The sequence below is a fragment of the Methylobacterium sp. J-092 genome, assembly GCF_022829325.1.
Lineage (GTDB): Bacteria > Pseudomonadota > Alphaproteobacteria > Rhizobiales > Beijerinckiaceae > Methylobacterium.
The window spans coordinates 1-54,340 of sequence record NZ_JAKSXU010000069.1; the positions used below are offsets into that span (position 1 = coordinate 1).

The window sequence follows — 54,340 nt, forward strand, 5'->3', positions numbered from 1 at the left end:
CTCATCTCAAATCCCCTTGGTTGTGATCTGAATTCGGACCGTCGGCGCCGGGCAAGAATCGTGCGCTCGGCACGCGCGCGCGCCGAATGCGATCACGGCCCGCCGGCCGCCGGCTCGCGTGTCCGCCACGTCAGCGGCGAAGTCCGCTCGTAGAGCCAGCGATACTGGGTCGTCATCTGCCGCGTCCGCGTCCAGCGGTAGCCCGCCGCGCCGACGATCATGACGACGATGGCGTCGACCGCATAGTATTGGGCTGACAAAAGCGTGCCGCCGAATAGCGCGAAGTGGATGAATCGCACCGCCGCCGCCACCGCGAGGAGCGCCGGCACGATCTGCCAGAACGGGCGCCATGCCTTGGCCAGGCCGCGGGCGGCCATCCACCCGGCCCAGCCGCCCATCGCGACGGTGACGAGGAGGAAGAGGCCGATCGACTCCTCTTCGTAGATCAGGCCCTGCATCGCGTCAGACCTCCACCGGGGCGCCGTGGCCGCCCTCGAGATAGGCGGCCTTGATCGCGGGGTCGGCGAGCAGCGCCCGGCCGGTGCCGCTCATGGTGATGCGCCCGTTGACCAGCACGTAGCCGCGATGCGCCAGCTTCAGCGCGTGGTAGGCGTTCTGCTCCACGAGGAAGATCGTCATGCCGTCGCGCCGGTTCAGGTCGCGCACCGCGTCGAAGATGCCCTTCACCACCAGCGGCGCGAGCCCGAGCGAGGGCTCGTCGAGCAGCAGGAGGCGCGGCCGGCTCATCAGCGCGCGGGCGATGGCCAGCATCTGCTGCTCTCCGCCGGACATGGTGCCGGCGCGCTGGGTCAGGCGCTCCTTCAGGCGGGGGAACAGGGCGCAGACGCGCTCCAGATCCTGGGCGAAGTACCGCCCGTCGTGGAGCGCGGCGCCCATCTGCAGGTTCTCGTGCACGCTCATGCGCGGGAAGACCCGGCGGCCCTCCGGCGACTGCGCGATCGCGAGCCGCGCGATCTCGTGGGTCGGCAGGCGGGTGATGTCGCGCCCGTCGTAGGTGATGGTGCCTTCGCGCGCCTGCGGCGCCCCGAAGATCGTCATCATCAGGGTCGACTTGCCGGCGCCGTTGGCGCCGATCAGCGTGACGATCTCGCCCTCGGTGACGTCGAGATCGACGCCGCGCAAAGCCGCGACGCTGCCGTAGTAGGTCGAGACGCCGCGCACCGCGAGCAGGGTCTTGGCCGGAGCCTTCCCGGCCGCGAGCGCCCGGGTCTCCTCCACGAGCACGTTGATCCCGGCGACGCTCAAGCCTCGACCTCCAGATGGGTGACGGTGAGGCCGACCTCCGCCTCGACGGCCTCGACCTCCTCGTCCTCGACGCCAAGATAGGCGGCGATGACGCGCGGGTCGGCCCGGACCTCGCCGGGGGTGCCGTCGGCGATCTTCACGCCGTAATCGAGCACGACGACGTGGTCGGAGATCTCCATCACCACGGACATGTCGTGCTCGATCAGCAGCACGGAGGTGTCGTGCGCGTCGCGGATGTGGCGCAGCAGCGCGTTGAGCTCGCCCGATTCGCGCGGGTTGAGGCCGGCGGCCGGCTCGTCGAGGCAGAGCAGCACCGGCTCGGTGCACATCGCGCGGGCGATCTCGAGCCGGCGTTGGGCGCCGTAGGGCAGATCGCCGGCGGGGTCATCGGCCCGCTCGATCAGGCCGATGCGGACGAGCCACTCCTTCGCCCGCTCGATCGCCGCGGCTTCGGCCCGGCGGTAGACCGGCAGGCCGAGCAGCCCGAGCACGGTCATGCCCGACGCCCGCATCAGCGGCGCGTGCTGGGCGACGAGAAGGTTCTCCAGCACCGTCATCCCCTGGAACAGGCGGATGTTCTGGAAGGTGCGCGCGACCCGGCCGATCCGGTTCACGGCATGGTTCGGCAGGCGCTCCAGCAGATGCTTCGAGCCGTCGGCATGGGCGAGCGTCAGCATCCCCTCGGTCGGCTTGTAGAAGCCGGTGATGCAGTTGAAGACGGTGGTCTTGCCGGCGCCGTTCGGCCCGATCAGCGCGGTGATGTCGCCGCGATGGGCCTGGAACGACAGGTCGCCGACGGCCGTCAGCCCGCCGAAGCGCATGGTCAGGTGGTCGACGGTCAGCACGGCGTCGGCGCGGGTGGTCGGCTCGGTCATCAGCCGTGGCCCTCGCTGACATGCGCGCCCGAGATCGCGCGGCGCTCGCCCAGCGCCACCGAGGGCGTTCGCTCCGAGATCAGCCCGCGCGGACGCCAGACCATCATCGCCACCATGGCGAGGCCGAACAGTAGCAGGCGGTACTCGTTCGGGTCGAAGCCCTGGCCGAAGATGGACTTCAGGAAGCCGAGGTTTCGCAGCATCTCGGGGCCGCCGACCATCGCCACCGCGGCGATGGCGACGCCGACCTGGCTGCCCATGCCGCCGAGCACCACGATCGCCAGGATGATCGCGCTCTCCAGGAAGTTGAAGCTCTCCGGGGAGATGAAGCCCTGGCGCACGGCGAAGAACGAGCCGGCGAAGCCGCCGAAGGCAGCGCCGAGGGCGAAGGCCGTCAGCTTCGTCGTGGTGGTGTTGATGCCGAGCGAGCGGCAGGCGATCTCGTCCTCGCGCAGGGCCTCCCAGGCGCGGCCGATCGGCAGCCGCCGCAGCCGCAGCGTCACGACGTTGGTGATCAGGGCCAGCGCGAGGATGAGGTAGTACAGGAACACGACCCGGTGCATCGAGTCGAAGGTCAGCCCAAAGCGGGCGGCGAACCCGTCCTCGCCCGCGGTGAAGGGGATGCCGAAGAAGGTCGCGCGCGGGATCGACGAGATGCCGGCGCCACCGCCGGTGACGTCGACCCAGTTGATCAGGACGAGGCGGATGATCTCGCCGAAGGCCAGCGTCACGATGGCGAGGTAGTCGCCGCGCAGGCGCAGCACGGGGAAGCCGAGCAGCATGCCCCACAGGGCGGCGAACAGGCCCGCGAGCGGCAGGCAGATCCAGAACGACAGGCCGAAGGTGGTGGAGAGCAGCGCGTAGGAGTAGGCGCCGACCGCGTAGAAGGCGACGTAGCCGAGATCGAGCAGGCCGGCGAGGCCGACGACGATGTTGAGGCCCCAGCCGAGCATCACGTAGGTGAGGATCAGGATGCCGAGGTCGATCCAGTAGCGTCCCTCCCCGAGGCTGCCGCTCGCGAGCGCGGCGACGACGGGCAGCGTCAGCGCCACGCCGATGAACAGCCACAGGGCCAGCATCGAGACCCGCTGCCCGGCATTCGGCATGCCGGCGACCGCTTCCGTCGCCTGGGACCGCGACGGCCTGAGCGCGCGGCGGGCGTCGCGGCGCATCAGGACCAATCGCTGCGCGAGGCGGGCCAGGAAGATCGCGGCGCAGAGCCCGGCGACGAGAACCCAGCGCGGCGTCAGCTCGAGCCCGCCGGTGGGGCCGGCATCGGTCCGGAAGCTGACCACGGGCACGCAGAGCGCGAAGGCTCCGAGCGCATAGAGGGCGGCATCCTTCAGGATGCCGGTGAGGCCGTCGGCCCCGCGGGTGGCAGCGGCCATCAGACCTTCTCGACCTCGGCGCGGCCGAGAATCCCCGACGGCATGAAGATGAGCACCACGGCGAGAATCGAGAACGCGGCCACGTCCTTGTACTCGATCGAGAAATAGGCCGACCAGAACGTCTCGATCAGCCCGATGATCAGGCCGCCCAGCACCGCGCCCGGCAGCGAGCCGATGCCGCCCAGCACCGCGGCAGTGAAGGCCTTCACGCCGGGCACGAAGCCGTCGGAGAAGGAGACCACGCCGTAATACATCAGGTAGAGCACGCCCGCGACGGCCGCGAGCGCGGCGCCGAGCACGAAGGTCAGCGAGATCGTGCGGTCGACGTCGATGCCCAGCAGCGCCGCCATCTTGCGGTCCTGCTCGCAGGCGCGCTGCGCCCGGCCGAAGGGCGTGCGTTGGACGAGGTACCAGAAGCCGGTGAGCAGCACCGCGGTCACCGCCATGATCAGGCACTGCTTGTAGGATAGGAACACCTGGAACCCGTCGGTCTCGAACAGGGTGATCCCGCCCGAGAGCATCGGCGGCAGCGGCTTGTTGCGCGCGCCCTGCGTCACCTGGACGAAGTTCGAGAGGAAGATCGAGACCCCGATCGCCGAGATCAGCGGCGCCAGCCGGAACGACCCGCGCAACGGCCGGTAGGCGACCCGCTCGATCGCCCAGCCCCAGAGCGCGGTCAGCACCATCGAGACGACGAGCACGATCAGGAAGGCCAGGGCGATCGAGGAGACGCCGAGCCAGGCGGTGAGGATCAGGAAGCCGATCAGCGCGATGAAGCTCGACACCATGAAGACGTCGCCGTGCGCGAAGTTGACCATGCCGATGATGCCGAACACCATCGTGTAGCCGATCGCGATCAGGCCGTAGATCGACCCGAGCGTCAGCCCGTTGATCAACTGCTGTACGAAGACATCCATCGCGTGTCCGTCTCTCTCGCCCGCGGCCGGCGGCGCATGGCGTATGGGGCAAGGCCGGGCAGGGCAAGTCCTGAACCGGCAGATCCCGGACGCGCAAGTCCCGTACCGCACGAGCGGCGCCGCCGCCACACCGTGCGACGCCCCTCAACCGCAACCGGCCGCGCCCGTGCCGGAGCATAGCCCTCGGCGCGACGAAAACGCCACGCCGGAAAATTCAATCCCCGCGAAAAACAAAAGTCGCGGACCCACGGATTAAGCCGTCCTGGCCGCTTGCGCATGGCGCGCTTCCTGCTTCACATTCGTTAACGCGAAGTCTCGTGCCGGCTCGCTTTCGCCCAGGAGTTCCCGATGACAGGTTCGCGGCTGACCACCTTGATCTTCGTCGGGATGCTGCTCGGCATCGTCGTCGGATACCTGTGCAGCATCACCTGGCCGGACCCGCAGACCTCCAAGGAGATCGCCGGCTACATCGCGCTGATCAGCGACATCTTCCTGCGGCTGATCAAGATGATCATCGCCCCGCTCGTGTTCTCGACCCTCGTCGTCGGCATCGCCCATCTCGGCGACACCGCCAGCGTCGGCCGCGTCGGCGGCAAGGCGCTGTTGTGGTTCGTCGGCGCCTCGTTCTGCTCGCTGATGCTCGGCCTCGTGCTCGTCAACATCATGCAGCCCGGCCACAACCTGAACCTGCCGCTGCCCGACGTCGGCGCCGGCACCGGCCTCAAGGCGGCCTCGCTGTCGCTGAAGGAGTTCGTCACCCACCTCGTGCCCAAGAGCGCGGTCGAGGCGATGGCCAACAACGAGATCCTGCAGATCGTCGTGTTCTCGATCTTCTTCGGCGTGGCGCTCGCCGCGCTCGGCGAGAAGGGCGCGTTCCTGGCCAAGGGCATCGAGGGCCTCGCCGACGTGATGCTCAAGGTCACCGGCTACGTGATGCTGTTCGCCCCCGTCGCGGTGTTCGCGGCGATCGCGGCGACGATCACCACGCAGGGCATCGGCGTGCTGGTGACCTACGGCAAGTTCCTGGTCGAGTTCTACATCGGGCTGGGCGTGCTCTGGGGCGCGCTCATGGGCGTCGGCTTCCTGCTGCTCGGCGGAGCCGGGATCAAGCGGCTGTTCAACCTGATCAAGGAGCCGTTCGTGCTCGCCTTCTCGACCGCGTCGAGCGAGGCGGCCTACCCGAAGATGCTGACCAACCTCGAGCAGTTCGGCGTGCCCAACCGCATCACCTCGTTCGTGCTGCCGATGGGCTACTCGTTCAACCTCGACGGCTCGATGATGTACTGCACCTTCGCGGTGATGTTCATCGCACAGGCTTACAACATCCCCCTCACCTGGGGTCAGCAGCTAACGATGCTGTTCCTGCTGATGGTGACCTCGAAGGGCATGGCCGGCGTGCCGCGCGCCTCGCTCGTCGTGATCTCGGCGACGCTGACGCAGTTCAACATCCCCGAAGCCGGGCTGCTGCTGATCATCGGCATCGACCAGTTCCTCGACATGGGCCGCTCGGCCACCAACGTGCTCGGCAACAGCATCGCCACCGTGGCGGTCGCCAAGTGGGAGGGGCAGCTCTCGACGAGCGACCAGCGCCTCGACCACGTCGGCGCCGTGGCGGCGGCCGAGTAGGCGGTCGTCCGATCCGGGGCCGGCCGCCGGTCCCGATCCCTTCCCGCTGCCCGGATCAGGAGTTTCGCGATGGCGTCAGGCACGGTGACGGCGGCGTTGGCGGCGGGGCTGCTGGCGATCGCGGGGCCTGCGGGCGCGGTCGACGTTCTCACCGGCTCCCTGAAGACCATCGCCGCGAAGGGCGAGGTGGTGATCGGCTATCGCACCAGCTCGGTCCCGTTCTCCTTCGTCGAGGGCAAGCAGGCCGACGGCAGCCCGCGCCCGATCGGCTACGCGATCGACCTCTGCGGCGAGATCGTCGACGAGATCGGCCGCGAGACCGGACGCACCGACCTGAAGGTGCGCTACGAGCCGGTGACCTCCGAGACGCGGTTCGCGGCGGTGTCCGGCGGCAAGGTCGATCTCGAATGCGGCTCCACCACCGCCAACGCCGAGCGCCGCCGCACGGTCGCGTTCTCGCCGGTGACCTTCATCAGCGCGACGAAGCTCCTCGTGGCCCGGGCCTCGCCGATCGCGTCCTATCGCGACCTCGGCGGCAAGAAGGTCGTGGTCACCGCCGGCACCACCAACGAGGCCGCCGTCCGCGACATCCTCGCCAAGCTCAAGCTGCAGGCCGAGATCCTGAGCGGAAAGGACCACGCGGAATCCTACGCCATGGTCAAGGACGGCCGCGCCGACGCCTTCGCCACCGACGACATCCTGCTCTACGGCCTGATCGCCAACGATTCCGCCGACGGCGCGAAGTACACGGTGCTGCCGGACAAGCTGTCGTTCGAGCCCTACGGCATCATGTTCCGCAAGGACGACCCGGAGCTGGCGGGCGCCGTCGCCGCGACCTTCGCGCGGTTGGCCGAAAGCCGCGAGCTGCGCTGGACCTACGAGCGCTGGTTCCTCAAGCGCCTGCCGAACGGCGAGCGGCTGAACGTGCCGATGTCCAACGACCTGCACACCAGCTTCCAGCTGATCGGGCTGGAGGATTGACGCGGCCTCGATGGCGGCTGGTCGCGTCGTCATTCACCGACGCGAGCGAACGAACGAGATGCGGGCACCTTTTCCGTCCAGGCTGACGTTGCGAAGAAATGACACGTGTCTCCCCTCCCCCCTCTGCGGGGGAGGGTGGCCCGCGCAGCGGGTCGGGAGAGGGGAGCGCGCTGTCCGGATACGGCGCTCCCCTCTCCCGACCCTCGCTGACGCGAGGCCCACCCTCCCCCGCAGGGGGGGGAGGGAAGGCGCGCTCTTCAGCGACCGTTTGTGATGTGCGACTATCGTAGGCGTGATGGGCCTGGGGCTTCTCGCCGTTCGAACCGGCACACGCGGACGCGTCAGGGCTCTCTCGAAGACCATGGCGCGTCTTCAATTATCGCGACGCGCGCGACGCAAGCTCACCCCTGCCCGGCCTCGGCCTTGCGGTACTCGCGCCCGTGCTCGCAGTAGCCCTCGACGATGCGCACCATCATCGCGCGCTTGTCGGCATCGAGCGGGCCGAGGATGCGGGCTGGGCGGCCGCCCCAGAGATAGCCGCCCTCGAGCAGCTGGCCGGGATCGGTGGTGGCCCCTGCGGCGAGCATGACGTCGTCGGCGATCACCGTGCCGGGCGCGACCGTCGCGCCGATGCCGATCAGCGAGCGGGCGCCGATGCGGCTGTCGCCGATGCGGACGTTGTGGCCGATCGTGGTGTCGCGGCCGATGACGACGCCCTCCCCTCGGGTGCGGATCACCGTGTTGTCCTGGATGTTGGTGTCGGCGCCGACCACGATCGGCCCGACCTCGGCATGGAGGTCGCACGAGAACAGCACGCTCGATCCGGCGCCGAGCCCGACGCGGCCGCGGATGCGGGCCGTGCTGGCGACGTAGACCGTCTCGTCGACCTCGGGCGGGTCGCCGGCGGCGACCGCGGCCGGATCGCCCGCGGCCTCGCGCAGGCGCTCGGCGCGCTCGTCGATCTCGGCCCGATCGATCGGGCGCTGCGGCTTGGCCGGGCTGCCGGCGTAGACGAAGCCGCCGGCGAGCTGGGCGCGCGGAAACACCGTCGCGCCGGCCTCGATCACGACGCCGTCGCCGACGCTCGCCCCGTCGAGGATCACCACGTCGTCCTCGATCACCACGTCGGACCCGACCGTGCAGGCATGAACCACGCTGTTGCGCCCGACCGTGACCCGGTCGCCGACGCGGGTGCCGTGGGTGAAGGTCGCGATGTGGACGGTGGAGCGGTGGCCGAGCCAGAACCGGTCGCCGAGCGTCACCGGCTGCCCGTCGGCGCGGATCACGCCGTCGTCGCCGATCCAGGCCTGGCTGCCGAGGCGGACGGCGCCGATCGCCGTGCTGCCGCGCCCGCACCAGACAGGGCGGCTCGCGAATTCCGGCAGGACGCCATCGTAGGGCAGGATCAGTTCAGGCGTCACGTCTTCGTCCTTCGGCGCGGATCGGCCGCCCCCCGCGGGGAGCGGGCCGATATGCCATATAGGCGCAGGCGGTGGCCGAGTCAGGCGCAAGCGTGTTTCGTCGTCACGCCGCCGTCACCCGCGTCGCCGCGATGAGAGACCGATGCCCGCTGCTTCCCTGCCCTCCGTCAGCATCCAGGCCGAGCCCTTCGACGTCGCCGCCGAGATCGACGCGCTGAACGCGCAGCTCGCCGGTCGCGCCGGCGCGGTCGTCACCTTCACCGGCCTGTGCCGCGACGAGGGCGGCCGGCTGACGGCGCTGGAGCTCGAGCATTATCCCGGCATGGCCGAAGCCGAAATCGGGCGCGTGGCGGCGGCAGCCGAAGCGCGCTGGCCGCTCCAGGCGGTCCGGGTGATCCATCGCTACGGCCGCGTCGCGCCGGGCGCGGGCATCGTGCTGGTGCTCACCGCATCGAGCCACCGCGTCGCGGCCTTCGAGGCGGCGAGCTTCCTGATGGACTACCTCAAGACGCGCGCCCCGTTCTGGAAGCGCGAGCATCTCGTCGACGGGACCACCGGCGGTTGGGTCGAGGCGGCGGAGGCGGACGACGCGGCCGCCGCGCGCTGGGCCGCGATCCTCGGTGCAGAGGCGGCGCCCGAGGGTTGACCCGGGCGGCGCGGGGGCGCTCGTGAGCGCCGACGCCGCACCAGTTTCGAAGGACGACATGGCCGAACCCAAGACCGAAGCGTTCGCCGGGCCCGTCGGCCCCTGGCGAGGGACGCTGCCGCTCGCCGCATCCGGCATCGCGGTGGTGTCGTTCGTGGCGCTGCTGGCGCTGGCCTGGATGTCGGTGGCGACGCTGTTCCTGGTCTTCGCCGGGGTGCTCCTCGGCGTCTTCCTCGACGGGCTGACCCGTGGCCTCGGCCACGTCCTGCCCCTGCCCCGCGGCCTGCGGCTGACGATCGCCAGCCTCGCGGTCGCGGCGGCGGCCATCGGCCTGATCGGCTTCGGCGGCGCGACCGTGGTGCAGCAGGGGCGCGACCTCGGCCAGACGATCAAGAGCCAGGCGGGCACGGTCACGTCGTGGCTGTCGTCCTACGGCATCGACCTGCCGATCCTCGACTCCGTCGGCGGGCCGGACGGCAAGGGCAAGGACGAGAAGCCCGCGCCCAAGGACGACGACAAGAAGCCGGAAGGCCTCGGCGGCCTCGCCTCGAGCGCGATCAAGAGCCCGGGCTCGCTCCTGTCGGATGCGGGCAACGTTCTGGGCCCGGCGGCGGCGGTGATCATCGGGCTGTTCAGCGCGCTCGGCAACGTGCTGGTGATCGTCTTCCTCGGCCTGTCCTTCGCCGCCGATCCGGCGAGCTACCGCGACGGGGTGCTGCGCTTCATCCCGCCCAGGAAGCGCGATCGCTGGTCGAAGGTGCTCGACGGGGCCGGCGAGACCCTGCGGCATTGGCTGTTCGGCCAGCTTATCACGATGACGGTGATCTTCCTGTGCATCTGGGGCGGCCTCGCCTTCCTCGGCATCGGCGGCTCGCTGATTCTCGGGCTCCAGGCCGGCCTGCTGGCCTTCGTGCCGACGGTGGGTCCGCTCGTCGCCGGCGTGATCATCCTGCTGGCGAGCCTCGCCTCGGGGGTGAACGCGCTGCTCGGCGCGCTCGGCGTCTACCTGCTGGTGCAGTGCCTGGAGAGCTACGGGCTGACGCCGTTCATCCAGAAGCGCGCCCTCGACATCCCGCCGGCGACGATCTTCGCCGGGCAGCTCGTGCTCGGCGTGATCTTCGGCCTGTGGGGCATCGCGCTGGCCCTGCCGATGATGGCGGTGATCAAGGTGCTGCTGGAGCAGCTCTACGTCGAGGACACGCTCGGCGAGGACGCCACCGTCTGACGCGCTGTGGGCGCCCTACCGTTCCAGAGCGCCCTCGATCATCGCGGCGACGGCGAGGGCCCGCCCGTCGTCGCCGAACCGGGCGATCACCTGCACGCCGACGGGCAGTCCGTCCCCCGGCACCGGCACGTTCACGCAGGGCACGCCCATCAGCGTCCACAGGCGGTTGAAGCGGGCGTCGCCCGTCGAGGCCAGCGTCCGCGGCGCGAAGCCGGGGGCCGAATAGGTCAGGATCGCGTCGAAATCCGAGAACAGCGTCTTCAGCAGGCGCCGCGCCCGGTGCGCCTTGCGGCGGGCGTCGTCGTAGGCGGCCGCGTCGAGCCCCTGCGCGGCGTCGAGCTGCGGACCGAGCCGCGGGCTCAGGGCGTCGCGATGGTGGGCGTATTCCCAGGCCAGCGCCTGGCGCGCCTCGAAATCCTGGATCGTCCCGTGGCTCTCGAACGCCGCGGCGAACTCCGCCGGCAGCGCGAAGTCGCGCACCAGCGCGCCCGCGCGCTCGGCCGCCTGCCGCGCACGGTCGAGCGCTCCTTGCGCCTCGGGCGCCGGGGCTTCGGCGTAGTCCTGCGTCACGACCATGACCCGCGGCGTGCCGGGCGCGGTGCCGCTGAGGTCGATCGCCGGACGGCCGGCGATCAGCGCCAGCGCGTGGGCGACGTCGCCGATGCCGGCCCCGAACAGGCCGAGCGTGTCGAGGGCCCACGAGAACGTCTTCACGCCCACCGTCGGCAGCAGCCGGAACGACGGCTTGATCGCGGCGCAGCCGCAGAAGCTCGCCGGCCGGATCACCGAGCCGCCGGTCTGGGTGCCGAGGGCCAACGGGAGCATCCCGGCCCCGACCGCGGCGGCGGAGCCCGCCGAGGAGCCGCCGGGCGTGTGATTCGAATCGTGCGGGTTCGTGGTCTCGGTCGGGTCGACGCTGGCGAAGGGCGAGGTCGTGGTCTTGGCCAGCGCCACCGCGCCCAGCGCCTGGAGCCGCATGACGATGGCGGCGTCGGCCTTCGGGCGCCAGCCGTCGTAGATCGGCGAGCCCATCTGCGTCGGCATCGCGGCGGTGTCGATGATGTCCTTGACGCCCACCGCGATCCCGGCGAGCGGCCCGGCATCGGTGACGGCGGGCGCGGCATCGGTGACGACGGTGGCGCGCACCACCGGATCGCGCGCGAGGATCGCCTCCTGCGACAGGCGGATCGCGCCCTCCGGCGTGAGGGTGCCGGCTTCGATGCGGCGGCGCAGGTCGACCAACGAGAGCATCACGCGTCCTTGACTTGAGGGCCCATCGCGAAGGCCGCCGGTTTCGGGGCGGGTCCGACGACGACCGCCGCGGGCGCCGGTGCAGGTTTCGTGCGCGGATGCGCGAAGGCCCGGCCGGCGGTGCCGGGGGCGTAGCACGCGCAAGGCCCCGCCGCGACGGCGGCAGCGTTAGCATCGCGTTTACGCGTCCGTGATCATTCTCCGCGTCATGTGGCGTAGCGTTCTCGCATTCTCCGCCCTTGCGCTGTTCGGCGCGGGGCTCACCGGCTGTGCGATCAACAAGTTTGAGCGCCGCGACGCCTGGCGCGACCAGGCGGAGCAGGTGTGCCTGGCCAAGAAGCTCGTCGAGCCGACCGAGTTCGTCGTCCCGTCCAAGGAGATCGACGGGCCCGGCCCCTGCGGCATGACGCAGCCGTTCCGGGTGACGCGGCTCGGCGGCGGCGCCGTGGTCCTGAAGCAGCGCATGACGCTCGGCTGCCCGGCGCTCGCGGAAGCCGAAGCCTGGCTCGCCGACACGATCCAGCCGGCGGCGAACCTGTATTTCGGCCAGCCGGTCGCCGAGATCAACGCCGGCTCCTACGCCTGCCGCGGGCGCAACAACCAGGTCGGCGCCAAGCTGTCCGAGCATTCCTTCGGCAACGCCATCGACGTGATGTCGTTCAAGCTCGCCGACGGCTACGTCATCACCGTCAAGGGTGGCTGGCGCGGCACGGAGGCCGAGCAGGGCTTCCTGCGCGAGGTCTTCATCGGAGCCTGCCAGCGCTTCACCACCGTGCTGGCGCCCGGATCCAACGTGTTCCACTACGACCACATCCACGTCGACCTGGCGCGCCACGACCCGCGCGGGCTGAAGCGGATCTGCCAGCCGCTGATCAAGTTCACGCCACAGCTCGGCTCGGACAGCCCGCGGCCGATGTCCCGCCCCCGCCCGCCCGAGCGCCAGCCGGCGCCGCCGCAGGCCCCGGTGGATATCGAGGAGGACGATCCCTACGGCGCGACGCCGATGTCCCGGGCCGCCAGCCCGACACAGGTCGCCCGCGCGCCCGCCCGGCCGGCGGCGCCCTCGGCCTACGCCTCGGCCCCGGCGCCGCGCCCGCTTCCGTCACGTCCCGCGCCCCGCGTCGCGGCGGCCTTGCCGGAGGAGGACGTGGGTGGCGGTTCCGAGGAGCCGCTCTCGCTCGCCGCGCCCGGGCTGGCGTCGGGGCCGATCTACTGAGCGTCACCCGGCCGGCGGGTGTGCCTCCCGTGCGCCACCGGCCCGCGAAAGCGTGGCCGGACGGGTCGTCCGGCTTGACTTGAGCGTGCCCCGGGCCATCGTCCCCGGATGCAGGACAACACGCGGAAAGCACCCGCCATGCGCTCGAACGCCGTCTCCGTCGCTTTGGGCGTCGGCCTCATCCTCGCCGGCTGCCTGCAGCCGGCCTTCGCCCGCTCGGCGCGGGAGGACATCGAGCCTTCCGAGGAGCGCGCCTTCCCCTTCGACGCCAACATCCCGGCCTGCCAGGATTCGAGCGTGCTGGAGAAGGTCTCGACGCAGTTCGCCGAGAAGGAGGCGAAGTTCTGGAACTCGTCCCTGACGATCGTAGCCTACGACACGATCGAGCGGACGGCGTGGCGACCGTGGGGCCTCGATTTCATCCCACGTCGATTCTGCACCGCGACCGCGACCACCTCGGACGGCGTCCGCCGCAAGGTCGACTACTCCGTGCGCGAGAGCCTCGGCATCATCGGCGCGACCTGGGGCGTCGAGCTCTGCGTCCACGGCCTCGACCGCGACCTGAGCTACGCCTACGCCACCGCCTGCCGCATGGCGCGCCCGTGACGCGCGCCGGCCTCGCCCTGGCGGCCCTGCTGGCCGCCGGAAGCGCGCAGGCGCAGGATTACGGCGGCTTCGGCCGCGGCGACGACACGCCCGGCGGCTTCGACCTCTACGTCCTGGCCCTGTCCTGGTCCCCGACCTACTGCGAGACCGCCGGCCAGCGCGACGACCGCCAATGCGCCGCCGGGCGCGGCCTCGGCTTCGTCGTGCACGGGCTGTGGCCGCAATACACCCGCGGCTACCCGCAGAACTGCTCGGCCGTGCAGCGCTCGCCGACGCCGCAGGCCATGGAGGTCGCCGGCCAGGTCTACCCGAGCGAGGGGCTCGCCCGCTACGAGTGGCGCAAGCACGGCACCTGCTCCGGCCTCGACCCGACCGCCTACTTCAACGCCGCCCGCACGGCGCGCCTGGCGGTGACCATCCCCGACGACCTCAAGACCTCGGGTTCGGAGCGCCGCCTGGCGCCGATCGAGATCGCGCGGCAGTTCGTGACCGCGAACCCCGGCTTGCGGCCGGACATGATGGCGGTGTCCTGCGCCCGCGGGCAGCTCCAGGACGTGCGGATCTGCTTCACCAAGGACCTGCGCGGGTTCGCCGCCTGCCCGGAGGTCGCGCGCGGCAATTGCCGCGCGCCCGAGATCACGGTCGGCGCCGCGCGCTGAGCCTTTTAGGCGGATTCGGGGTCCGACGGCTGGACCCGGGCCGCCGGATCCGCTTGATCGTCCGTCATGAACTATCGCCACGCCTTCCATGCCGGCAACTTCGCGGACGTGCTCAAGCACCTCTTGCTGACGCGGGTGCTCGCGCATCTCGGCCTCAAGCCGGCGCCCTATCGGGCGATCGACACCCATGCGGGCCTCGGCTTCTACGACCTTACCGCCGAAGAGGCCGGGCGCACCGCCGAGTGGATCGACGGCTGGGGACGCCTCGACGACCCGTTTCCGCAGGCCGTGGAGGACCTGCTCGCCCCCTACCGCGCCGCGGTCGCCGCGGTCCGGGCGCGCCACGGCGCCACCACCTATCCCGGCTCGCCGGCGCTGATCCGCGAGTTCCTGCGGGCCGAGGACCAGGGCGTGTTCGTCGAGCTGCATCCCGAGGACCACGCGGTGCTGCGCGAGCGCTTCAACGGTCACGCCCGCACCAAGGTGCTGCACCTCGACGGCTGGACCGCCCTCAACGCGATGATCCCGCCGCCCGAGCGCCGCGGGCTCGTCCTGATCGACCCGCCCTACGAGGTGCCGGGCGAGATCGACCGGCTCGGCGCCCATCTGGCCCGGGCGGTGGCGAAGTGGCCGACCGGCGTGTTCCTGGCCTGGTACCCGATCAAGAACCTCGCCGCCGTCGACCGCATGGTCGCCGCGCTGGACGGCGCCCTGACCCGCCCGGCGCTACGGCTCGACCTGATGATCGACCGGCCCGACGACACGCGGCTCACCGGCAACGGCCTGATCGTGGTCAATCCGCCTTGGCGCCTGGCGGAGGAAGCCGCGCTGTTCATGCCGGCCTTGGCCGAGCGCCTGGCCCGCGGCGCGTACGGCGCGTTTCGCTGCGAGGCGATCGGGACGGTTGCTTGAAGTCCGTCGGATCCGCCCCGCATCCGAGACCACACCTCATCCCGAGGTACCGCAGCGACGCGGAACCCTCCAAGGCGCCCTCCAGAGGCCGCCGAGCGGTCCGGAGGCCTCCTTCGAGGACCGATCGCGCGGCTACCTCAGGATGAGGAGGAAGATGGGATCGACCGGCATCGACCTCACGCATGCGCCAGGATCGCCAGCAGCAGCAATGCGATGATGTTGGTGATCTTGATTGCCGGGTTCACCGCGGGGCCGGCGGTGTCCTTGTAGGGGTCGCCGACGGTATCGCCGGTGACGGCCGCCTTGTGCGCGTCCGAGCCCTTGCCGCCGTGATGGCCGTCCTCGATGTACTTCTTCGCGTTGTCCCAGGCGCCGCCGCCCGAGGTCATCGAGATCGCCACGTAGAGGCCGGTGAGGATCACGCCGAGCAGGCTCGCGCCGACCGTGGCGAAGGCCTGGGACTTGCCCGCGACGAGCTGGATCGCGAAGAACAGCACGATCGGCATCAGCACCGGCAGCAGCGAGGGCACGATCATCTCGCGGATCGCCGCCCGCGTCAGCATGTCAACGGCGCGGCCGTAATCCGGCCGGTCGGTGCCGGCCATGATCCCCGGCTTCTCCCGGAACTGGCGGCGGACCTCCTCGACCACGGCGCCGGCCGCCCGGCCCACGGCCGTCATCGCCATGCCGGCGAACAGGAACGGGATCAGCCCCCCGATCAGCAGGCCGACGACGACGTAGGGGTTGGACAGCGAGAAATCGACCGTGACGCCCTTGAAGAAGCGGTACTGCGTGTCGCTGGCGTTGGCGATGAAGTAGTCGAGGTCCGAGGTGTAGGCCGCGAACAGCACCAGCGCCCCGAGGCCGGCCGAGCCGATCGCGTAGCCCTTGGTGACCGCCTTGGTGGTGTTGCCGACGGCGTCGAGGGCGTCGGTGGACTTGCGGACCTCGGAGGGCAGGCCCGCCATCTCGGCGATGCCGCCGGCATTGTCGGTGACCGGGCCGAAGGCGTCGAGCGCCACGATGAAGCCGGCGAGCGCCAGCATCGCCGTGACCGCGATGGCGATGCCGAACAGCCCCGCCAGCGCATAGGTGGAGATGATGCCGCCGACGATCACGAGGGCCGGAAGCGCGGGCGATTCGAGCGAGACCGCGAGGCCCTGGATCACGTTGGTGCCGTGCCCGGTGACCGAGGCGTCGGCGATCGACTTCACCGGGCGGAAGTTCGTGCCGGTGTAGTACTCGGTGATGACCACGATCAGCGCGGTGATCGCGAGGCCGATCACCGCGCAGCCGAGCAGCCCGCCCGACGTGAAGCTGACGCCGGTGGAGGTGGTGAAGCGCGTCGCGAAACCGCCGAACAGGGCGAGGTTGACGGCGGCGATGGCCCCGACCGAGAGCACGCCCGCGGTGATCAGGCCCTTGTACAGCGCCCCCATGATCGACTGGTTCGACCCGAGCCGCACGGCGTAGGTGCCGGCGATCGAGGTGAGGATGCAGGCCGAGCCGATGGCCAGCGGATAGATCATCATCGCCTCGAGCACGTTGCGGCCCGCGACGTCGACCTGCCCGCCGAAGAAGATCGCCGCGAGCACCATCGTGGCGACGACGGTGACGGCGTAGGTCTCGAACAGGTCGGCCGCCATGCCGGCGCAATCGCCGACGTTGTCGCCGACGTTGTCGGCGATGGTGGCGGGGTTGCGCGGGTCGTCCTCCGGGATCCCCGCCTCGACCTTGCCGACGAGGTCGCCGCCGACGTCGGCGCCCTTGGTGAAGATGCCGCCGCCGAGGCGGGCGAAGATCGAGATCAGAGAGGCGCCGAAGCCGAGCGCGACGAGCGCGTCGATGACCTCGCGGCTGGCCGGCGGCAGGCCGGCCCCGCGGGTGAGATAGAGGTAGTAGAAGGCGACGCCGAGCAGCGCGAGCCCCGCGACCAGCATGCCGGTGACGGCGCCCGACTTGAACGCGACCTCGAGGCCGCCGCCGAGCGACGTCGAGGCCGCCTGCGCCGTGCGCACGTTGGCACGCACCGAGACGTTCATGCCGATGAAGCCGGCCGCCCCGGACAGGACCGCGCCGATTAGGAAGCCGATGGCGACCTTGATCCCGAGGAAGAAGGCCAAAGCCGCGAACAGCACGACGCCGACGAGGCCGATGGTGGCGTATTGGCGCTTGAGGTAGGCCTGCGCGCCCTCGGCGATCGCGGCGGCGATCTCCTGCATGCGCTGCGTGCCGGCGTCCCGTCTCATCACGTCGTTGATCGTCACGATGCCGTAGGCGACGGCGCACAGCCCGCCCAGGATGATCAGCAGCAAAGCGGTCATGCACCCGTCCCTTGTTCTCGTGATGCCTGGCGTCGGCTTGATGTTGTCGAGCTTGGCCCTTGGGCCCGGACGAACGGCTCGGATTCGGCATTCCTTCCCAGAAGTGCGAGACTTGATTGCCAAACTTCGCGGTCGAGCGCAAACGCCACTTTTGTATTTCGACACGAGATCTTGCTGCAACGCAGCAATGAGCATTGAATTCTGATTTGCGGCCTGCCCGCTCATCGTTGGCCGGGTTTTGTGCGTGGTGCGATCCGGACCCCGCGACGCGCGGCGGGATGCACGTTTACCGGCCGTTAACCATGACGAACACTACCTTCGGTTGCATCAACGAAGGGTGCTCGACGATGAGTGGCGATCAGGTGGCGAAGCTCGCAGCGACGATCGAGGTGCTGACGAACGCGGTGCAGTTCTTGGTGGCGGAACGTGTCAGCATGCAGCCGCCGTCCGTGCACGGCGCGCTGCTTCAGGTCCTCCAGCGCTCGCTCTCCGCCCCGGCGGAGCGGGACGATGCGCATCCCGGCGGCACGGCGGTGCAGCGGGCCGAACTCGCCCATTGGACGCCGGTCATCGCCGCCACCATGATCGACGACGTCCGGCGCCAGCTCGGCCGCGAGCCCGAGGGCTCGCCGCACGACACGGCGCCTCAGGCCCGGACGGTCTCCGAGACCTTCTCAGAAATGGCTGAACGCGCCCGCCGCGAAAACGCGCGTGGCTCCGTCGACACCCTGAAAGCCGGGCCGTCCGCTGCCTGAGGCGACGGTGCCGAGGACCGCGACCGGCACGCCCGCGAGCGAGGCCGCCTGGCGGAACGCGTCGAGGTCGTCGGGCGCCACGGTGCAGAGGATCTCGTAATCGTCGCCGCCGGTGATGGCGACGTCGAGCAGGTCGGGCCTCCCATCGACGACGCGGGCGGCGGCTTGCGAGAGCGGGACGGCCGCGGTGTCGATCGTCGCCGTCGCGCCGGCACCGGCCAGCATCTTGGCGAGGTCGCCGGCGAGCCCGTCGGACACGTCCATCGCCGCGGTCGCGAAGCGCAGCACCGCGGCGGCGAGGGCCAGCCGCGGCCGCGGGTGCAGGTAGCGGTCGGCCAGATGGCTGCGCGATGCGCCATCGAGCGCCCGGACCCATTCGGCATCCGGCTCGAGCCGCATCCGCAGGCCGAGCGCCGCGTCGCCGATGGTGCCGCTGACGCAGATCCGGTCGCCGACCCGCGCCGTGGTACGGCGCACGATGCGCCCCGCGGGGACTTCGCCGATCGCGGTGATGCCGATCAGCGCCGGACCGCCCGACCGCACCGTGTCGCCGCCGAGCAGCGGGCAGCCGGACGCCCGGCTCGCCTGCCCGAGCCCTTCGGCGAAGGCGGCGAGCCACGCCTCGGTCCAGTCCGCCGGCAAAGCCAGCGTGAGCAGGAAGCCGCGCGGCGCGGCGCCCTTGGCGGCGATGTCGGAGAGGTTCACCCCGAGCGCCTTGCGCGCGAGCGAGCCGGGCGGGTCGTCGGGAAAGTAGTGGACGCCGGAGACGATCGCGTCGGCGGTGAGCACGAGGTCGTGGCCGGGGCTCGGCGCGAGGCTCGCCGCATCGTCGCGCAGGCCGTCGGCGCCGGGGCCGGCGAGCGGCGCGAAGTAGCACGCGATCAGCGCGTCCTCGGTCGGGCGCGATGCGCTCACCGGACGCTCACCCCTGCTTGGCGCCGGCCAGTTCCGCCGCGCGGGTCTGGCGCGCGACCTTGTCGAGGACGGCGTTGACCATGCCCGGCTCGTCGCCGGTGTAGAAGCTGTGGGCGACGTCGACGTATTCCGAGATGGCGGCGCGGGCCGGAACGTCGCGGCGGAACATCAGCTCGTAGGTGCCGGCGCGCAGGATGGCGCGCAGCACCACCTCGATGCGCTTGAGCGGCCAGCCCTGGCTCAGCGCCTGGTCGATCTGCGGATCGATCGCGCGCTGCTCCTCCACCACGCCGCGCAGCAGGTCGCGGAAGAAGGCCGGCTCGGCCGCCGGGTGCAGCACGCCGTCGATCTCCTTGCCGAGCCAGAAGGTCTCGAACTCGGCGAGCGCGTCGAGCACGCCCTTGCCGGAGATCTCCATGTCGTAGAGCGCCTGCACCACGGAGAGCCGGGCGCCGCTGCGCGGATTGATCTTGGTCATGATCGTCAGGCTCTCATGCAGCGGCGGCCGCGCGTTTGAGCGCCAGCACCGCGAGTGCCGCCTCGGCCGCGCCGCCGCCCTTGTTCATCTCGGAGACGCGGGCACGGGCCTGGGCCTGAGCCTCGTTCTCCACCGTCAGGATGCCGTTGCCGAGCGGCAGGCGCAGGTCGACGGACAGGTCCATCAGCGCGCGCGCGCTCTCGCCGGCGACGATGTCGTAATGCCCGGTCTCGCCGCGGATGACGCAGCCCAGAGCCACCACGGCGTCGTAGGGCGTGCCGGCCGTCTCGGCCGCTGCGAGCAGGATCGCCACCGTCGCCGGGATCTCGAGCGCGCCCGGCACCGTCACGACCGTCGCCTCGGCCTCGGCCGCCGCGATGGCGGCGCGGGCGCCTTCGAGCAGGTCGTCGGACAGGCCGTCGTAGAAGCGCGCCTCGACCACGAGGACCCGGGCGCCGGGCGTTTTCGGGGACGCGGGCGCGTCCTTGCGTTCGATGTACATGGGACTCGTGGGACTCCGGCGGACCCGCCGCGCGGGCGGCGGGCGCTGACCGACGCGCCGTCTCAGGCCGTCTCGCATCCAGGGTGTTCGGGGCAGCGAGGGTTAGACCGAAGCGGCCGCCGCCACAAGCGCGCCCGCACGGGGCCGCCTGCGGGCAGGGCATCGCTTCCATGCGCCCGGGTCCATGCGACCGAGTGCATATGCCCGATTTCCCGGGCCCGAGCGCGACGCGGCAGGCGGCGCATCGTTTTCCCGGCATCGGCGTGGCCAGGATGGCCCGCGGCTTGCTCCCCGGTTTCGCCGCAGGGGTGCCGTGCGAAGGAACCGCATGAACGTCGAGCTGATCGGGCTGACCAAGCGATACGGCGCGACCATCGCCGTCGATGCGATCGACCTGAAAATCCCGTCGGGCGCCTATTGCTGCCTGCTCGGCCCGTCGGGCTGCGGCAAGACCACGACGCTGCGGATGATCGGCGGCCACGAGGTGGTCAGCGCCGGCGAGGTCGTGATCGGCCCGCGCGCCGTCGGTGACGCGCCGCCCGCGGAGCGCGGCACGGCGATGATGTTCCAGAGCTACGCGCTGTTCCCGCACCTGACCTGCCGGGACAACGTCGCGTTCTCGCTCAAAATGCGCGGCGTCGCGAAGGCCGAGCGCCGCGCCAAGGCCGACGCGATGCTCGACCTCGTGCAGATGGGGCACCTCGCCGACCGGCTTCCGGCGCAGCTCTCGGGCGGGCAGCAGCAGCGCGTGGCGCTCGCCCGCGCGCTGGTCACCGGCCCGAAGGTGCTGCTCCTCGACGAGCCGCTTTCGGCCCTCGACCCGTTCCTCCGGGTGCGGATGCGGGTGGAGCTCAAGCGCATCCAGGCCGAGCTCGGCCTCACCTTCATCCACGTCACCCACAGCCAGGAGGAGGCGATGGCGCTCTCCGACCTCGTCGTGGTGATGAACGGCGGCAAGATCGAGCAGGCCGGCGACCCGCGCACGGTGTTCGAGCGGCCGGCCTCGGCCTTCGTCGCCCGCTTCATCGGCGGCCACAACGTCATCGCCCTGCTCGAGGGCAAGGTCGCGGTGCGCGCCGACCGGATGCGGCTCGGGGCCGAGGCCGGCGATGGCGCCGTGCAGGCCCGCGTCCTCGCGGTCGAGTACCAGGGCGCCAGCGTGCAGGTGGCGCTCGAGGCGGACGGGATGACCGAGCAGGGCGGGCTGAGCGCGGTCGTCGACGACGCGACCTTCGCCGGCCGCCCGCTGGCGCCGGGCGACCGCGTGGCGCTCGGCTGGGACCCCGCCGCCGCGCACCGCCTCGATGCCTGACGCGACCGGCATCAAGAAAAGAAAGGGACGACGATGACTGACGGCATCAGATTCACGCGGCGCACGCTGCTCCAGGGAGCCGGCACCGCCCTCGCGGCCGGGCCGATCACCGGGTTTCCCGCCGTCCACGCGGCCGAGCCGGTGACGCTGCGCTACCTCGGCACCGCCGTGAACCAGTCCGGCGACATCGGCCGGAAGGTGAAGGAGGATCTCGGGATCACGATCGAGTACATCCCGGTCGTCACCGACGAGGTGACGAAGCGCGCGGTGACGCAGCCGAACTCCTTCGACCTGATCGACACCGAGTTCTTCAGCCTGAAGAAGATCGTCCCCTCGGGCAACATCCTCGGTATGGATGCGCGCCGGATCAAGAACGCCGACAAGATCACCCCGATTTTCACCAAGGGCGAGATCGCCGGCAAGGCGATCGGCGACCAGGGCACCGCGCCGAAGAAGGTGTTCTACCTCGAAGGCCAGACGGGCAAGACCTTCGCGTCGTCGCCGACCGAGTGGATCACCCTGATCCCGACAACCTACAACGCCGACACGCTCGGCATCCGCCCGGACCTGATCAAGCGCCCGATCACCAGCTGGAAGGAGCTGCTGAACCCGGAGTTCAAGGGCCGCGCCTCGATTCTCAACATCCCCTCCATCGGCATCATGGACGCGGCGATGGTGGTGGAGGCCACCGGCGACTACACCTACGCCGACAAGGGCAACATGACGAAGGCGGAGATCGACCGCACGATCAAGCTGCTGATCGAGGCCAAGCGCGCCGGCCAGTTCCGCGCCTTCTGGCAGGACTTCAACGAATCCGTGAACCTGATGGCGTCCGGCGAAACGGTGATCCAGTCGATGTGGTCGCCCGCCGTCACCAAGGTGCGCACGCAGGGGGTCGCCTGCACCTATCAGCCGCTGAAGGAAGGCTACCGCGCCTGGGCCACGGGCTTCGGCCTGCCGAAGACGCTGACCGGCCGCAAGCTCGACGCGGCCTACGACTTCGTCAACTGGTTCCTCTCCGGCTGGGCCGGCGCCTACCTCAACCGCCAGGGCTACTATTCCGCCGTGCCCGAGACCGCCAAGACCCAGATGGAGCCCTACGAGTGGGCCTACTGGATGGAGGGCAAGCCCGCCGAGAAGGACATCCACGGCCCCGACGGCGGCCTGCTCGAGAAGGCCGGCGCCACCCGCGACGGCGGCTCGTTCGAGGCCCGCATGGGTGCGGTCGCCTGCTGGAACGCGGTCATGGACGAGAACACCTACATGGTCCGCAAGTGGAACGAGTTCATCGCGGCGTGAGGACGATGGCTGCGCCGCGCCCCTCGTTCGCCGATGCCATGGTGCTCACGCACTTCGGCATGTCGTCTATGCATGGATCGTCCGAAGCACCGCCCTGCCCCCTCTCCCGTCCGGGAGAGGGAACTCGCGACTCGAGGACAGGCGCCGTGGAACCGGTCGCCCGCGGACGCGGAAGGGAACGGCGCCCGCTGCATCGGTCGGAGGGCTCGCGATGAGCGACGTTGCGCTTCCCGCCGTCGCCGACGTGCCGGCGAATTCGGTTCGGGCCGAGGCCGCCCCGGCCCGCCGCCGGCGGCCCCTCGCCTATCTCCAGGCCGCGCCGATGGCGCTGGTGTTCCTGGTCTTCCTCGCGATCCCGCTCCTGCTGACGCTGATGGTCAGCTTCTGGGAGTACAACGAGTACGAGATCATCCCGGCCTTCACCCTGCAGAACTACCGCGACGTGTTCGAGGGCTGCGGCAACCTCGCCGACCCGTGCACCACGGCGCGGACCTATCTCTCGACCCTCAAGTTCTGCGCGCTGACGCTGGCCTTCACGCTGCTGATCGGGTTCCCGGTCGCGTACTTCCTCGCCTTCCACGTCCGTTCGCGCACCGTGCAGATGGGGCTGTTCCTGCTGTGCACGATCCCGTTCTGGACCTCGAACGTGATCCGCATGATCTCGTGGATTCCGCTGCTCGGGCGCAACGGCCTCGTCAACGACACCCTGCAGGGGATGGGCGTGATCGGGAGCCCGATCGAGGGTCTGCTGTACTCGGACTTCTCGGTGACCTTGGCTTTCGTGCACCTCTACACGGTCTTTATGATCGTGCCGATCTTCAACAGCATGGCGCGGATCGACCGGTCGCTGATCGAGGCGGCCTACGATGCCGGGGCCACGGGGTGGCAGACGCTGTGGAGCGTGATCGTTCCCCTGTGCAAGCCGGGCATCGCCATCGGGACGATCTTCGTGCTCACCCTCGTGATGGGCGACTTCGTCACCGTCGGCGTGATGGGCGGCCAGCAGATCGCGTCGGTCGGCAAGGTGATCCAGGTGCAGATGTCGTACCTGCAGTTCCCGGCCGCGGCCGCCAACGCCGTGGTGCTGCTCGCCGCCGTGCTGATGATGATCCTCGGGCTCACCCGGGTGATCGACCTGCGGCGGGAACTCTGACCATGACGGAGCCTTCGGCGTGAGCGATCGTCCCCGAGGCCTGGCCTTCGCCGCGCTGGCCGCGTTCTTCGCGCTCTACGTGCTGTTCCTCTACGGCCCGACCCTGACGATCCTGGCGCTGAGCTTCCAGGGTCCGCAGGGCGGCCTGACGTTTCCGATGAACGGCGTCTCGACGCACTGGTTCGCCAAGCTCTGGGCCGGCGGCGGCATCGTCGACATCTGGGCGGCGTTCGGGCGCTCGCTCCGCCTCGGCTTCGTGGTGATGGCGCTCACCGTCGTCCTGGCGTTCATCGCGGGCCTCGCCTTCCGCAAGGGCTTTCGCGGCGCCAACGCCTTGTTCGCCATCGCGGTCGCCAGCCTGATCGTGCCCTCGATCGTGGTCTCCCTCGGGATCGGCCTCGAGTTCCGTCTGGTCGACGACGCGATCAACGCTTTGGCGGCCGCCACCGGCTGGGGATGGCTGCAGGACCACGGCACCGCCATGGGGCTCTACACCTCGGCGCTCGGGGCGCACCTGACCTGGACGCTGCCCTTCGGCCTTCTCATCATGTTCGCGGTCTTCAACCGGTTCGATCCGGCCTACGAGGAGGCCGCCCGCGACCTCGGCGCGACCGGAGCGCAGACGCTGCGCCACGTCGTGGTCCCGATCCTGGCGCCGGCCCTGGTCGGCGTCGCCCTGTTCGGCTTCACCCTGTCCTTCGACGAGCTCGCCCGCACCAGCCAGGCGATCGGCGGGCGCAACACCCTGCCGCTCGAGCTCCAGGGTCTCACCACCACGGTGACGACGCCGGAGATCTACGCGCTGGGAAGCCTGACGACGGCGGTGTCGGCCGTGGTGATCGGCACGGCGCTCGCGGCGAGCCTGTGGCTGCAGCGCCGCCGGGCCCGCCGCAGCCTGGCGCTGCCGTAGCGGCTCGTCCGCGATCGCGCGATGCCTTCGGGATCGTACGTTCAGCCCCCGCGAACGCGACGCGCGGGCTTGCTGATACGTCCGGCCGCTCCGATCGCGCCAAGGGCCGATCAGTCGGTGCCGGCCGGCTCCTCGCCGGAGCCGACGAGCGTCAGGCGCGGGGTCGAGGCCTTGCGCTCGGCGGTCTCGATCAGGCGAAGGCTCGTCGCCTGGCGGCTCTTCTTCAGGTCCTCGGCGATCTCGCTCGTGTTTCCGGAGATCCGCTTGGCGCGCTTGTCGTATTCCGCCATCGAAACGACGGAGGAGTCACCGGTCTCGGGGATGCGCGCCATGTCCACCTCGAAGGAAGAGACCGTCCGCACGAGCGCGTGGCGGGCATGACCCGAGCCTAGCACGCTTTCCCGCATTCCCGCCGAACGTTTTGCCGTCGACCCACCGTGCGGTTCTCGGATCGAGACGCGCGCTTTCGTGTTCGTCGCACGCGGTGTTTGCTAAATGTCTCCGAGTGTGCAAAAAGTACAACATCGATCTCTGGCCAGATATCCGGCCGTTCCGTCCGTAATGGACGTGCGCTGATTTTCTCCCACATTTCGACGACCCGCGACCTGGCGCGTGATTCACATGCGCCGGTCGAATTATGACGACTGATAAGATACGGAATTTTCTATGAGCACCGGCACCGTCAAGTGGTTCAACGATCAGAAGGGCTTCGGCTTCATCCAGCCGGATGACGGCGGCAAGGACGTCTTCGTGCACATCTCGGCTGTGGAGCGCGCCGGAATGCGCGGCCTGACCGAAGGCCAGAAGATCTCCTACGAGATGGAGACCGATCGTCGTAGCGGCAAGCAGTCCGCCGGCAGCCTCCAGGCCGCCTGAGCACCGAGTTCGCCTCGGATCGTCGTCGAAGCCGTCCCACCCGGGACGGCTTCGCGCGTTTTCGGAGCGTTGCGACCAAAGCGCGATGAGCGAGTCTCATCGCCGACCGCGTCCCGCCACGGCGGGGCGGCCGCCATCCGCCGAGCGTCATGGGCCGCGAGCCTTGCGATTCGGTCCGACCTGTCTGACCGCAGCCGGCATGGGGCCGGTGGCGCATAAGGATCTTGTGTGAATCAATCCAAGGACAACCAGTTCTCCGACCGGCTCGAGACCGCTGCGAAGGCGCGGGAAGCGATGCTGGCGCGCTATCGTTCGCGGCCGGCCGCCGATGATCCCGCCGTCGTCGCCCGCCAGGCCGAGCGTCAGGCCGTGATCGAGGCCCGCGAGGAGCGCAACAAGGAGCGCGAGGCCGCCCGGGTCGCCGCCGAGATCCAGCGCGTCGCCGAGGCGAAGGCCCAACGCGAGTTCGAGGCCGCCGAGGTGCTGCGCATTGCCGCCGAGAAGGCCGAGCGTCAGGCCGCCCTGGCCGCCGAGCAGAAAGAGGCACGCGACGCCCGCTTCGCGGCGCGCAAGCTGCGCGCGCGCAAGTAGGCCCACAGCCGAGCCCCGGCGACGATCCGACCGACACGGCTCAGGCCGCGGCGGGCGGGCCGGCGCCACCAGACCCAGCCGAATCCGTCACTTCGAACGTCGCACCCGCCCCGGGTCCGGCAGCCGGCGTCGCGGCGATCAGGAGTGATGTACGATGTCCCACAAGTTCAAGCTCGGCCAGCGTGTCCGTCAGTCGCGCGGCGGCTTCGGCTCCGTCAAGGACGATGCCTCGGGCCTGCTGTGCGAGATCGTCCGCCTGATGCCCGAGGACCGGACCGGCGAGCCCTGCTACCGGATCAAGTCCTCGGCCGGCGAGCGCGCCGCCAACGAGAGCGAGCTCTCCCTCGCCGGCTGATGCGCCACGGCGGCTGCGAGCGGTCGCCGCGCACGGCCCCAACGTCTTCGGCGTCTCGCGCGCGGACGTCTGCAAGGCGCGCGGACGTGCCGTGCGTTGCCAAACGCGCGGACCTGCGCCATCTCAGCCTCGATGCCGGCCGAGGCCCTTCTCGCCAGCCGCATGCGGCTCCCGCTGACGGGCCGGGTGGCGTCTCCCGCCCCGGTCCGCCCATCGATCGGGAGCCGTTCCATCCCTGGGCGGCGTTTCACGTCGACCCCAACCCCAAGCAGGCAATGAGTAAGCGCACCAGGCAAAGGCCGCAGGAGCGAGGCTCCGTGCTGTTCGACGTCGTCTACGAGGACGGTTCGCAGGCCTCGAACCGCCGCGTCCCGATGGAGATCCTCGGTGGTCTCGACGGCGACGAGCCGGCCCGCGAGGTGATCTCGGCACAGGACGAGGAGATCGCCCAGAAGTCGGGGCGTCCGCAGCGGACGATCCTCAGTCTCTCGCGTTCGCCGATCCCCGAAGCGAAACCGAAGCCGCCCCGCGTCGCGTAAGGGAGCGCGACAGTGGGAGAGCACGACATGGGCCACAAGTTTCATCTCGGGCAGCTCGTGCGTCGCCGCGACCTCGCGGCGGCGCGAAACGGCAACCGCATCTTCGAGGTGATCGGCCTGTTGCCGGCCGAGGCGGGCGCGCCGAATTATCGGATCCGCAGCACCGAGGCCGGTACGCACGAGGTGCGCGAGGACGGCCTGACGGCCGCCTCGTGCTGCTCGGCGCCGGCATCCTGATCGGCGTCGGACCGAGCGCGCGTTGGAGCGGCGCGTCGGCAGTGGCATAAGACGGACGTCCCGCTTCCGGGGCCTCCGCCCGGACCTTCGCCCGATGCGCCGCCTCCCGCCGGCCCCGACATTCCCCGGCACGACAGCACCCCGCACCGCACGGTGCCCGGCATGACCGCGCCGGACCTCGCGACCGTGCGTCGCCCGGCCCAGCGCCGGCTGGGAGGCCCGCGCACCTTGTGGAAGCGGCTCGCCCGCGCCATCGGCGACCTTCTGCCGAAGGGGCTCTATGCCCGGTCGCTGATCATCATCATCGCCCCGGTGGTGTTGCTGCAATCGGTGATCGCCTACACCTTCATGGAGCGGCACTGGCAGCTGGTGACCAAGCGCCTGTCCTCGGCCGTCACCGCCGACGTCGCGGCCCTGATCGACATCTACGAGGTCTATCCCCAGGACAAGGACGCCGAGACGCTCTCGCGCATCGCCGGCGAGCGGCTGAACCTCGACCTCGACATCCTGAAGGGGGCCAAGATCCCGCCGCCGGGGCCGCGGCCGTTCTTCTCGATCCTGGACGAGGCGCTGTCGGACGAGCTGAAGCGGCAGATCGGCCGGCCGTTCTGGATCGACACCGTTGGGCGCTCGAACCTGATCGAGATCCGTGTCGCGATCCCCGACGGGGTGATGCGCATCACCGCCCGCCGCTCGCAGGCCTACGCCTCGAACTCGCACATCTTCCTGGTCTGGATGATCGGCTCGTCGATGGTGCTGCTCGGCGTGGCGATCCTGTTCCTGCGCAACCAGATCAAGCCGATCCTGCGGCTGGCCGCGGTGGCGGAGGGCTTCGGCAAGGGCCGCGAGATCGAGTTCCGCCCCCGCGGCGCCCGCGAGGTCCGCCAGGCCGGCCACGCCTTCATCGAGATGAAGCGCCGAATCGAGCGGGCGATGGAGCAGCGCACGACGATGCTCAACGGCGTGAGCCACGACCTGCGCACCATCATCACCCGGTTCCGCCTCTCGCTCGCCCTGATCGAGCAGACCCCGGAGATCGACGAGCTCTCGCGCGACGTCGACGAGATGAGCCGGATGCTGGAAGGCTACCTCGCCTTCGCCCGCGGTGATTCGGCCGAGAACGCGGCGCCGACCGACATGCGCGCCCTGCTGGAGGACCTGCGCACCGACGTCGAGCGCCTCGGCGCCCAGGTCTCGGATTTCGAGCTGGCCGGGTCGCCCTCGGTCACCGTCCGGCCGGACGCGTTCCGGCGCTGCCTGTTCAACCTCGCTGCCAACGCCGCGCGCTACGGCGAGACGGTGGCGATCTCCGGCCGGGCCGAGGCGCGGGCGTTCTTCGTCTCGATCGACGACGACGGCCCGGGCATCGCGCTCGAGAGCCGCGAGGAGGTGTTCAAGCCGTTCGTGCGCCTCGACGATGCCCGGCAGGATGCCGGCGGCTCGGGCCTCGGCCTGTCGATCGCCCGCGACATCGCCCGTGCCCATGGCGGCGACGTCTCGCTCCACGACAGCCCGCTCGGCGGCCTGCGGGCGACGGTGCGGGTGCCGGCGTGAGGGCCGCGCCGCCCGAGGCTCGTCAGCGGGCGCGTTCCTGGATGTGCGTGATCTCGAGACGGGCGCTCGTGAGGAGGTATTCCAGGGTCTTCAGGTCCAGGCCGGCCTCGTGGAAACGGACCTGCAATCCTGCCTCGCCCCTCCAGTCGTACCCGGCGTCGGAGGGAAGATATTTGAGCAGCATCGCGCTGGCGACGTTCGTACGGACGTAGCCGCGATGACGGACCAGCCTGCCGATCTGCAGCACCAGCGCGTCAATCTGCGCGCGATCCGACATGATCGAGCGCGGCTTCGACACAGGTGAGCGCATCAATTCGGTTTCCCCTTGTTGAGGGCGAACATAAACGCCGAGACTTGCGTCTTTCTTAGCAACGCCGATCGATCTCGTAAAAATGTCCGCGTTGCTACCCCGCCGATATTTGTCGATCTGAGCTGCGGCCAGGCTCGATCGCGCGGCAAAAAAACGGTGCGCCGGGTGTCCCCACGGCCACGCCGGGATGCTAAGGACGAGCGATCCGTCCAAGCGCGAGGGCTGCGCCGCCGCCCCGCACGACCTGAGTGCCGTTCATGAACCCGCTCGTTCCGCTCTTCATCCTGATCTCGCTGCCGCTCGCCGCGATCGGCCTCGTGCTCTACACCGACACCGGCATCGAGCCGGCCCTGTTCTACGCGTCGGTGAAGACCTTCGTGATCCTGGCCGTCATCGCCGTGGCGCTGTCGTTCGGCGCGAGCAAGCTGGCCGAGCGCTCCAAGAACTGAGCGCTGCGTCCCTCCCGGCACGCGGCGTGCAGGGAGCAGGCTCCGTTCCGGGCAGGACGGCGCGCCGGGCAATCGCGAGGCTCGGCTGCGCGAATCACGAGGGCGTTTCCATGATGCAGATCGTTCCGGCCTTCGGACGTATCGGCGAGGAGAACGCCTTCGCCGTCCTCGCGCGGGCCAACGCGCTGGCGGCCCAGGGGCGCGACGTCATCAATCTCGGCATCGGCCAGCCCGACATGCCAACCCCGGCCCACATCGTCGAGGCCGGCATCCAGGCGTTGCGCGACGGCCATCACGGCTACACGCCGGCCACCGGCATCCTTCCCTTGCGCGAGGCGGTCGCCCGCGACATCCACCGGCGCCACGGCGTCGAGATCTCACCCGAAAGCGTGATGATCGTGCCCGGCGGCAAGGTCACCATGTTCATGGCGATCCTGATGTTCGGCGAGCCCGGCGCCGAGATCCTCTATCCCGACCCCGGCTTCCCGATCTACCGCTCGATGATCGAGTTCACCGGCGCGACGCCGGTCCCGGTGCCGATCCGCGAGGGCAACGGCTTCGCCTTCTCGGCCGAGGAGACCCTGGCGCTGATCACGCCGCGGACCCGGCTGCTCATCGTCAACTCGCCGGCGAACCCGACCGGCGGCGTGACCCCGAAGGCCGAGATCGACGCTCTGGTGAAGGGGCTCGCCGACCACCCCGGCGTGGCGGTGATGTCGGACGAGATCTACGGCACCATGACCTACGACGGGCAGGCGCATCACTCGCTGCTCAAGTACGACGCGATCCGCGACCGGCTGATCTATCTCGACGGCGCCTCAAAGACCTACGCGATGACCGGTTGGCGGCTCGGCTGGTCGGTCTGGCCGAAGCCGCTCTACGAGGCGGCGCGCAAGCTCGCAGTCAACGCCCATTCCTGCGTCAACGCGGCGACGCAGTGGGCCGGCATCGCCGCGCTCGACGGGTCGCAGGATTGCGTGGCCGAGATGGTCGCCGAGTTCGACCGGCGGCGGACGATCGTGGTCGACGGCCTCAACGACCTACCCGGCGTCTCCTGCATCGTGCCGAAGGGCGCGTTCTACGCATTCCCGAACGTCGGCCGCACCGGCTGGAAGGCCAAGGCCCTGGCCTCGACCCTGCTGGAGGAGGCCGGCGTCGCCGTCATCGGCGGCCCGGATTTCGGCGTGCACGGCGAGGGCTACATCCGCCTGTCCTACGCCAACTCGGCCGAGAACATCCTGCGCGCGCTCGAGCGGATGAAGACGTTCCTGAGCGAGCGCAAGCCGGGCTGAGGCTACGGTCGGACGCGTACCCTTCCCTCCCCCCAAGGGGGAGGGAAGACCCGAGCCCCTCAGGCCGCCATCGCCTGCGCGTTCGGCTCGGCCGCGCGCACGTCCGCGTCGACGTGCTGCTCGAAGCGCTTGAAGTTCTCCTTGAACATGCCGACGAGCCGGTTCGCCGTCTCGGCGAAGGCCGCCTTGTTGGCCCAGGTCTTCACCGGCTGGAGGATGTGCGGCTCGACGCCGGGCACCGAGACCGGCACCGCGAAGCCGAAATACGGGTCGCGCCGGAACTCGGTCTTCGACAGCGAGCCGTCGAGCGCCGCCGTGAGCAGCCGGCGGGTGACGCGGATCGGCATCCGCCGCCCGGTGCCGACGCCGCCGCCGGTCCAGCCGGTGTTGACGAGCCAGCAATCGACGTCGTGCCGGGCGATGAGGTCGCGCAGCAGGTTGCCGTAGGTGCTCGGGTGGCGCGGCATGAACGGCGCGCCGAAACAGGTCGAGAACGTCGCCTCGGGCCCGGTCAGCCCGCGCTCGGTGCCGGCGACCTTGGCGGTGTAGCCGGAGAGGAAGTGGTACATCGCCTCCGCACCGGTGAGCTTGGCGATCGGCGGCATCACGCCGAACGCGTCGCAGGTCAGCATCACGATGTTCTTCGGGTGCCCGGCCCGGCCGGTGTCGCTGGCGTTGGCGATGAAGTCGAGCGGGTAGGCGCAGCGGGTGTTCTCGGTGAGCGAGGCGTCGTCGAAATCCGGAATCCGGGTCTCGGGGTCGATCACCACGTTCTCCATCACCGTGCCGAAGCGCTCGGTGGTGGCGTAGATCTCGGGCTCGGCGTTGCGCGAGAGCCGGATGGTCTTGGCGTAGCAGCCGCCCTCGAAGTTGAAGATCCCGTCCGAACTCCAGCCGTGCTCGTCGTCGCCGAGCAGCTTGCGCGAGGAATCGTTGGAGAGCGTGGTCTTGCCGGTGCCCGACAGCCCGAAGAAGATCGCCGAGCCGCCTTCGGCGTCGAGGGCGGCGTTGGCCGAGCAGTGCATCGGCATCACCCCGGCGCCCGGCAGGATGTAGTTCAGGTAGGTAAAGACCGACTTCTTCATCTCGCCGGCATAGGCCGAGCCGCCGATCAGCACGATCCTGCGGGTGAAGTCGATGGCGATGACGGTCTTCGAGCGGCAGCCGTGGCGGGCCGGGTCGGCCTGGAAGCTCGGCAGGTCGATGATCGTCATGTCCGGGACGTAGGCCGCGATCTCGGCGCGCGGCGGCCGGATCAGCAGGTTGCGGATGAAGAGCGAGTGCCAGGCGAATTCCGAGAACACCCGCGCTTTCACCCGGTGCGCCGGGTCGGCGCCGCCGTAGAGGTCCTGCGCGAACAGCTCGCGGCCTTCGGCGTGGGCCTGGAAGTCGGCGAGCAGGGCGGCGAACTGGTCGGGCGTGATCGCGCCGTTGTTCTCCCACCAGATCTCGTTCTCGGTGCTCGCGTCGCGCACCACGAACTTGTCCTTGGGCGAGCGCCCGGTATGGCTGCCGGTGGTGGCCACCAGCGCGCCGCCGCGCGCCAGGCGGCTCTCGCCGCGGGCGAGGGATTCCTCGTAGAGGCGCGGGGCCTCGAGGTTCCAGTGCACGGCCTTCAGGTTGCGCAGGCCGATCGCCTCCGCGCCGTGGGCCGCGTTATGATCGCCGATGTTGCTCAAGGTCTCTCTCCCGGGCCCCTGCTCGCGCCGTGTCGCTGCTCCGGGCGCGCCAGGCGCCGGATCATGGGAGCGTCCGTGCGGTCGTACAGGACCGCCGCACGCTGGTTCGCCGCTCCCGGCTCGTCTTGGATAGGCGGCAAGCTTTCGCCGTCAACTTGGACGAAGGGTGGAGGGGGACAGACGAGGGCCGCTTGTCAGGGGGCCGGAAACCGTTCACCCGAGCGCATCGCATCGCCGCCGCGTGGGACCCCACGCCGCCTTCATCCCGGCCGCGTTCGGCGGTATCGCATGGGCGCTCCCGCCCCGACCCGGCCCCGCCCAGGAAAACGAACCGTTCATGCCGCAAGCCGTCGCCGGCCCCGAGATCGAGCGCCTGATCCAGCTGCTCGCGCGGATGCCGGGCCTAGGGCCCCGCTCCGCCCGGCGGGCGGCCCTGCAGCTCATCAAGAAGCGGGACACGCTGCTCGCGCCGCTGGCCGACGCGATGCGGGTCGCGGTCGAGCGCATCGTCGTCTGCCGCGAATGCGGAAACGTCGACACCTGCGATCCGTGCACGATCTGCAGCGACCCGTCGCGCGACCCGACGCTGCTGGTCGTGGTCGAGGACGTGTCCGATCTCTGGGCGCTGGAACGCTCGGGCGCGGTGCAGGCGCGCTACCACGTGCTCGGCGGCGTGCTCTCGGCCCTCGACGGGGTCCGGCCCGAGCACCTCAACATCGCCAGCCTCGTGGAGCGGGCGGCCCGACCGGAGGTGAAGGAGATCATCATCGCGCTGAACGCCACGGTCGACGGGCAGACCACGGCCCACTACGTCACCGACGCGATCAAGGACCTCGGCCTGACGGTGACGCGGCTCGCCCACGGCGTGCCGGTCGGCGGCGAGCTCGACTATCTCGACGAGGGCACGCTGACGGCGGCGATCCGCAGCCGCACGGCGTTCTAGGACCTGCCGCGGCGGCGGCGGCGCGGGCATTTGACCGCCCTCCCCCCGCATCCTATTCCGGCGACACGCCCGCCCCGCCACCTGCCCCGTCACCCGGTCGAGCCATGACGATCCGTCCCCTCGTGATCCTGCCCGATGCGCGCCTGCGCCTGCCGTCGGAGCCGGTCGGCCCCGTGACGAAGGAGATCCGCACCCTCGCCGACGACATGCTCGAGACGATGTACGACGCGCCCGGCGTCGGCCTCGCGGCGATCCAGATCGGCGTGACGAAGCGGATGGTGACCATCGACACCTCCAAGGAGGAGGGCGTGCGCAACCCGCAGATCTTCCTCGATCCCGAGATCGTCTGGGCCTCCGAGGAGACGCGGGTCTACGACGAGGGGTGCCTCTCGATCCCGGAGGTCTACGGCGAGGTCACGCGGCCGGACAAGGTGCGGGTGCGGTTCCGCGACCTCGACGGGGCGGTGCAGGAGATCGAGGCGTCCGGCCTGCTCGCCACCTGCATCCAGCACGAGATCGACCACCTCAACGGCGTGTTGTTCATCGATCACCTGTCGAAGCTCAAGCGCGACCGGATCGTGAAGAAGTTCACCAAGGCGGCCAAGCGCGACGCGGCCTGATCGGACACCGGACATGCGCGTTGTCTTCATGGGCACCCCGGATTTCGCGGTGCCGACGCTCGCGCGTCTTTCCGAGGACGGCCACGCCATCGCGGCGGTCTACACTCGCGCGCCGGCGAAGGCCGGGCGCGGCATGGCGCTGCGCCCCTCCCCCGTCCATGCGCTCGCGGACCGGCTCGGCCTGCCGGTCCTGACCCCGTCGACCCTCAAGGACGCCGAGGCCGCCGAGACCTTCGCGCGCCACCGGGCCGACGTCGCCGTCGTCGTCGCCTACGGCATGCTTCTGCCGCAGGCGATCCTCGACGCGCCGCGCCACGGCTGCCTCAACCTGCACGGCTCGCTGCTGCCGCGCTGGCGCGGGGCGGCGCCGATCCACCGCGCGGTGATGGCGGGCGACGGGATGAGCGGCGTCGGCGTGATGCGGATGGAAGCCGGCCTCGACACCGGGCCGGTGGCGCTGGAAGCCCGCATCCCGATCCGCCCCGGCATGACCACGGGCGACCTGCACGACGCGCTGATGCCGGCGGGCGCCGACCTGATGGCGCAAGCTCTGCAGGAGCTCGACGCCGGCACTCTGACCTTCCGGCCGCAGGCTGAGGACGGCGTGCTCTACGCCAGGAAGATCACCAACGACGAGGCGCGGATCGACTGGGCCCGGGATGCCGACGCGGTCGCGGCGCAGATCAACGGGTTGAGCCCGTTCCCGGGCGCCTATTTCGAGGTGGACCTCGGGAAGGGCGCCGAGCGGGTGAAGGTGCTCCGGGCTCTGCCCGCCACCGGATCGGGCGTCGCCGGAACGCTCCTCGACGCCGACGCCACGGTCGCCTGCGGCTCGGGCGCCGTGCGGATCCTGGAGGTCCGACGCGCCGGAAAGAGCGGCAGCGGCAGCGGCGCGGAGTTCCTGCGCGGGGCGCGGGTGATTGCCGGCGCGCGTTTCGGATGAGGGAAATCGACAACCGCCCGTTCCCTCCACCTTCTGCGGGGGAAGGTACCCTGCGCCGCAGGGGGGGAGGGAAAGGCGCGTCCTCCGCTCACCTGCAGAGACGACCCTGATGCCGCGCTACAAGCTCGTCATCGAGTACGACGGCGCGCCCTTCCGTGGTTGGCAGCGGCAGGCCGACGCGCCGAGCGTGCAGGGCGCGATCGAGACGGCGGTGACGCGGTTCTCGGGCGAGACGCAGGGGCTGACCTGCGCCGGGCGCACCGATTCCGGCGTGCATGCGACGCATCAGGTCGCCCATCTCGATCTCGCCAAGGCGTGGCGGACGGACGTGGTGCGCGACGCGCTGAACGCGCATCTACGCCGGGTGCCGGTCTCGATCCTCTCGGCGGAGATCGTCCCCCCCGACTTCAACGCGCGGCATTGGGCGATCCGGCGGCACTATCGCTACCGCATCCTCGACCGGCGCAGCCCGCCGACCTTCACCGGCGGCCAAGTATGGCACGTGCCTTGGGCGCTCGATGCGGCGGCGATGCACGCGGCCGGGCAGAGCCTGCTCGGCCTGCACGACTTCACCGCCTTCCGCGCCGCCGAGTGCCAGGCCAACAGCCCGGTGCGCACCCTCGACCGCCTCGACGTCGCCCGCCGTAAGATGGGATCGATGGAGGAGATCGTGGTCGAGACCCACGCCCGCTCCTTCCTGCACCATCAGGTCCGCAGCATGGTCGGCACGCTGATGCTCGCCGGAAGCGGACGCCTCGATGCGGCCGGCGTCGCCGACATCCTGGCCTCGCGCGACCGCAGCCGCTGCGGCCCGATGGCGCCCGCCTGCGGGCTGTGCTTCGTCGGCGTGGATTATCCCGCCGAGGGCCCACCCGTCTGGCCCGACGCCGGAAAGTAGGCGTCGAGCATCCGGCCGTAGATCGCCGTCAGGCGGTCGAGGTCGGCGACCGGCACGCACTCGTCGACCTGATGCATGGTCTCGCCGACGAGGCCGAACTCGATGACCGGGCAGAAATCCTTGATGAAGCGCGCGTCCGAGGTGCCGCCGGTGGTCGAGAGCTTCGGACGCAGCCCGGTCTCGGCTTCGATCGCGTCGGAGACGAGCGCGACGAAGGCGTCGGGCTGGGTCAGGAAGGCCGGAGAGTTCGAGGGCGCGAGGTCGAGGGCGTAGCGGACCGTGCCGCCGGCGGCCGCGTCGAGGCGGCGGCGGATCTCGGCGGCGAGCGTCTGCGCGTCCCATCCCTCGTTGAAGCGGATGTTGAACACCGCCCGCGCGTCGGCCGGGATGACGTTGGTCGCGGGGTTGCCGACGTCGATCGTCGTGAACTCGAGGTTCGAGGCGTCGAAATGCGCGGTGCCGCCGTCGAGCGGGTCCGCGGCCAGCGCCGAGGCGAGGCGCAGCATGCCCGGGATCGGGTTCTCGGCCCGGTGCGGGTAGGCGACGTGGCCCTGCCGCCCGTGGACGGTGAGCTTGCCGGTGAGCGAGCCGCGCCGCCCGATCTTGATCATCTCGCCCAGGGTGCTCGGGTTCGTCGGCTCGCCGAGCAGGCAATGGTCGAAGCGCTCGCCCCGGGCCTTCGCCCAGTCGAGCAGCTTGACGGTCCCGTTGACCGCCGGCCCCTCCTCGTCGCCGGTGATCAGGAAGGCGATCGAGCCGGGAAGACCCGGGCCGCGCGCCTGCAGGAACCGGAGCGTGGCGGCGAGCATGCAGGCGATGCCGCCCTTCATGTCCACGGCGCCGCGCCCGTAGAGAACGCCGTCGGCGACCGCGCCCGCGAACGGGCCGCTCCGCCACGCGGCGGCGTCTCCCGGCGGCACCACGTCGGTATGGCCGGCAAACAGCAGGCAGGGCGCGCCGGTGCCGATCCGGGCATAGAGGTTCTCGACGTCCGGCGTGCCGGACTCGGAAAAGACCGGCCGCGAGACGGCAAACCCGGCCGCGGTGAGGATCCGGTCGAGCAGCGCAAGCGCCCCGCCCTCCTCCGGGGTCACCGAGGGGCAGCGCAGCAGCGCCTGCGCCAGGTCGAGCGGGCTCGCCTCGGCGCTCACGCCGACACCTCAACGATCACCGAGGCCTCGCCCGCGGAGCTACCGTGACGGTGTGGATCCGTCGGCGCGATGGCGGAGGACGGCGGCTGCATCTTCAACCCTTCTTGAGAAACCGAGCTTACGACAACCCGGAGCAGGAACAGGCACCGCACCGCAAGGGCCGCGGCAGGATAGGAGCATCGCGGCATGGTTGCGAAGACGTGGTCCGAGCTCGCCGCTTCCCGCAACCATCTCAGCCTGATGGAGCCTCCGCCGGAGAAGCGATCGGGCGGGGGCCGCCACACGGTGATGATCCCGGCGACGATCACCTGTCCCGACGGGACGACCCATGCCTGCGTGATCCGCGACATGTCGGTCGCGGGCGCGAAGCTCGCGATCTCGCGCCGCCATCGCCTGCCGCTGGGCTTCGCCCTCACCGTGCCCGGGTACGACCATGCCTATCCGGTCGCGCGCAAGTGGCAGCGCGGAGACTTCGCCGGCGTGGTGCTGACGCTTCCGAAGCCCGACGGCGAGCCGCATCCGGAATGATGCGCGGCTGCGCGAGGCGACCGCCGCCTGGCGCTCCGAGACCCGCGCGCGGCGGCTACTTCAGCACCGCCACCTGTGCATCGCCGAGGCGACGCGTGACGCTGACGGTGACGTCGCCGCCGTGGCGTTGGAACCGCAGGTCGACCCGCGAATCGCCCAGGCGCACGTTGTAGAGCGAGACCCCGTCGAGGAACGCCGGCAGGATCGGGTTGCGCAGGCGGACGCGGTTGCGCGCGTGATCGAGCTCCAGCCCGAGGCAGGCCGAGAGGAAGGCGAACGGCGCCGCCGCGGCCCAGGCCTGCGGGCTGCACGCCACCGGGTAGGAGACAGGCCCGCGCTGGCGCCGGCGCATGAAGCCGCAGAACAGCTCCGGCAACCGCTTCTGGTCCTGGTACAAGGCGGTCTCGAACATGCCCTGGAAGATGCGCGCGGCCTCGTGCTTCAGGTCGTAGCGGGCGAGCCCCATCGCGATGATCGCGTTGTCGTGCGGCCAAATCGAGCCGTTGTGGTACGACATCGGGTTGTAGCGCGCCTCGCCGCGGGCGATCGTGCGCACGCCCCAGCCGTTGAAGCCGTCCTTCGACAGCAGCGTCGCCGCCACCTGCGCCGCCCGCTCGGGCTTGGCGATGCCGGTGAACAGGGCGTGGCCCGCATTGGACGAGCGCACGGCGCATTGGCGCTTCTCGCCGTCGAGCGCCAGCGCGTAGGTGCCGATCTCGGCGTTCCAGAACGCGGCGTCGAACTTTTCGCGCAGGTCGTTCGCCTCGAGCGTCAGGCTCTCGGCCATGGCGTCGTGACCGAGCATCGCAGCGAGCTTGGCCATGCCGTTCTTGGCGGCGTAGACGTAGCCCTGGACCTCGCACAGCGCGATCGGGCCCTTGGCCAGATGCCCGTCGGTGTGGAAGATCGAATCGTGGCTGTCCTTCCAGCCCTGGTTCTCCAGCCCCTTGTCGGTGTCGCGGGCGTACTCGACGAAGCCGTCGCCGTCGCGGTCGCCGTACTCGTTCATCCAGGCCAGCGCGAGCTCGAGCGCGGGCCAGATCCGGGTGATGGTCTCGCGGTCGCCGGTGACGGCGTAATAGTCCCAGGCCAACATCACGAAGAGCGGCGTGCCGTCGATGGTGCCGTAATAGTGCCGGAACGGCACCTCGCCGAGCATCGCCATCTCGCCGCGGCGGGTCTCGTGCAGCACCTTGCCCGGCTGCGCGTCGGCGGCCGGATCGACGGTCTTGGCCTGCGTCACCGCGAGGTAGCGCAGCACGCCCTTGGCGAACTTCGGATCGATCCACAGCGCCATCATCGCGGTGATGATGCCGTCGCGCCCGAACACCGTGGAGTACCAGGGGATGCCGGCGAACGGGTAGATGCCCTCGGGCGTCCGGCTCGCCAGCATGTAGAGGTCGGCGGTGGCGCGGCAGGCGGCCTCGTTGAATTGGTCGTTCGACGAGATGATCGTGGTGATGCCGGCGGTCAGCTCGCGCAGGTCGCGCCGCGCGTCGCGGTAGGCGCGGGCGAAGACCATGCCTTCGTAGAGGCCCTTCGGCGGCCGCACCGCGGTGCTGCCCGAGGCGAGCGAGAGCGCGGCGGCGGCATCCTCGCCGGTCTTCTCGGCGGACGGCGCGCTGGTGAAGGCGCGATGCGCCTCGCACACCACGCGGACGAACAGCGAGGCACGGCCCTCGGGCGCCAGAGTCACCTCGAAGACGGCACGGCCGGGCTCGAGCAGCTTCGGCTTGGGCCCGAAATGCAGCGCGGTGGTGCGCACGATCTCGTCGAGGCCGACGTAGCGGAACTGCACCTCCTGGTCGCTCGCGACCTGCACTGCGCGCTTGCCGCGGCTGGTGCGCGCCGTGCCGCGGACCTCGAACAGGTCGCGGTAATCGGCATCGAACGTCACTTCGATGCGCAGGGTGCGCTGGCGGGAATCGTAGGAGCGCAGGCCGATCCGGTCGTAGCAGGCGCCGCGAAACAGGAATTTCGTGCGCTCGATCGCGATGATCTCGCGCGCCAGCGTAATCTCGTCGCCGCCGTCGAGGCGGATGTCGGGGGTCGTCATGTCGACCGAGAGTGCGCCGTTGTCGTCCTGCATCACCGAGGACAGCATCAGCGGGCGCTGGCCCTCGATGGTGAAGTGCAGGCGCGACAGGTAGCGCGTATCCTGAAAGTACAGGCCTTCCGGGCCGGGCTGCACGCCGATGTCGCCGAACGAATCCAGCACGGCGAAGGCCTCGCCGAACTTGAGCGAGCGCAGCGGCCGGTCGACCAGCGAGGTCTGCGCCTCGATGTGGTACTGCGGAAGCACCTCGTCGGCATCCTGGAAGCCGCGCGGAATCTTCTGCTGCGCCTCGCTGCCGGGCTGCGCCTTTGCCGTCATCGTGTCCGCCATGCGTGACCTGCTCCGCGCATCCTGGAGTGCGAATCGAAAGGGCCGCCGGATCGCGCCTTTGCGATGCGGCGGCCCTGGTGACCGTCTGATTGAGCCGTTTGTACGACGGGGCGAGGACGGAGAAAACCCTGCCCGCGCCGCTTCGACGGCCCTTGGGCGGCCCTTGCAAGCCGAGTGCCGGATGCGGCGGCGGGCGAGGCCCGCCGCGACCGGATCAGGCCGGCATCGCGGCGATCGAGATCGCCGGGCGGGCCGAGCCGTTCATCTCGCCGTAATGCGGGGCGAAGGCGGAGGCGGTCGGCAGGGTGATCACCGACTCGCGGGCGGCGAGCAGTTCCTCGTAGGCCGCGACGTACTTCTTGACCATGCACTCGGCGGTGAACGCGGTCTCGAAGTGGCGGCGGACGCCGGCGCGGCTCATGGTCTTGACCTTGGCCACCGCGGCGACCGCGTCGTCCATCGTCTCGCACAGCACGCCGCTGACGCCGTCGGCGATCACCTCCGGCACGGAGCCGTTGCGGAAGGCGATCACCGGAGTACCGGCCGACATCGCCTCGATCATCACCAGGCCGAAGGGCTCCGGCCAGTCGATCGGGAAGGCGAGCGCCAGGGCGTTGCCGAGGAATTCCTTCTTCTGCTCCTCGTTGATCTCGCCGATATATTCGATCAGCGGGTGGTGGATCATCGGCTCGATGACCTCGTCCCAGTAATCCTGATCGGCCTTGTCGACCTTGGCGGCGATCTTCAGCGGCGTGCCGGAGCGGATCGCCATCTCGATGGCGCGGTCCGGGCGCTTCTCCGGCGAGATGCGGCCGAGAAAGGCGAGGTAGCCGCCCTTGGCCTCGGGGGAATACGGGCAGTTCTGGGCCGGCAGGCCGTGATGGATCGTCGACAGCCAGTTGACGTTCGGCGGCATCGGCTCGCGCTGGTTGTCGGAGATCGACACCAGCGGCATCCCGGTGAAGGTCTTGTAGACGGGCATGAAGTCCGGCACGTCGAGGCGGCCGTGCATCGTGGTGATGCACTTGTGGTTCAGATCCTCGAACATGGGATACTGAAGCAGATCGATGTGAAAATGCAGGATGTCGAACTCGTGCGCCCGACGATGAACCTGGTGCAGCATCGCGAGATGGCTCGCGGTATGATCGCGATAGCCCAGAAGACGCAGACCTTCGGGCGTGCAGGCCGCGAGCTTGGCGGACGTCTCGGAATCGCCGCTCGCGAACAAGGTGACGTCGTGGCCCTGGCGGACCAGTTCTTCGGTGATCCAGCTGACGACGCGCTCTGTGCCGCCGTAGAACTTGGGCGGTACGGCTTCCGAGAGCGGGGCGATCTGGGCAATGCGCACGAAAGGTCTCCTGAGTAGCCTGCGTTTCGGGGATCTAACCCGACCCGGGCTGAGTGGGACATGAACGAAACCCACGGCCAAGGTTATGGTTCCTTGTGCGGTGCAAAGGCAGCGCTTCGTCGTCTTCACCGGGACTTGTCCCCGGTATCCTCGACGACCGGTCGGCCCGCGATGCCCGATCGAGCCGCGAGCCCCGTGGACCGGGACGCCGGCGGACAAGGCGATCCGCGGCGCGCACAAGAATCGAAATCGTAACGAGCAGATTTGAAGTATTACAAATTGATGTTGTGGCCTTTCGGCGACGCCTCCGGAAGGATCATATCCGTCGACCGCTTTCCGCGTTGAGATCATTGCAAGCACCGCACGCCATCGCTCAAGGATTGCGCGGAGCCGATCGGCTTCGAATATCCGAGCGCGAGCGAAAACCATGGTCGGTGATGGTGGAGATGCGAGACGGCCCCGTCATGAAACCATCGGTTGCTTTCTCGCCGCGGTGGCCTGCCTGCTGGCGGGTGTCGCATCCCCGGTCCCAGCACTGGCCGGCCCGGCCACGGACGAGGTCGTCCTGTCCGAGCTGAGCGTGACCGGCACGGGCGGCGAGCGGGCGGGCGGACCGGTGGTCGGCTATCGCGCCACGCGCTCGGCGACGGCCACGCGCACCGACACGCCGCTGGCCGATACGCCGCAATCCGTCCAGGTGGTGCCGCGCGACGTGTTGGTGGATCAGCAGGACGTTCGGCTCGGCGACGCGCTGCAGAACGTCAGCAACGTGCAGCCGGGCGGCACCCTGCAGGGGCGGAGCGAGACCTTCATCATCCGCGGCTTCGCCACGCAGACCTACGCCATCGACGGCATCCTGCTGAACCAGGCGAGCAACTTCTACACCGTCCAGCGCGACCTCGCCGACGTGGAGCGCATCGAGGTGCTGAAGGGACCGGCCTCGGTGCTGTACGGCCGCGGCGAGCCCGGCGGCCTGATCAACATCGTCACCCGGCAGCCGACGCTCGTCCCGTCCGGCGACCTCAGCATCCAGGGCGGCAGCTTCGGCTTTCGGCGCGTGCAGGGCTCCGTGTCGAGCGCCATACCGGGCGTCGAGGGCCTGGCGGCCCGCATCAGCTTCGCGGGACAGTCCGACCCGACCTTCCGCAACTACGGCGATCGCGACAATGCCCGCACCTTCGTGGCGCCGGCCTTCGCCTGGAACCCGTCTCCCGACACCCGCGTGTCGTTCGTCGGCGAGTTCACCCGCACCGACACCCAGTACGACGAGGGACTGATCGCCCGGAACGGACGCGTCCCCCTCGACGACATCGGCCGCTACTACGGCGAGCCCTTCAGCCGCTACAACGCCACGGCGAATTTCGGCGTGCTCCGCATCGAGCACGACGTGAACGAGTCCATCACCCTACGCGAGGTCTTCAGCGCCCAGGGCGGCGCGTTCGATCTCGTCGCGACCCGTGCGACGGGCCTGACCGACAACAACAGGGCCGTGTCACGGCGCGAGACCGCGGTCCGCTCGGCCTATGCCTCGATCGACAGCCAGACCGAGATGGTCGCGAAGTTCGACCTGTTCGGGCTGCGCAACACCGTGCTGGTCGGGTTCGAGTACACCGACGGCTTTCGCCATTCCTACACGACGCAGAGCACCGGCTATCCGTCGGTCAGCTTCCTCACGCCGAGCTTCGGCTCGCCCATCGTCGGCACGGCGCTGCAGGGCGACCTCCGGCAGAGAAGCGAGCTCTACGGCCTCTACCTCCAGGATCAGGTCGACCTCGGCTACGGCCTGCAGGTGCTGATCGGGGTCCGCTACGACACCGGAACGCAGTTCTACTTCAACCGGACGCCGACCTCGCGCACGATCCCGCCGGACCTGGCGTTGTCCGGGACCTCGCCGCGAGTCGGCCTCGTCTACCGGCCGTTCGATCCGCTGACGCTCTATGCGAGCTACACGACGTCGTTCAAGCCGCAGACCGCCAACGTCCTCAACGTCTCGAACCCGACGCCCGAGACCGGGGACCAGGTCGATGTCGGAAGCCGCCTCGACCTTACGCCGGACCTGACCCTGAGCGCGGCCGCCTTCCGCATCACCCGCCAGAACGTGGCCGCCGCCGACCCCGTCAACACCGGCTTCTCGGTGATCACCGGCGAGCAGCGCTCGCAGGGCGTCGAGGCGGATCTGGCCGGCCAGATTCTGCCGGGCTGGAAGGTCATTGGCAGCGTCGGCTACCTCGATGCGCGGATCACCAAGGATGACGTCTACGTCGTCGGGAACCGCCTGATCGGCGTGCCGAGCTTCAGCACCAGCCTGTGGTCGACCTACCAGTTCCAGGAGGGCCCGTTGCGCGGCTGGACCGTCGGCGGCGGCATCACCTATGTCGGGCGGCGCACCGGCGACCTGAACAACAGCTACTCCGTCGGCGGCTATGCGCGCCTCGACGCGGCCGTGTTCTACGATATCGACGAGCACGCCCGCTTCTCGCTGAATGCCCGCAACCTCACCGACCGGCGCTACATCGAGCAGCCGTTCAACCCGTTCAACAACGCCCCGGGCGCGCCGCTCTCGGTGCTCGCCACGGTCACGGCCAAGCTGTGAGCCGAGCCCCGGACGCGTCGCTCGGGACGGCGGGGCCGATCGGGCATCCGCGAAGGCATTGAAGCGGCGCGCGGTTTCTGCCATAAGCCGCTCCGCGTGGAACCGCCCGGCCGGTTAGGGCTGCCGTGGCGGTTCATGCTGCTCCACCAGAAGCATCCATCGAGCGCACCCCTCCGGCCATCGTCGGACGGCTGGGGTTTCGCGCAGCGGAGAGCCAAATGCCCAAGCTGAAGACCAAATCGGGCGCCAAGAAGCGCTTCAAGATCACCGGGACCGGCAAGGTCATGTACGCCCAGGCCGGCAAGCGCCACGGGATGATCAAGCGGACGACGAAGCAGATCCGCAACCTGCGCGGCACCACCACCCTGTTCGAGGGCGATGCCGCCAACGTGAAGAAGTACTTCCTGCCCAACAGCCGGTAAGCCCTTCACGACCGCCGAGACTGCTTTTTTCGATCCAGGAGATACATCATGGCCCGCGTCAAACGCGGCGTGACCAGTCACGCCAAGCACAAGAAAGTCCTCAAGGCCGCCCGTGGCTATTACGGCCGGCGCAAGAACACGATCCGCATCGCCAAGCAGGCGGTCGAGAAGGGCATGCAGTATGCCTACCGCGACCGCAAGAACAAGAAGCGCACGTTCCGCGCCCTCTGGATCCAGCGCCTGAACGCTGCCGTCCGCGAGCACGGCCTGACCTATTCGCGCTTCATCGACGGCCTGGCGAAGTCCGGCATCGCGGTCGACCGCAAGGCGCTGTCCGACCTCGCGATCCACGAGCCGGCGAGCTTCGCCGTCGTGGTCGAGAAGGCCAAGGCCGCCCTGCCCGCTCAGTCCGCCAAGGCCGCCTGAGCCTCATCCGAGCGACGAACCGGCGAAAGGCGCGGGGCTCCCTCGGGGAGCGCCGCGCCTTCGTCATGTTCGCACACCCTGTGACCACGAGCCTGCGCGCCGACGGCGCCGGGCGGTGAACCGCACGCGATGGGACAGCGATGACCGATCTCGACACTCTCGAACGCGACCTGCTCGCCCAGGTCGCGGCCGCCGCCGACGAGGCGTCGCTCGAGGCCCTGCGCGTCGCGGCGCTCGGCAAGAAGGGCAGCGTGTCCGAGTTGCTGAAGACGCTGGGCGCGATGAGCCCGGAGGAGCGCAAGCAGCGCGGCCCGCTCATCAACGGCCTGCGCGACCGGGTGCAGGGCGCGATCGCCCAGCGCCGCGACGCGCTCGCCGAGGCGGCCCTCGAAGCGCGGCTCGCGGCCGAGCGCATCGACGTGACCCTGCCGCTGCGCGAGGCGCCCGAGTCCCGCGGCCGCATCCACCCGATCAGCCAGGTCATCGACGAGATCACCGCGATCTTCGCCGACATGGGTTTCTCGGTCGCCGAAGGCCCGGACATCGAGACCGACGAGCTGAACTTCACCGCGCTGAACTTCCCGCCCGGGCATCCGGCGCGGGAGATGCACGACACCTTCTTCCTGGCGCCCGACAGCGAGGGCAAGCGCAAGGTGCTGCGCACGCACACCTCGCCGGTCCAGATCCGCACCATGCGGTCGCAGACGCCGCCGATCCGGGTGATCATCCCGGGCCGGACCTACCGGCACGATTCCGACCAGACCCACACGCCGATGTTCCATCAGGTCGAGGGGCTGGTGATCGACAAGGCGGCCAACATCGCCAACCTGAAATGGGTGCTCGAGGCGTTCTGCAAGGCGTTCTTCGAGGTCGACGCGGTCAAGATGCGCTTCCGACCCTCGTTCTTCCCCTTCACCGAGCCCTCGGCGGAGGTCGACATCCAGTGCTCGCGCAAGGGCGGCGAGATCCGCTTCGGCGAGGGCACCGACTGGCTCGAGATCCTCGGCTGCGGCATGGTGCACCCGAACGTGCTGCGGAATTGCGGCCTCGACCCGAGCGAGGTCCAGGGCTTCGCCTTCGGCGTCGGCATCGACCGCATCGCCATGCTCAAGTACGGCATGCCGGACCTGCGGCCGTTCTTCGAGGCCGACCTGCGCTGGATCGAGCATTACGGCTTCCGCCCGCTCGACGTGCCGAGCCTGATCGGCGGCCTGACGGGGTAGAAAGGGTGAGCGCCATGACGGAACGCGAAGTGGAAAACGTTGTCTCTTCGGTGCTCGAACACCGCTTTCCCGGTGGGCAATACAAGGCAGCGGAGGTTCGATTCGATACGGATTTCGATGGCGCCCCGATCATCCGCGTGACGGCTCGGTACAATACGCGACCGGCCAGTCGCGCCGAACTCGTGCGAACGGTGCACGCGATCCGGGATGCCCTCATCGCCCGCGGCGACGATCGTTTCGTGTTCCTGAGCAACGACATCGCCGACGAGCGGCAAGTTCACGCGGACGTGGACTGACGCCATGTCCACGATGGTCGCACGCCTGCTACGATTGGCCGAGGATATCGTCGACGCCCACCCGGACAGTTCGAGCGTGAAGCGGCGCGCCGTCAGCACGGCCTATTACGCTGCATTCCACGCCCTCGCCCGCCTGTGTGCCGACACCCTTCTCGGCGATTCCGATCGCGCGTCGAGCGAATACGAGAAAGTCTACCGCGCGCTCGATCACGGTTCGCTTCGCACGGCCTTCCAGCCCAAAGGCAGCCCGCTCGCGACGAATGTCTCGCTCAAACGGATCGGCGACCTGATCGTGCCGTTGCAGGGGGCACGCATGCTCGCCGATTACGCACCACCCCGCCTCGGCTTCTACCAGGAAAATGCAGCTCGCGATCACCTGGAGCAGGCCCGCGAGCTGGTCGGCCTCCTCGAAGCCTTGAGCGCATCCGAAAGGATGAGCTTGGCGATCCACCTGATCTTCAAAGACAGACCGAAATGAAATTCACCCTCTCCTGGCTCAAGGACCACCTCGACACCGAGGCGTCCCTCGACGTGATCGCCGAGACGCTCACCCGCATCGGGCTCGAGGTCGAGGGCATCGAGGACAAGGCGGCGGCGCTGAAGCCCTACGTGGTGGCGAAGATCCTCACCGCCGAGCAGCATCCCAACGCCGACCGGCTCAGGGTCTGCAGCGTCGACGCCGGGGACGGGCAGCCGCTCCAGGTGGTCTGCGGCGCGCCGAACGCGCGCGCCGGCCTGCTCAGCGTGTTCGCGCCGCCGGGCACCTACGTGCCGGGCAAGAACATGACCCTCTCGGTGGGCAACATCCGCGGCGTCGAGAGCCGCGGCATGCTGTGCTCGGGGGCCGAGCTCGGCCTCGGGGACGACCACGACGGCATCCTCGAGCTGCCGGCCGACGCGCCGGTGGGCACGCCCTACGCGCTGTGGGCCGGGCTCGACGATCCGGTGATCGAGATCAACCTGACGCCGAACCGCCCGGACTGCGCCTCGGTCCACGGCATCGCCCGCGACCTCGCCGCCACCGGCATCGGTGCCCTGAAGCCCCTGGCCGAGCCGCGGATCCGCGGCGAAGACCCCTGCCCGGTCGCCGTCGCCCTCGACATTCCCGAGGCGGCGCGCGACCTCGCCCCGCACTTCGCCCTCCGCCGCGTGCGCGGCGTGCGCAACGGGTCCTCGCCGGACTGGATGCAGGCGCGGCTGCGTGCGATCGGCCTTCGCCCGATCAACGCGCTGGTCGACATCACGAACTACATGACCTTCGACCAGGGCCGGCCGCTGCACGTGTTCGACGCCGCCAAGGTGGCCGGCGGCCTGACCGTCCGGCTCGCCCGCGAGGGCGAGACCCTGAAGGGCCTCGATGGGCGCGAGCACGCGCTCGGCGGCGAGATGGTCGTCATCGCCGACGACAACGGCGTCGAATCCATCGCCGGCATCATCGGCGGGGCGGCCTCGGGCTGCGACGCCTCCACCACCGACGTGCTGATCGAATCGGCGCTGTGGAACCCGGCCAACATCGCGCAGACCGGACGGCGGCTCGGCGTGATCACCGATGCGCGCTACCGCTTCGAGCGCGGCGTCGACCCGGCCTCGACGCTGCCCGGGCTCGACCGCGCGACGCAGCTCGTCCTCGACCTCTGCGGCGGGATCCCGTCCGAGGCGACGATCGCCGGCGCGATGCCCGAGACCGACCGCGTCGTCGACTTCCCCTGGACCGAAGTGCGGCGGCTGGCCGGGATCGAGCTGTCCCGCGCCGAGATGACCGTCACGTTGGAGGCGCTCGGCTTCCAGGTCTCCGGCACCGGCGACCGGGCGAAGGTGCTGCCGCCGTCGTGGCGGCCCGACATCGAGGGCGAGGCCGACCTCGTCGAGGAGATCATCCGCATCGCGGGCCTCGACCGGATCGAGCCGAAGCCGCTGGCGCCGCTGGCCGGCCTCGCGCGCCCGACGCTGACGCTGATCCAGAAGCGCACCCGCCGCGCCCAGCGCGCGCTGGCGAGCCGCGGCCTGATGGAAGCGGTGACGTGGTCGTTCATCCCGCACGACGACGCGGTGCTGTTCGGCGGCGGCGGCGCCGACCTGGTGCTGGCCAACCCGATCGCCTCGGAACTCTCCGACATGCGGCCGAGCCTGGTGCCGGGCCTGCTGCGAGCAGCGCAGCGCAACGCCGACCGCGGCTATCCCGATGCTGCCCTGTTCGAGGTCGGGCAGTGCTTCGCCGACGACACGCCGGAGGGACAGACCATCCGCGCCGCGGCCGTGCGCCGGGGAACGGCCAACCTCGCGGGCGGCGGGCGCCACTGGGACGGCACCGCGCCGACCGTGGACGCCTTTCAGGCCAAGGCCGACGCGATGGCGATGCTGGCCGCCCTCGGCGTTCCGACGGGCGGGCTCCAGGTCGTGGCGGGCGGCCCGGACTGGCTGCATCCCGGCCGCTCGGGCACGCTCCAGTTCGGCCCGAAGAACCCGGTCGGCTTCTTCGGCGAGGTGCATCCGCGGGTGATGAAGGCACTCGATCTCAAGGGCACCCTGGTGGCGTTCGAGATCGTCCTCGACGCGATCCCGGCCCCGAAGCTGAAGCCGACCAAGACCAAGGGCGCGGCGACGCTCTCGGACTTCCAGCCGCTGTCGCGCGACTTCGCCTTCGTCGTCGGCCGCGACGTCGCCGCCGGCGAGATCGTCAAGGCGGCGGCCGGCGCCGAGCGCAAGCTCGTCACCGGCGTCGACGTGTTCGACGTCTACGAGGGCACCGGCATCCCGGACGGCTCGAAATCGGTGGCGATCGCGGTGCGGCTGCAGCCGCTGGAGCGGACGCTGACCGATGCGGAGATCGAGGCGGTGAGCGCCCGGATCGTCGCCGAGGTCGGCCGCAAGACCGGCGCGACGTTGCGCGGCTGACCCCCGCGCCCCGACGACCATACCGGCGCGCGACCTGCACGCGACGCGATCGGCACGCAACGAGGGCGACCCGACCATGACCGACGCCGAAGCGCTCAACCAGGCACTGTCCCTTGCCGAGACCCTGCCCGAGCCGCTGCTGCGTCGCGCCCTGGCCGAGCCGGATCTCGTCGCGGACGAGACCCTTCGCCTCCTCGCGGGGGCGGCCGAGGGCGCCGAGCTGACGCCGGAGCAGGAGAACCTGCTGTTCTGGGGGCTGCACGTGCTCGCCCATGTCCGCGATCCGCGGCTGCTCGCCCCGCTCCTGCGCTTCCTGCGCCAGGACGAGGAGAGCGTGGACGCGGTGCTCGGCGACGCCGTCACCACGACACTCGCCCGCATGATCGCGAGCCTGTTCGACGGGCGGACCGACGGGATCTTCGCGCTGATCCTCGACAGCACGGTCGACGATGCGGTGCGCCAAGCGCTGCTGTCCGCCTGCGTCTTCCTGGCGATCGAGGGGCGGATTCCGCGCCAGACCCTGCGCGACCTGCTGGTCCGCTTCGACGACGCGAAGGCCGCCGTCGAGGAGGCGGTCGGCTGGATCGCCTGGGAGGAGGCGATCGCCTATCTCGGCCTGCGCGAGCTCGCCCCGCGGGCCGAGGCGGCCCGGCGCGACAAGCGCATCACCGACGAGTTCAGCGATGCCGCGTGGTTCAAGGAGACCCTGCGCGAGGCCGAGCGCAAGCCCAACGACCGGTCGCGCCTCGACGCGTGGAACCACGGCTACCTCGACAACCCGATCGTTCAGCTCGCATGGACCAAGGCCGGCTACGGCCTGCCGACGGTCAACCCGTTCAAGGACGTCGGCCGCAACGATCCCTGCCCGTGCGGCAGCGGCAAGAAGTTCAAGAAGTGCTGCCTCGGCAAGGTGGATGCCGAAGCGGAATGGACCCCGCCATCAGGCTTGTGACGGCACCGCGCCGCTGAGCGGGTTCGCCTCGTCCCAGGCGTAGCCCAAGGTCTCGAACCGCATCGCGCGGGCATCGACCATCAGCAGCCGCCCGACCAGCGGCTCGCCGAAGCCGGTCACCGCGCGGATCACCTCCATCGCCATCAGCGAGCCCATCACGCCGGCGAGCGCCCCGAGCACGCCGGCTTCCGCGCAGGGCGGCACGGTGCCGGGCGGCGGCGGGTTCGGGAACAGGCAGCGGTAGGTTGGGTTCGGGTCGCCGTCCGGCCCGGTCTCGTGGGCGCGGATCGTCGTCAGCGTGCCGTCGAAACGGCCGAGGGCGGCGGTGACCAAGGGGCGGCGCGCCCGGTAGCAGGCGTCGGATACGGCGTAGCGGGTCGCGAAGTTGTCCGAGCCGTCGGCGACGACGTCGTACGCGGCGGCCAAGGCTTCGGCGGATGCGGCATCGACCCGGATCGGATGGGCGACCACCGTCACGTTCGGGTTGAGGCGGGCGACGGCGTCCGCGGCGCTTTCGACCTTCGGCCGGCCGAGATCCGGTGTGCCGTGGATGATCTGGCGCTGCAGGTTCGAAAGCGAGACCGTGTCGTCGTCGACGATGCCGATCGTGCCGATGCCGGCGGCGGCTAGGTACTGGATCAGCGGGGCACCGAGCCCGCCGGCACCGATCACGAGCACGCGCGCCGCCTTCAGCCTGCCCTGCCCGGGGCCGCCGATCTCCGGCAGCACGAGGTGGCGGGCGTAGCGTTCGATCTCGTCGGATGTCAGGGCCATGCGCAGCAGATAATCCGCGCGACCGGCCGGTGAAAGCGCGACGGCCCGTGAAAGGCGCATGGTCTGGGAATGGCGACGCGCGACCGCAGCATGAAAAACGCCGCCTCGCGGAGCGAGACGGCGTTTTGAAATTCCACGGGCCTCGGCGGAGCGATCAGCGCGGCGCCAGGATCATGATCATCTGGCGGCCTTCGAGCATCGGCTCACTTTCCACCTTGGCGATCTCGGCGGTCTCGGTCTTCACCCGCTCGAGCAGGCGCAGGCCGATATCCTGGTGCGCCATCTCGCGGCCGCGGAAGCGCAGGGTCACCTTGACCTTGTCGCCCTCCTCGAAGAAGCGCTGCACCGACTTCATCTTGGTGTCGTAGTCGTGCTTGTCGATGCCGGGGCGGAGCTTGATCTCCTTGACCTCGACCGTCTTCTGCCGCTTGCGGGCCTCGTTCTGCTTCTTCTGTTCGTTGAAGCGGAAGCGGCCGTAATCGAGCAGCTTGCAGACGGGAGGAACGGAGTTCGGTGCAATCTCGACGAGGTCGAGGCCGGCCTCTTCGGCCAGGGCCAGAGCATCGAAGAAGGCGACGACGCCCCGGTTCTGGCCGGTGTCGTCGATGAGCTGCACTTCGCGCACGCCGCGGATATCCCGGTTGGCGCGAGGCCCGTCCTTCTGCGGGGCCGGCATGGCTCTCATGGGTCTACGAATGGCGGTGTTCTCCTGATGCAACGACGAAACGGCGGCCCCTGGCATCCCGTTCCAGGCTGCCCAGACCACCGATCGCTCCGGCCTATCCCGGACAGCTTACCTTGGCCGAACCGTGCGGCAAGTCAACACATGCCGCCGTTTCGACGCAAAACCATACCGGCTCCCGCGATGCGAAAACCTTTTCCCCGATGTGAAGCCTGCAGACCAAAAGAACAAGCCCCCATCGCGACGCGGGGTCAGGCGGGCTCCGACCGGCCGAGCAGCTTGGCGTAGATCGCCAGCGTGTCGCCGACCATGCGCTCCAGGGAGAAGTTCGCCTCCACATGGGCGCGCTCGCGGCGGGCCAGCGCGTCGCGCGCGCTGGCGCCGAGCAACAGCGCCTCCGCCAGTGCCGCCGCGAGCGCCGCCGCATCGCCGGCGGGAACGCGCCAGCCGGTGCGCTGGCCGGCCGACACTTCGGGCGGGCTCAAAACGGTTTCGGGGACCGCGCCGAGATCGGACACCACCACCGGCGTGCCGAGCGCCTGGGCCTCGACGGCGGAACGGCCGAACGCCTCCGGCTCGACGGAGGGCACAGCGACGACCGAGGCGGCCCGGAAGGCCGCCGGCATGTCGGTGCAATGCCCGACGCGGCGGACGACGCCCTCGAGCCCGCGCGCCACGACCAGCGCGTCGAGCTCGCGCTCGTAGGCGACCCTGCCCTGGGGGTCGCCCGCGAGCACGATGGCGAAGTCGGCGACGCCCTGCGCGCGCATCAGCGCCGCCGCCTCGATCAGGATGCGCTGGCCCTTCCACGCGGTGAGGCGGGCCGCCAGCAGGACGACGCGCTCGTGCGGGGCGACGCCCCAAACGCGGCGCAACGCCTCGACCCGCGCGGCGCCGACCGCGACGGGAGTGAAGGCGGAGAGGTCGGTTCCGCGGTGGATCACCTGAACCCGGTCGCCCGCCTGCTCGGCATGCAGGCGACGGATCAGGTCGGCGGTGTAGTGCGAGTTGGCGATCACCACGTCGCCGCGCGCCATCACCGAGTTGTACAGCACCTTCACGCCGGTACGACCGGAATAGCTGCCGTGATAGGTCGTAACGAAGGGCAGCTTCAGCCGTCGCGCGGCGCCGAGCGCGACCCAGGCCGGGGCGCGGGACCGCGCATGGATGATCTGCACGCCCTCGCGCCGGCACAGGCGCGCTAGGCGGCCGACGTTGAGGGCCATATGAACGGGGTTCTTCGACGCCGCCGGGAACGGCAGGCAGATGCCGCCCTTGGCCTGAAGCTCGCCGACGAGGCGCCCGCCTTCCGTCGCGACCAGCGCACGCGCACCCGCCGCCGCGAGGCCGGCCGCGATGTCGACGGTGGTGCGCTCGGCACCGCCGGCGTCGAGGTCGGGAATGATCTGGAGGACGCAGGCACCGGCCAGCGGCGACGCGTCGCCGGGAAAGCCGACCGACGGACGGGAATCGCCGTTCATCGGCGGCTGCGCGGCGAGAGGGCGCAGGCGGGCCGCGGCCGCAGGGAAGCGTTCATTGTCATAGGATCACGGGTACGCTTTACGGTCTGGTAAACGGCGGCTGAAGACGCGGCGTTCAGGTCGGGAACGCGCGGGCCGGGCGAATCGGGAGAGCGGGATGCGGGACGGGACGACGTTGGAGCACGTCGACGTCGGCGAAGGAGCGGACCAACGCCGAATCGCCGTGCGCGTGCGCGACGGGGCGGGTCCGGCGATCGTCTGGCTCGGAGGCTTCCGCTCGGACATGGGCGCCACCAAGGCGATGGCGGTCGACGCCTGGGCCGCTGCCGAGGGGCGGCGCTTCGTGCGGTTCGATTATTCCGGCCACGGCGAATCCGAGGGCGAGTTCTCGGCCTGCACGATGTCGACTTGGCTCGCCGACGCCGAGGGCGTGCTCGCCGCGCACGCGCCGGAAGCGCCGGTGCTGATCGGATCCTCGATGGGCGGATGGATCGCCTGCCTCGCGGCGCGAAACCTCGCCGCGCGCGGGGCGCCGGCGCCGACCGGCCTCGTGCTGATCGCGCCGGCTCTCGACTTCACCGAGGACCTGATGTGGGATCGGTTCCCGCCCGAGGTGCGCCGCACGCTGGAGCAGGACGGCGTCTGGCTGCGCCAGAGCGCCTACGCGCCCGAGCCCGACGCGATCACCATGGCGCTGATCGAGGATGGCCGGCGCAACCGCCTGCTGACCAGCGCCCTCGACCTGCGCTGCCCGGTCCACATCCTCCAGGGTATGAACGATCCGGACGTGCCGCACGCCCACGCCTTCCGCATCCTGGACCGGCTGCCGGCGGCGGGCACGGTCCTCACGCTGATCGCGGACGGCGACCACCGCCTGTCGCGGCCGCAGGATATCGCGCGGCTGCTCTCGGCGGTGGCGGAGATGGCGAGACCGGCTAGTGCAGGCTGACCGGGAAGAGGTCGTGCTCGGCGGCGTTGGCGAGGATCACCTCGCGCGAGTCCGCGAGCAGGATCGGCGCGCCGCTGGCCGACAAGAGCGCGAACAGGTCGAGGCCGGGCGTCAGCTGCGGCGCCTGCGGGAACAGCCGCATCACCTCGTCGGAGCGGATCGAGCGGACGTAGGCGATGTGCCCTTCGCCCAGGGCCGCGAGGTCGGCAGCGTTGAATTCGGCCGGATCGAGGTCGGCGGCCGTCAGCGGGGAGGTGTTGAGGTCGGTCATGTCGTGCCCTCCTTTCGAGGCAGAGCAATCGGCCCGAAAA

The 54,340-nt window shown here is 70.1% G+C and carries 56 protein-coding genes; 35 read left to right on the forward strand and 21 right to left on the reverse strand.

All coding sequences use genetic code 11. From position 1 onward, the window contains the following. Nucleotides 1-92: 92 nt before the first annotated feature. The 5 genes from MKK60_RS06950 to MKK60_RS06970 are packed head-to-tail and all read right to left on the reverse strand — an operon-like array spanning nucleotide 93 to nucleotide 4,446. Complete coding sequence (locus tag MKK60_RS06950; RefSeq protein ID WP_147842262.1) at nucleotides 93-458, reverse strand: DUF6867 family protein; 366 nt, start codon at nucleotides 456-458, stop codon at nucleotides 93-95. 4 nt (nucleotides 459-462) lie between these two features. Beyond that, nucleotides 463-1,266, reverse strand: coding sequence for an ABC transporter ATP-binding protein (locus MKK60_RS06955; RefSeq protein WP_147725912.1), 804 nt, complete (start codon nucleotides 1,264-1,266; stop codon nucleotides 463-465). Next, nucleotides 1,263-2,141 carry an ABC transporter ATP-binding protein gene (locus tag MKK60_RS06960; protein ID WP_147725913.1) on the reverse strand — a complete coding sequence of 293 codons (879 nt, stop codon included), beginning with the start codon at nucleotides 2,139-2,141 and terminating at the stop codon, nucleotides 1,263-1,265. The genes MKK60_RS06955 and MKK60_RS06960 overlap by 4 nt, the downstream gene beginning before the upstream one ends. Then, nucleotides 2,141-3,529: a high-affinity branched-chain amino acid ABC transporter permease LivM gene (gene livM, locus MKK60_RS06965; protein ID WP_243984658.1), complete on the reverse strand. Its 1,389-nt coding sequence runs from the start codon at nucleotides 3,527-3,529 to the stop codon at nucleotides 2,141-2,143. Before livM ends, MKK60_RS06960 begins: the two co-directional genes overlap by 1 nt. After that, entirely contained in the window at nucleotides 3,529-4,446 is a 918-nt protein-coding gene (locus MKK60_RS06970) for a branched-chain amino acid ABC transporter permease (RefSeq protein WP_147842264.1), read from the reverse strand. Before MKK60_RS06970 ends, livM begins: the two co-directional genes overlap by 1 nt. A 348-nt stretch (nucleotides 4,447-4,794) precedes the next feature. Between MKK60_RS06970 and MKK60_RS06975 the strand changes: the two genes are divergently transcribed. Both MKK60_RS06975 and MKK60_RS06980 read left to right on the forward strand, forming a co-directional pair. Then, nucleotides 4,795-6,072, forward strand: coding sequence for a dicarboxylate/amino acid:cation symporter (locus MKK60_RS06975; protein WP_147725916.1), 1,278 nt, complete (start codon nucleotides 4,795-4,797; stop codon nucleotides 6,070-6,072). 69 nt (nucleotides 6,073-6,141) lie between these two features. Beyond that, nucleotides 6,142-7,053 carry an amino acid ABC transporter substrate-binding protein gene (locus tag MKK60_RS06980; RefSeq protein ID WP_147725917.1) on the forward strand — a complete coding sequence of 304 codons (912 nt, stop codon included), beginning with the start codon at nucleotides 6,142-6,144 and terminating at the stop codon, nucleotides 7,051-7,053. A gap of 401 nt (nucleotides 7,054-7,454) precedes the next feature. Here MKK60_RS06980 and MKK60_RS06985 read toward each other — a convergent pair whose 3' ends face one another. After that, entirely contained in the window at nucleotides 7,455-8,474 is a 1,020-nt protein-coding gene (locus tag MKK60_RS06985; RefSeq protein ID WP_147842266.1) for a gamma carbonic anhydrase family protein, read from the reverse strand. Between the two features lie 142 nt (nucleotides 8,475-8,616). Here MKK60_RS06985 and MKK60_RS06990 point away from each other — a divergent pair, with 142 nt between their 5' ends. Together MKK60_RS06990 and MKK60_RS06995 are read left to right on the forward strand one after the other, a co-directional pair. Then, complete coding sequence (locus tag MKK60_RS06990; protein WP_243984660.1) at nucleotides 8,617-9,120, forward strand: molybdenum cofactor biosynthesis protein MoaE; 504 nt, start codon at nucleotides 8,617-8,619, stop codon at nucleotides 9,118-9,120. A 58-nt stretch (nucleotides 9,121-9,178) separates the two neighbouring features. Next, on the forward strand, nucleotides 9,179-10,345 hold the full coding sequence (locus tag MKK60_RS06995; RefSeq protein ID WP_147842268.1) for an AI-2E family transporter: 1,167 nt from the start codon (nucleotides 9,179-9,181) through the stop codon (nucleotides 10,343-10,345). A 15-nt stretch (nucleotides 10,346-10,360) separates the two neighbouring features. On the opposite strand, the gene MKK60_RS07000 is transcribed toward MKK60_RS06995, so the two are convergent. Continuing rightward, on the reverse strand, nucleotides 10,361-11,596 hold the full coding sequence (locus MKK60_RS07000) for an amidase (RefSeq protein WP_243984662.1): 1,236 nt from the start codon (nucleotides 11,594-11,596) through the stop codon (nucleotides 10,361-10,363). Nucleotides 11,597-11,804: 208 nt separating this feature from the next. On the opposite strand from MKK60_RS07000, the gene MKK60_RS07005 reads away from it, so the two are divergent. The 4 genes from MKK60_RS07005 (at nucleotide 11,805) to MKK60_RS07020 (ending at nucleotide 14,989) form a co-directional block, all read left to right on the forward strand. Further along, a complete protein-coding gene (locus tag MKK60_RS07005; protein ID WP_243936812.1) occupies nucleotides 11,805-12,812 on the forward strand; it encodes an extensin family protein in 1,008 nt (335 codons plus the stop codon). A gap of 138 nt (nucleotides 12,813-12,950) precedes the next feature. Then, nucleotides 12,951-13,418: a hypothetical protein gene (locus tag MKK60_RS07010; protein WP_147842583.1), complete on the forward strand. Its 468-nt coding sequence runs from the start codon at nucleotides 12,951-12,953 to the stop codon at nucleotides 13,416-13,418. Next, nucleotides 13,415-14,077, forward strand: coding sequence for a ribonuclease T2 (locus tag MKK60_RS07015; RefSeq protein WP_243984664.1), 663 nt, complete (start codon nucleotides 13,415-13,417; stop codon nucleotides 14,075-14,077). Before MKK60_RS07010 ends, MKK60_RS07015 begins: the two co-directional genes overlap by 4 nt. A 66-nt stretch (nucleotides 14,078-14,143) precedes the next feature. Continuing rightward, nucleotides 14,144-14,989, forward strand: coding sequence for a 23S rRNA (adenine(2030)-N(6))-methyltransferase RlmJ (locus MKK60_RS07020; protein ID WP_243984666.1), 846 nt, complete (start codon nucleotides 14,144-14,146; stop codon nucleotides 14,987-14,989). A gap of 176 nt (nucleotides 14,990-15,165) precedes the next feature. Here MKK60_RS07020 and MKK60_RS07025 read toward each other — a convergent pair whose 3' ends face one another. Further along, nucleotides 15,166-17,313: a sodium-translocating pyrophosphatase gene (locus MKK60_RS07025; protein WP_243984668.1), complete on the reverse strand. Its 2,148-nt coding sequence runs from the start codon at nucleotides 17,311-17,313 to the stop codon at nucleotides 15,166-15,168. A 278-nt stretch (nucleotides 17,314-17,591) separates the two neighbouring features. Here MKK60_RS07025 and MKK60_RS07030 point away from each other — a divergent pair, with 278 nt between their 5' ends. After that, the gene (locus MKK60_RS07030) at nucleotides 17,592-18,068 is read left to right on the forward strand and encodes a hypothetical protein (RefSeq protein WP_243984670.1); all 477 of its coding nucleotides are present in this window, start codon (nucleotides 17,592-17,594) and stop codon (nucleotides 18,066-18,068) included. Here the strand turns inward: MKK60_RS07030 and thiL are convergent. From thiL to ribH, 3 genes are read right to left on the reverse strand one after another with little or no spacing between them, the layout of a single operon-like run. Next, nucleotides 17,988-18,983, reverse strand: coding sequence for a thiamine-phosphate kinase (thiL, locus tag MKK60_RS07035; RefSeq protein ID WP_243984673.1), 996 nt, complete (start codon nucleotides 18,981-18,983; stop codon nucleotides 17,988-17,990). The genes MKK60_RS07030 and thiL overlap by 81 nt on opposite strands. A 7-nt stretch (nucleotides 18,984-18,990) precedes the next feature. Beyond that, a complete protein-coding gene (gene nusB / locus MKK60_RS07040; protein WP_147859651.1) occupies nucleotides 18,991-19,461 on the reverse strand; it encodes a transcription antitermination factor NusB in 471 nt (156 codons plus the stop codon). A 13-nt stretch (nucleotides 19,462-19,474) separates the two neighbouring features. Beyond that, nucleotides 19,475-19,963, reverse strand: coding sequence for a 6,7-dimethyl-8-ribityllumazine synthase (gene ribH, locus MKK60_RS07045; protein WP_147727573.1), 489 nt, complete (start codon nucleotides 19,961-19,963; stop codon nucleotides 19,475-19,477). 328 nt (nucleotides 19,964-20,291) lie between these two features. Between ribH and MKK60_RS07050 the strand changes: the two genes are divergently transcribed. From MKK60_RS07050 to MKK60_RS07065, 4 genes are all read left to right on the forward strand, one after another. After that, nucleotides 20,292-21,275, forward strand: a complete 984-nt coding sequence (locus MKK60_RS07050; protein ID WP_243984675.1) for an ABC transporter ATP-binding protein — start codon at nucleotides 20,292-20,294, stop codon at nucleotides 21,273-21,275. A gap of 33 nt (nucleotides 21,276-21,308) precedes the next feature. Continuing rightward, a complete protein-coding gene (locus tag MKK60_RS07055) occupies nucleotides 21,309-22,574 on the forward strand; it encodes a PotD/PotF family extracellular solute-binding protein (protein ID WP_243984677.1) in 1,266 nt (421 codons plus the stop codon). A gap of 211 nt (nucleotides 22,575-22,785) precedes the next feature. Further along, nucleotides 22,786-23,727 (forward strand): ABC transporter permease, encoded by a 942-nt coding sequence (locus tag MKK60_RS07060; RefSeq protein ID WP_243984679.1) that lies wholly within the window; start codon nucleotides 22,786-22,788, stop codon nucleotides 23,725-23,727. A 19-nt stretch (nucleotides 23,728-23,746) separates the two neighbouring features. Beyond that, a complete protein-coding gene (locus MKK60_RS07065; RefSeq protein ID WP_243984681.1) occupies nucleotides 23,747-24,637 on the forward strand; it encodes an ABC transporter permease in 891 nt (296 codons plus the stop codon). A gap of 110 nt (nucleotides 24,638-24,747) precedes the next feature. On the opposite strand, the gene MKK60_RS07070 is transcribed toward MKK60_RS07065, so the two are convergent. Further along, on the reverse strand, nucleotides 24,748-24,969 hold the full coding sequence (locus MKK60_RS07070) for a hypothetical protein (RefSeq protein ID WP_147726900.1): 222 nt from the start codon (nucleotides 24,967-24,969) through the stop codon (nucleotides 24,748-24,750). A gap of 334 nt (nucleotides 24,970-25,303) precedes the next feature. On the opposite strand from MKK60_RS07070, the gene MKK60_RS07075 reads away from it, so the two are divergent. The 6 genes from MKK60_RS07075 (at nucleotide 25,304) to MKK60_RS07100 (ending at nucleotide 28,789) form a co-directional block, all read left to right on the forward strand. Beyond that, entirely contained in the window at nucleotides 25,304-25,513 is a 210-nt protein-coding gene (locus MKK60_RS07075) for a cold-shock protein (RefSeq protein ID WP_147726903.1), read from the forward strand. A 228-nt stretch (nucleotides 25,514-25,741) separates the two neighbouring features. Then, nucleotides 25,742-26,104: a DUF6481 family protein gene (locus MKK60_RS07080; protein WP_147726905.1), complete on the forward strand. Its 363-nt coding sequence runs from the start codon at nucleotides 25,742-25,744 to the stop codon at nucleotides 26,102-26,104. 154 nt (nucleotides 26,105-26,258) lie between these two features. Next, on the forward strand, nucleotides 26,259-26,459 hold the full coding sequence (locus MKK60_RS07085; protein ID WP_147842575.1) for a hypothetical protein: 201 nt from the start codon (nucleotides 26,259-26,261) through the stop codon (nucleotides 26,457-26,459). Between the two features lie 275 nt (nucleotides 26,460-26,734). Next, complete coding sequence (locus MKK60_RS07090; protein WP_147726909.1) at nucleotides 26,735-26,998, forward strand: hypothetical protein; 264 nt, start codon at nucleotides 26,735-26,737, stop codon at nucleotides 26,996-26,998. A gap of 27 nt (nucleotides 26,999-27,025) precedes the next feature. Then, on the forward strand, nucleotides 27,026-27,235 hold the full coding sequence (locus tag MKK60_RS07095) for a hypothetical protein (RefSeq protein ID WP_147726911.1): 210 nt from the start codon (nucleotides 27,026-27,028) through the stop codon (nucleotides 27,233-27,235). Between the two features lie 162 nt (nucleotides 27,236-27,397). After that, a complete protein-coding gene (locus tag MKK60_RS07100) occupies nucleotides 27,398-28,789 on the forward strand; it encodes an ATP-binding protein (protein WP_147842574.1) in 1,392 nt (463 codons plus the stop codon). 22 nt (nucleotides 28,790-28,811) lie between these two features. Here the strand turns inward: MKK60_RS07100 and MKK60_RS07105 are convergent, their stop codons facing one another. Continuing rightward, complete coding sequence (locus MKK60_RS07105) at nucleotides 28,812-29,312, reverse strand: hypothetical protein (protein WP_243984684.1); 501 nt, start codon at nucleotides 29,310-29,312, stop codon at nucleotides 28,812-28,814. Nucleotides 29,313-29,356: 44 nt separating this feature from the next. Here MKK60_RS07105 and MKK60_RS07110 point away from each other — a divergent pair, with 44 nt between their 5' ends. Together MKK60_RS07110 and MKK60_RS07115 are read left to right on the forward strand one after the other, a co-directional pair. Then, complete coding sequence (locus tag MKK60_RS07110; protein WP_147726916.1) at nucleotides 29,357-29,548, forward strand: hypothetical protein; 192 nt, start codon at nucleotides 29,357-29,359, stop codon at nucleotides 29,546-29,548. A gap of 110 nt (nucleotides 29,549-29,658) precedes the next feature. After that, a complete protein-coding gene (locus tag MKK60_RS07115) occupies nucleotides 29,659-30,840 on the forward strand; it encodes a pyridoxal phosphate-dependent aminotransferase (protein WP_243984686.1) in 1,182 nt (393 codons plus the stop codon). A 59-nt stretch (nucleotides 30,841-30,899) separates the two neighbouring features. Here the strand turns inward: MKK60_RS07115 and MKK60_RS07120 are convergent, their stop codons facing one another. Further along, nucleotides 30,900-32,519, reverse strand: coding sequence for a phosphoenolpyruvate carboxykinase (locus MKK60_RS07120; protein ID WP_147859656.1), 1,620 nt, complete (start codon nucleotides 32,517-32,519; stop codon nucleotides 30,900-30,902). Between the two features lie 337 nt (nucleotides 32,520-32,856). Between MKK60_RS07120 and recR the strand changes: the two genes are divergently transcribed. The 4 genes from recR to truA all read left to right on the forward strand — a co-directional run bounded on the left by recR (nucleotide 32,857) and on the right by truA (nucleotide 35,923). Continuing rightward, complete coding sequence (gene recR / locus MKK60_RS07125) at nucleotides 32,857-33,462, forward strand: recombination mediator RecR (protein ID WP_147730063.1); 606 nt, start codon at nucleotides 32,857-32,859, stop codon at nucleotides 33,460-33,462. A 104-nt stretch (nucleotides 33,463-33,566) separates the two neighbouring features. Continuing rightward, the gene (locus tag MKK60_RS07130; RefSeq protein ID WP_147859132.1) at nucleotides 33,567-34,082 is read left to right on the forward strand and encodes a peptide deformylase; all 516 of its coding nucleotides are present in this window, start codon (nucleotides 33,567-33,569) and stop codon (nucleotides 34,080-34,082) included. Between the two features lie 13 nt (nucleotides 34,083-34,095). Next, nucleotides 34,096-35,025, forward strand: a complete 930-nt coding sequence (fmt, locus tag MKK60_RS07135) for a methionyl-tRNA formyltransferase (RefSeq protein WP_243984689.1) — start codon at nucleotides 34,096-34,098, stop codon at nucleotides 35,023-35,025. Nucleotides 35,026-35,134: 109 nt separating this feature from the next. Beyond that, nucleotides 35,135-35,923 carry a tRNA pseudouridine(38-40) synthase TruA gene (truA, locus tag MKK60_RS07140; RefSeq protein ID WP_243984691.1) on the forward strand — a complete coding sequence of 263 codons (789 nt, stop codon included), beginning with the start codon at nucleotides 35,135-35,137 and terminating at the stop codon, nucleotides 35,921-35,923. On the opposite strand, the gene dapE is transcribed toward truA, so the two are convergent. Next, nucleotides 35,878-37,074, reverse strand: coding sequence for a succinyl-diaminopimelate desuccinylase (dapE, locus tag MKK60_RS07145; RefSeq protein ID WP_243984693.1), 1,197 nt, complete (start codon nucleotides 37,072-37,074; stop codon nucleotides 35,878-35,880). The genes truA and dapE overlap by 46 nt on opposite strands. A gap of 186 nt (nucleotides 37,075-37,260) precedes the next feature. Here dapE and MKK60_RS07150 point away from each other — a divergent pair, with 186 nt between their 5' ends. Continuing rightward, complete coding sequence (locus MKK60_RS07150; RefSeq protein ID WP_243984695.1) at nucleotides 37,261-37,602, forward strand: PilZ domain-containing protein; 342 nt, start codon at nucleotides 37,261-37,263, stop codon at nucleotides 37,600-37,602. Between the two features lie 55 nt (nucleotides 37,603-37,657). On the opposite strand, the gene MKK60_RS07155 is transcribed toward MKK60_RS07150, so the two are convergent. Further along, the gene (locus MKK60_RS07155) at nucleotides 37,658-39,976 is read right to left on the reverse strand and encodes a glycogen debranching N-terminal domain-containing protein (protein WP_243934169.1); all 2,319 of its coding nucleotides are present in this window, start codon (nucleotides 39,974-39,976) and stop codon (nucleotides 37,658-37,660) included. Nucleotides 39,977-40,202: 226 nt separating this feature from the next. Next, the gene (locus MKK60_RS07160; RefSeq protein WP_243984698.1) at nucleotides 40,203-41,336 is read right to left on the reverse strand and encodes a glycosyltransferase family 4 protein; all 1,134 of its coding nucleotides are present in this window, start codon (nucleotides 41,334-41,336) and stop codon (nucleotides 40,203-40,205) included. A gap of 427 nt (nucleotides 41,337-41,763) precedes the next feature. Between MKK60_RS07160 and MKK60_RS07165 the strand changes: the two genes are divergently transcribed. From MKK60_RS07165 to MKK60_RS07200, 8 genes are all read left to right on the forward strand, one after another. After that, nucleotides 41,764-43,929: a TonB-dependent siderophore receptor gene (locus MKK60_RS07165; protein WP_243984700.1), complete on the forward strand. Its 2,166-nt coding sequence runs from the start codon at nucleotides 41,764-41,766 to the stop codon at nucleotides 43,927-43,929. 218 nt (nucleotides 43,930-44,147) lie between these two features. Then, on the forward strand, nucleotides 44,148-44,351 hold the full coding sequence (gene rpmI, locus MKK60_RS07170) for a 50S ribosomal protein L35 (RefSeq protein ID WP_018044555.1): 204 nt from the start codon (nucleotides 44,148-44,150) through the stop codon (nucleotides 44,349-44,351). Nucleotides 44,352-44,399: 48 nt separating this feature from the next. Then, the gene (gene rplT / locus MKK60_RS07175) at nucleotides 44,400-44,777 is read left to right on the forward strand and encodes a 50S ribosomal protein L20 (RefSeq protein ID WP_147725894.1); all 378 of its coding nucleotides are present in this window, start codon (nucleotides 44,400-44,402) and stop codon (nucleotides 44,775-44,777) included. A gap of 140 nt (nucleotides 44,778-44,917) precedes the next feature. Continuing rightward, entirely contained in the window at nucleotides 44,918-46,000 is a 1,083-nt protein-coding gene (gene pheS, locus MKK60_RS07180) for a phenylalanine--tRNA ligase subunit alpha (RefSeq protein WP_243984702.1), read from the forward strand. Nucleotides 46,001-46,014: 14 nt separating this feature from the next. Next, the gene (locus MKK60_RS07185) at nucleotides 46,015-46,296 is read left to right on the forward strand and encodes a hypothetical protein (protein ID WP_147725892.1); all 282 of its coding nucleotides are present in this window, start codon (nucleotides 46,015-46,017) and stop codon (nucleotides 46,294-46,296) included. Between the two features lie 4 nt (nucleotides 46,297-46,300). Further along, entirely contained in the window at nucleotides 46,301-46,774 is a 474-nt protein-coding gene (locus tag MKK60_RS07190; protein ID WP_147725891.1) for a hypothetical protein, read from the forward strand. Continuing rightward, the gene (gene pheT, locus MKK60_RS07195) at nucleotides 46,771-49,191 is read left to right on the forward strand and encodes a phenylalanine--tRNA ligase subunit beta (protein WP_243984705.1); all 2,421 of its coding nucleotides are present in this window, start codon (nucleotides 46,771-46,773) and stop codon (nucleotides 49,189-49,191) included. Before MKK60_RS07190 ends, pheT begins: the two co-directional genes overlap by 4 nt. A 76-nt stretch (nucleotides 49,192-49,267) precedes the next feature. Next, entirely contained in the window at nucleotides 49,268-50,143 is an 876-nt protein-coding gene (locus tag MKK60_RS07200; protein WP_243984707.1) for a DUF1186 domain-containing protein, read from the forward strand. Here MKK60_RS07200 and MKK60_RS07205 read toward each other — a convergent pair. From MKK60_RS07205 to MKK60_RS07215, 3 genes are all read right to left on the reverse strand, one after another. Continuing rightward, nucleotides 50,132-50,917 (reverse strand): HesA/MoeB/ThiF family protein, encoded by a 786-nt coding sequence (locus MKK60_RS07205; RefSeq protein ID WP_243984709.1) that lies wholly within the window; start codon nucleotides 50,915-50,917, stop codon nucleotides 50,132-50,134. The two genes, MKK60_RS07200 and MKK60_RS07205, sit on opposite strands and share 12 nt — an antisense overlap. Nucleotides 50,918-51,071: 154 nt before the next feature. Beyond that, nucleotides 51,072-51,593: a translation initiation factor IF-3 gene (infC, locus tag MKK60_RS07210; RefSeq protein ID WP_243933822.1), complete on the reverse strand. Its 522-nt coding sequence runs from the start codon at nucleotides 51,591-51,593 to the stop codon at nucleotides 51,072-51,074. A gap of 257 nt (nucleotides 51,594-51,850) precedes the next feature. After that, the gene (locus MKK60_RS07215) at nucleotides 51,851-53,080 is read right to left on the reverse strand and encodes a glycosyltransferase family 4 protein (RefSeq protein WP_243984711.1); all 1,230 of its coding nucleotides are present in this window, start codon (nucleotides 53,078-53,080) and stop codon (nucleotides 51,851-51,853) included. A gap of 157 nt (nucleotides 53,081-53,237) precedes the next feature. On the opposite strand from MKK60_RS07215, the gene MKK60_RS07220 reads away from it, so the two are divergent. After that, nucleotides 53,238-54,029: an alpha/beta hydrolase gene (locus MKK60_RS07220; RefSeq protein WP_243984713.1), complete on the forward strand. Its 792-nt coding sequence runs from the start codon at nucleotides 53,238-53,240 to the stop codon at nucleotides 54,027-54,029. Here the strand turns inward: MKK60_RS07220 and MKK60_RS07225 are convergent. Then, nucleotides 54,016-54,300 (reverse strand): DUF1150 family protein, encoded by a 285-nt coding sequence (locus MKK60_RS07225; RefSeq protein WP_147729167.1) that lies wholly within the window; start codon nucleotides 54,298-54,300, stop codon nucleotides 54,016-54,018. The two genes, MKK60_RS07220 and MKK60_RS07225, sit on opposite strands and share 14 nt — an antisense overlap. Between the last annotated feature and the right edge of the window lie 40 nt (nucleotides 54,301-54,340).

Excerpts from the sequence above, each read along its gene's own strand:
- MKK60_RS06950 (WP_147842262.1), bottom strand. The coding sequence starts at position 458 with ATGCAGGGCCTGATCTACGAAGAGGAGTCGATCGGCCTCTTCCTCCTC.
- MKK60_RS06960 (WP_147725913.1), bottom strand. The coding sequence starts at position 2,141 with ATGACCGAGCCGACCACCCGCGCCGACGCCGTGCTGACCGTCGACCAC.
- livM (WP_243984658.1), bottom strand. The coding sequence starts at position 3,529 with ATGGCCGCTGCCACCCGCGGGGCCGACGGCCTCACCGGCATCCTGAAG.
- MKK60_RS06970 (WP_147842264.1), bottom strand. The coding sequence starts at position 4,446 with ATGGATGTCTTCGTACAGCAGTTGATCAACGGGCTGACGCTCGGGTCG.
- MKK60_RS06975 (WP_147725916.1), top strand. The coding sequence starts at position 4,795 with ATGACAGGTTCGCGGCTGACCACCTTGATCTTCGTCGGGATGCTGCTC.
- MKK60_RS06980 (WP_147725917.1), top strand. The coding sequence starts at position 6,142 with ATGGCGTCAGGCACGGTGACGGCGGCGTTGGCGGCGGGGCTGCTGGCG.
- MKK60_RS06990 (WP_243984660.1), top strand. The coding sequence starts at position 8,617 with ATGCCCGCTGCTTCCCTGCCCTCCGTCAGCATCCAGGCCGAGCCCTTC.
- MKK60_RS06995 (WP_147842268.1), top strand. The coding sequence starts at position 9,179 with ATGGCCGAACCCAAGACCGAAGCGTTCGCCGGGCCCGTCGGCCCCTGG.
- MKK60_RS07000 (WP_243984662.1), bottom strand. The coding sequence starts at position 11,596 with ATGCTCTCGTTGGTCGACCTGCGCCGCCGCATCGAAGCCGGCACCCTC.
- MKK60_RS07005 (WP_243936812.1), top strand. The coding sequence starts at position 11,805 with ATGTGGCGTAGCGTTCTCGCATTCTCCGCCCTTGCGCTGTTCGGCGCG.
- MKK60_RS07010 (WP_147842583.1), top strand. The coding sequence starts at position 12,951 with ATGCGCTCGAACGCCGTCTCCGTCGCTTTGGGCGTCGGCCTCATCCTC.
- MKK60_RS07020 (WP_243984666.1), top strand. The coding sequence starts at position 14,144 with ATGAACTATCGCCACGCCTTCCATGCCGGCAACTTCGCGGACGTGCTC.
- MKK60_RS07025 (WP_243984668.1), bottom strand. The coding sequence starts at position 17,313 with ATGACCGCTTTGCTGCTGATCATCCTGGGCGGGCTGTGCGCCGTCGCC.
- MKK60_RS07030 (WP_243984670.1), top strand. The coding sequence starts at position 17,592 with ATGCACGTTTACCGGCCGTTAACCATGACGAACACTACCTTCGGTTGC.
- nusB (WP_147859651.1), bottom strand. The coding sequence starts at position 19,461 with ATGACCAAGATCAATCCGCGCAGCGGCGCCCGGCTCTCCGTGGTGCAG.
- ribH (WP_147727573.1), bottom strand. The coding sequence starts at position 19,963 with ATGTACATCGAACGCAAGGACGCGCCCGCGTCCCCGAAAACGCCCGGC.
- MKK60_RS07050 (WP_243984675.1), top strand. The coding sequence starts at position 20,292 with ATGAACGTCGAGCTGATCGGGCTGACCAAGCGATACGGCGCGACCATC.
- MKK60_RS07055 (WP_243984677.1), top strand. The coding sequence starts at position 21,309 with ATGACTGACGGCATCAGATTCACGCGGCGCACGCTGCTCCAGGGAGCC.
- MKK60_RS07060 (WP_243984679.1), top strand. The coding sequence starts at position 22,786 with ATGAGCGACGTTGCGCTTCCCGCCGTCGCCGACGTGCCGGCGAATTCG.
- MKK60_RS07070 (WP_147726900.1), bottom strand. The coding sequence starts at position 24,969 with ATGGCGCGCATCCCCGAGACCGGTGACTCCTCCGTCGTTTCGATGGCG.
- MKK60_RS07075 (WP_147726903.1), top strand. The coding sequence starts at position 25,304 with ATGAGCACCGGCACCGTCAAGTGGTTCAACGATCAGAAGGGCTTCGGC.
- MKK60_RS07085 (WP_147842575.1), top strand. The coding sequence starts at position 26,259 with ATGTCCCACAAGTTCAAGCTCGGCCAGCGTGTCCGTCAGTCGCGCGGC.
- MKK60_RS07090 (WP_147726909.1), top strand. The coding sequence starts at position 26,735 with ATGAGTAAGCGCACCAGGCAAAGGCCGCAGGAGCGAGGCTCCGTGCTG.
- MKK60_RS07095 (WP_147726911.1), top strand. The coding sequence starts at position 27,026 with ATGGGCCACAAGTTTCATCTCGGGCAGCTCGTGCGTCGCCGCGACCTC.
- MKK60_RS07100 (WP_147842574.1), top strand. The coding sequence starts at position 27,398 with ATGACCGCGCCGGACCTCGCGACCGTGCGTCGCCCGGCCCAGCGCCGG.
- MKK60_RS07110 (WP_147726916.1), top strand. The coding sequence starts at position 29,357 with ATGAACCCGCTCGTTCCGCTCTTCATCCTGATCTCGCTGCCGCTCGCC.
- MKK60_RS07115 (WP_243984686.1), top strand. The coding sequence starts at position 29,659 with ATGATGCAGATCGTTCCGGCCTTCGGACGTATCGGCGAGGAGAACGCC.
- recR (WP_147730063.1), top strand. The coding sequence starts at position 32,857 with ATGCCGCAAGCCGTCGCCGGCCCCGAGATCGAGCGCCTGATCCAGCTG.
- MKK60_RS07130 (WP_147859132.1), top strand. The coding sequence starts at position 33,567 with ATGACGATCCGTCCCCTCGTGATCCTGCCCGATGCGCGCCTGCGCCTG.
- fmt (WP_243984689.1), top strand. The coding sequence starts at position 34,096 with ATGCGCGTTGTCTTCATGGGCACCCCGGATTTCGCGGTGCCGACGCTC.
- truA (WP_243984691.1), top strand. The coding sequence starts at position 35,135 with ATGCCGCGCTACAAGCTCGTCATCGAGTACGACGGCGCGCCCTTCCGT.
- MKK60_RS07150 (WP_243984695.1), top strand. The coding sequence starts at position 37,261 with ATGGTTGCGAAGACGTGGTCCGAGCTCGCCGCTTCCCGCAACCATCTC.
- MKK60_RS07155 (WP_243934169.1), bottom strand. The coding sequence starts at position 39,976 with ATGACGGCAAAGGCGCAGCCCGGCAGCGAGGCGCAGCAGAAGATTCCG.
- MKK60_RS07165 (WP_243984700.1), top strand. The coding sequence starts at position 41,764 with ATGGTCGGTGATGGTGGAGATGCGAGACGGCCCCGTCATGAAACCATC.
- rpmI (WP_018044555.1), top strand. The coding sequence starts at position 44,148 with ATGCCCAAGCTGAAGACCAAATCGGGCGCCAAGAAGCGCTTCAAGATC.
- rplT (WP_147725894.1), top strand. The coding sequence starts at position 44,400 with ATGGCCCGCGTCAAACGCGGCGTGACCAGTCACGCCAAGCACAAGAAA.
- pheS (WP_243984702.1), top strand. The coding sequence starts at position 44,918 with ATGACCGATCTCGACACTCTCGAACGCGACCTGCTCGCCCAGGTCGCG.
- MKK60_RS07185 (WP_147725892.1), top strand. The coding sequence starts at position 46,015 with ATGACGGAACGCGAAGTGGAAAACGTTGTCTCTTCGGTGCTCGAACAC.
- MKK60_RS07190 (WP_147725891.1), top strand. The coding sequence starts at position 46,301 with ATGTCCACGATGGTCGCACGCCTGCTACGATTGGCCGAGGATATCGTC.
- pheT (WP_243984705.1), top strand. The coding sequence starts at position 46,771 with ATGAAATTCACCCTCTCCTGGCTCAAGGACCACCTCGACACCGAGGCG.
- MKK60_RS07200 (WP_243984707.1), top strand. The coding sequence starts at position 49,268 with ATGACCGACGCCGAAGCGCTCAACCAGGCACTGTCCCTTGCCGAGACC.
- MKK60_RS07205 (WP_243984709.1), bottom strand. The coding sequence starts at position 50,917 with ATGGCCCTGACATCCGACGAGATCGAACGCTACGCCCGCCACCTCGTG.
- infC (WP_243933822.1), bottom strand. The coding sequence starts at position 51,593 with ATGCCGGCCCCGCAGAAGGACGGGCCTCGCGCCAACCGGGATATCCGC.
- MKK60_RS07215 (WP_243984711.1), bottom strand. The coding sequence starts at position 53,080 with ATGAACGGCGATTCCCGTCCGTCGGTCGGCTTTCCCGGCGACGCGTCG.
- MKK60_RS07220 (WP_243984713.1), top strand. The coding sequence starts at position 53,238 with ATGCGGGACGGGACGACGTTGGAGCACGTCGACGTCGGCGAAGGAGCG.
- MKK60_RS07225 (WP_147729167.1), bottom strand. The coding sequence starts at position 54,300 with ATGACCGACCTCAACACCTCCCCGCTGACGGCCGCCGACCTCGATCCG.